The organism is Caldicellulosiruptor obsidiansis OB47 (genome assembly GCF_000145215.1).
GTDB lineage: Bacteria > Bacillota > Thermoanaerobacteria > Caldicellulosiruptorales > Caldicellulosiruptoraceae > Caldicellulosiruptor > Caldicellulosiruptor obsidiansis.
On the sequence record NC_014392.1, the window covers coordinates 485,172 to 542,842 of the forward strand.

At 32.9% G+C, this 57,671-nt stretch carries 49 protein-coding genes, 1 other RNA gene and 4 pseudogenes; 25 read left to right on the top strand and 29 right to left on the bottom strand.

The annotated features are described in order from the left end of the window. The first annotated feature begins 26 nt into the window (after positions 1-26). From rlmD to COB47_RS02020, 6 genes and pseudogenes are all read left to right on the top strand, one after another. Entirely contained in the window at positions 27-1,355 is a 1,329-nt protein-coding gene (gene rlmD / locus COB47_RS01995) for a 23S rRNA (uracil(1939)-C(5))-methyltransferase RlmD (protein ID WP_013289747.1), read from the top strand. A gap of 83 nt (positions 1,356-1,438) precedes the next feature. Beyond that, positions 1,439-2,049: pseudogene (locus COB47_RS02000) on the top strand (IS607 family transposase). Next, a complete protein-coding gene (locus tag COB47_RS02005; RefSeq protein WP_013289748.1) occupies positions 2,018-3,556 on the top strand; it encodes an IS200/IS605 family accessory protein TnpB-related protein in 1,539 nt (512 codons plus the stop codon). The pseudogene COB47_RS02000 and the gene COB47_RS02005 overlap by 32 nt, the downstream one beginning before the upstream one ends. A gap of 76 nt (positions 3,557-3,632) precedes the next feature. Then, positions 3,633-4,868, top strand: a complete 1,236-nt coding sequence (locus COB47_RS02010) for an MFS transporter (RefSeq protein WP_013289749.1) — start codon at positions 3,633-3,635, stop codon at positions 4,866-4,868. Positions 4,869-5,020: 152 nt separating this feature from the next. Further along, the gene (locus COB47_RS02015; RefSeq protein WP_013289750.1) at positions 5,021-5,404 is read left to right on the top strand and encodes a YkvA family protein; all 384 of its coding nucleotides are present in this window, start codon (positions 5,021-5,023) and stop codon (positions 5,402-5,404) included. 18 nt (positions 5,405-5,422) lie between these two features. Continuing rightward, positions 5,423-5,905: a methylated-DNA--[protein]-cysteine S-methyltransferase gene (locus COB47_RS02020; protein WP_013289751.1), complete on the top strand. Its 483-nt coding sequence runs from the start codon at positions 5,423-5,425 to the stop codon at positions 5,903-5,905. Positions 5,906-5,933: 28 nt separating this feature from the next. Here the strand turns inward: COB47_RS02020 and COB47_RS02025 are convergent, their stop codons facing one another. From COB47_RS02025 to COB47_RS02035, 3 genes are all read right to left on the bottom strand, one after another. After that, positions 5,934-7,292 (bottom strand): GH1 family beta-glucosidase, encoded by a 1,359-nt coding sequence (locus COB47_RS02025; RefSeq protein ID WP_013289752.1) that lies wholly within the window; start codon positions 7,290-7,292, stop codon positions 5,934-5,936. Between the two features lie 255 nt (positions 7,293-7,547). Beyond that, positions 7,548-9,920, bottom strand: coding sequence for a GH36-type glycosyl hydrolase domain-containing protein (locus COB47_RS02030; protein ID WP_013289753.1), 2,373 nt, complete (start codon positions 9,918-9,920; stop codon positions 7,548-7,550). 24 nt (positions 9,921-9,944) lie between these two features. Beyond that, positions 9,945-12,380, bottom strand: a complete 2,436-nt coding sequence (locus COB47_RS02035) for a GH36-type glycosyl hydrolase domain-containing protein (RefSeq protein ID WP_013289754.1) — start codon at positions 12,378-12,380, stop codon at positions 9,945-9,947. A gap of 260 nt (positions 12,381-12,640) precedes the next feature. On the opposite strand from COB47_RS02035, the gene COB47_RS02040 reads away from it, so the two are divergent. Continuing rightward, positions 12,641-13,864 (top strand): glycosyltransferase family 4 protein, encoded by a 1,224-nt coding sequence (locus COB47_RS02040; RefSeq protein ID WP_041742362.1) that lies wholly within the window; start codon positions 12,641-12,643, stop codon positions 13,862-13,864. Positions 13,865-13,881: 17 nt separating this feature from the next. After that, the gene (locus tag COB47_RS02045; RefSeq protein WP_013289756.1) at positions 13,882-15,228 is read left to right on the top strand and encodes a sugar transferase; all 1,347 of its coding nucleotides are present in this window, start codon (positions 13,882-13,884) and stop codon (positions 15,226-15,228) included. Between the two features lie 74 nt (positions 15,229-15,302). On the opposite strand, the pseudogene COB47_RS12955 reads toward COB47_RS02045, so the two are convergent. Further along, positions 15,303-15,428 (bottom strand): annotated as a pseudogene (locus COB47_RS12955) (ATP-binding protein); the annotation flags it as partial. A 1,092-nt stretch (positions 15,429-16,520) separates the two neighbouring features. Here COB47_RS12955 and COB47_RS02050 point away from each other — a divergent pair. Together COB47_RS02050 and COB47_RS02055 are read left to right on the top strand one after the other, a co-directional pair. Next, entirely contained in the window at positions 16,521-17,240 is a 720-nt protein-coding gene (locus COB47_RS02050) for a TIGR02391 family protein (RefSeq protein WP_013289757.1), read from the top strand. Between the two features lie 928 nt (positions 17,241-18,168). Then, a pseudogene (locus COB47_RS02055) lies at positions 18,169-19,116 on the top strand (transposase). Positions 19,117-19,513: 397 nt separating this feature from the next. On the opposite strand, the gene COB47_RS02060 reads toward COB47_RS02055, so the two are convergent. From COB47_RS02060 to cas6, 8 genes are all read right to left on the bottom strand, one after another. Further along, complete coding sequence (locus COB47_RS02060; RefSeq protein WP_013289758.1) at positions 19,514-19,846, bottom strand: type II toxin-antitoxin system PemK/MazF family toxin; 333 nt, start codon at positions 19,844-19,846, stop codon at positions 19,514-19,516. Next, the gene (locus COB47_RS02065; RefSeq protein ID WP_013289759.1) at positions 19,839-20,036 is read right to left on the bottom strand and encodes a DUF2281 domain-containing protein; all 198 of its coding nucleotides are present in this window, start codon (positions 20,034-20,036) and stop codon (positions 19,839-19,841) included. Before COB47_RS02065 ends, COB47_RS02060 begins: the two co-directional genes overlap by 8 nt. 106 nt (positions 20,037-20,142) lie before the next feature. Further along, positions 20,143-20,508: a transfer-messenger RNA gene (gene ssrA, locus COB47_RS11905) on the bottom strand. Continuing rightward, the gene (gene smpB / locus COB47_RS02070) at positions 20,509-20,985 is read right to left on the bottom strand and encodes an SsrA-binding protein SmpB (RefSeq protein ID WP_013289760.1); all 477 of its coding nucleotides are present in this window, start codon (positions 20,983-20,985) and stop codon (positions 20,509-20,511) included. It abuts the tmRNA gene before it with no gap. Between the two features lie 113 nt (positions 20,986-21,098). Next, on the bottom strand, positions 21,099-24,518 hold the full coding sequence (locus COB47_RS02075) for an SNF2-related protein (protein WP_013289761.1): 3,420 nt from the start codon (positions 24,516-24,518) through the stop codon (positions 21,099-21,101). Between the two features lie 196 nt (positions 24,519-24,714). After that, complete coding sequence (locus COB47_RS02080; RefSeq protein ID WP_013289762.1) at positions 24,715-25,737, bottom strand: aldo/keto reductase; 1,023 nt, start codon at positions 25,735-25,737, stop codon at positions 24,715-24,717. Then, positions 25,734-27,500, bottom strand: coding sequence for an ABC transporter ATP-binding protein (locus tag COB47_RS02085; RefSeq protein ID WP_013289763.1), 1,767 nt, complete (start codon positions 27,498-27,500; stop codon positions 25,734-25,736). The genes COB47_RS02080 and COB47_RS02085 overlap by 4 nt, the downstream gene beginning before the upstream one ends. A 20-nt stretch (positions 27,501-27,520) precedes the next feature. Then, positions 27,521-28,273 carry a CRISPR-associated endoribonuclease Cas6 gene (cas6, locus tag COB47_RS02090; protein WP_041742656.1) on the bottom strand — a complete coding sequence of 251 codons (753 nt, stop codon included), beginning with the start codon at positions 28,271-28,273 and terminating at the stop codon, positions 27,521-27,523. A 211-nt stretch (positions 28,274-28,484) separates the two neighbouring features. Here cas6 and COB47_RS02095 point away from each other — a divergent pair, with 211 nt between their 5' ends. From COB47_RS02095 to COB47_RS02115, 5 genes are all read left to right on the top strand, one after another. Then, complete coding sequence (locus COB47_RS02095; protein ID WP_013289765.1) at positions 28,485-30,674, top strand: alpha-galactosidase; 2,190 nt, start codon at positions 28,485-28,487, stop codon at positions 30,672-30,674. 51 nt (positions 30,675-30,725) lie between these two features. Further along, positions 30,726-31,544 (top strand): GNAT family N-acetyltransferase, encoded by an 819-nt coding sequence (locus tag COB47_RS02100; RefSeq protein WP_013289766.1) that lies wholly within the window; start codon positions 30,726-30,728, stop codon positions 31,542-31,544. A gap of 320 nt (positions 31,545-31,864) precedes the next feature. Then, the gene (locus COB47_RS02105; protein ID WP_013289767.1) at positions 31,865-32,647 is read left to right on the top strand and encodes a hypothetical protein; all 783 of its coding nucleotides are present in this window, start codon (positions 31,865-31,867) and stop codon (positions 32,645-32,647) included. 11 nt (positions 32,648-32,658) lie between these two features. Continuing rightward, positions 32,659-33,228: a hypothetical protein gene (locus tag COB47_RS02110; protein ID WP_013289768.1), complete on the top strand. Its 570-nt coding sequence runs from the start codon at positions 32,659-32,661 to the stop codon at positions 33,226-33,228. Positions 33,229-33,343: 115 nt separating this feature from the next. Beyond that, entirely contained in the window at positions 33,344-34,078 is a 735-nt protein-coding gene (locus COB47_RS02115; RefSeq protein WP_013289769.1) for an SIMPL domain-containing protein, read from the top strand. A 52-nt stretch (positions 34,079-34,130) separates the two neighbouring features. On the opposite strand, the gene hydF is transcribed toward COB47_RS02115, so the two are convergent. Both hydF and COB47_RS02125 read right to left on the bottom strand, forming a co-directional pair. Further along, positions 34,131-35,342: a [FeFe] hydrogenase H-cluster maturation GTPase HydF gene (hydF, locus tag COB47_RS02120; RefSeq protein ID WP_013289770.1), complete on the bottom strand. Its 1,212-nt coding sequence runs from the start codon at positions 35,340-35,342 to the stop codon at positions 34,131-34,133. Positions 35,343-35,369: 27 nt separating this feature from the next. Then, on the bottom strand, positions 35,370-36,755 hold the full coding sequence (locus COB47_RS02125) for an aspartate ammonia-lyase (RefSeq protein WP_013289771.1): 1,386 nt from the start codon (positions 36,753-36,755) through the stop codon (positions 35,370-35,372). Between the two features lie 460 nt (positions 36,756-37,215). On the opposite strand from COB47_RS02125, the gene COB47_RS02130 reads away from it, so the two are divergent. Continuing rightward, complete coding sequence (locus COB47_RS02130; RefSeq protein WP_013289772.1) at positions 37,216-38,202, top strand: hypothetical protein; 987 nt, start codon at positions 37,216-37,218, stop codon at positions 38,200-38,202. Between the two features lie 93 nt (positions 38,203-38,295). On the opposite strand, the gene COB47_RS02135 is transcribed toward COB47_RS02130, so the two are convergent. The 10 genes from COB47_RS02135 to COB47_RS12485 form a co-directional block, all read right to left on the bottom strand. Then, entirely contained in the window at positions 38,296-38,790 is a 495-nt protein-coding gene (locus COB47_RS02135; RefSeq protein ID WP_013289773.1) for a ferritin-like domain-containing protein, read from the bottom strand. Between the two features lie 164 nt (positions 38,791-38,954). Beyond that, positions 38,955-39,560: a hypothetical protein gene (locus COB47_RS02140; protein WP_013289774.1), complete on the bottom strand. Its 606-nt coding sequence runs from the start codon at positions 39,558-39,560 to the stop codon at positions 38,955-38,957. Between the two features lie 52 nt (positions 39,561-39,612). Then, positions 39,613-40,230 (bottom strand): hypothetical protein, encoded by a 618-nt coding sequence (locus COB47_RS02145; protein ID WP_013289775.1) that lies wholly within the window; start codon positions 40,228-40,230, stop codon positions 39,613-39,615. Positions 40,231-40,603: 373 nt separating this feature from the next. Then, positions 40,604-41,215 carry a hypothetical protein gene (locus tag COB47_RS02150; protein ID WP_013289776.1) on the bottom strand — a complete coding sequence of 204 codons (612 nt, stop codon included), beginning with the start codon at positions 41,213-41,215 and terminating at the stop codon, positions 40,604-40,606. Positions 41,216-41,317: 102 nt separating this feature from the next. After that, positions 41,318-42,871: a hypothetical protein gene (locus COB47_RS02155; protein WP_013289777.1), complete on the bottom strand. Its 1,554-nt coding sequence runs from the start codon at positions 42,869-42,871 to the stop codon at positions 41,318-41,320. Positions 42,872-43,529: 658 nt separating this feature from the next. Beyond that, complete coding sequence (locus tag COB47_RS02165) at positions 43,530-44,327, bottom strand: hypothetical protein (RefSeq protein WP_013289778.1); 798 nt, start codon at positions 44,325-44,327, stop codon at positions 43,530-43,532. A 310-nt stretch (positions 44,328-44,637) separates the two neighbouring features. Further along, complete coding sequence (locus COB47_RS02170; protein WP_237698973.1) at positions 44,638-45,129, bottom strand: hypothetical protein; 492 nt, start codon at positions 45,127-45,129, stop codon at positions 44,638-44,640. Between the two features lie 26 nt (positions 45,130-45,155). After that, on the bottom strand, positions 45,156-45,368 hold the full coding sequence (locus tag COB47_RS12480) for a hypothetical protein (protein WP_237698974.1): 213 nt from the start codon (positions 45,366-45,368) through the stop codon (positions 45,156-45,158). A gap of 20 nt (positions 45,369-45,388) precedes the next feature. Further along, positions 45,389-45,736: a hypothetical protein gene (locus COB47_RS11790; protein WP_049770044.1), complete on the bottom strand. Its 348-nt coding sequence runs from the start codon at positions 45,734-45,736 to the stop codon at positions 45,389-45,391. A gap of 49 nt (positions 45,737-45,785) precedes the next feature. After that, positions 45,786-46,382, bottom strand: coding sequence for a hypothetical protein (locus tag COB47_RS12485; protein WP_237698975.1), 597 nt, complete (start codon positions 46,380-46,382; stop codon positions 45,786-45,788). A gap of 278 nt (positions 46,383-46,660) precedes the next feature. Here COB47_RS12485 and COB47_RS02185 point away from each other — a divergent pair. Next, positions 46,661-47,600, top strand: a pseudogene (locus tag COB47_RS02185) (transposase). Positions 47,601-47,955: 355 nt separating this feature from the next. Here COB47_RS02185 and COB47_RS12490 read toward each other — a convergent pair. The 5 genes from COB47_RS12490 to COB47_RS12350 form a co-directional block, all read right to left on the bottom strand. Beyond that, positions 47,956-48,120: a hypothetical protein gene (locus COB47_RS12490; protein ID WP_237698976.1), complete on the bottom strand. Its 165-nt coding sequence runs from the start codon at positions 48,118-48,120 to the stop codon at positions 47,956-47,958. Between the two features lie 252 nt (positions 48,121-48,372). Continuing rightward, positions 48,373-48,600, bottom strand: a complete 228-nt coding sequence (locus tag COB47_RS12495) for a hypothetical protein (RefSeq protein ID WP_237698978.1) — start codon at positions 48,598-48,600, stop codon at positions 48,373-48,375. Between the two features lie 194 nt (positions 48,601-48,794). Beyond that, positions 48,795-48,983: a hypothetical protein gene (locus tag COB47_RS12500; protein WP_237698979.1), complete on the bottom strand. Its 189-nt coding sequence runs from the start codon at positions 48,981-48,983 to the stop codon at positions 48,795-48,797. After that, complete coding sequence (locus tag COB47_RS02200; RefSeq protein WP_307189132.1) at positions 48,980-49,522, bottom strand: M23 family metallopeptidase; 543 nt, start codon at positions 49,520-49,522, stop codon at positions 48,980-48,982. Before COB47_RS02200 ends, COB47_RS12500 begins: the two co-directional genes overlap by 4 nt. Next, on the bottom strand, positions 49,498-49,908 hold the full coding sequence (locus COB47_RS12350; protein ID WP_193343286.1) for a hypothetical protein: 411 nt from the start codon (positions 49,906-49,908) through the stop codon (positions 49,498-49,500). The genes COB47_RS02200 and COB47_RS12350 overlap by 25 nt, the downstream gene beginning before the upstream one ends. A gap of 266 nt (positions 49,909-50,174) precedes the next feature. Here COB47_RS12350 and COB47_RS02210 point away from each other — a divergent pair, with 266 nt between their 5' ends. The 8 genes from COB47_RS02210 to COB47_RS02240 all read left to right on the top strand — a co-directional run bounded on the left by COB47_RS02210 (position 50,175) and on the right by COB47_RS02240 (position 57,658). Next, positions 50,175-50,990, top strand: a complete 816-nt coding sequence (locus tag COB47_RS02210) for an amidohydrolase family protein (protein WP_013289779.1) — start codon at positions 50,175-50,177, stop codon at positions 50,988-50,990. A 54-nt stretch (positions 50,991-51,044) separates the two neighbouring features. Continuing rightward, positions 51,045-51,836 (top strand): MBL fold metallo-hydrolase, encoded by a 792-nt coding sequence (locus COB47_RS02215; protein WP_013289780.1) that lies wholly within the window; start codon positions 51,045-51,047, stop codon positions 51,834-51,836. Positions 51,837-51,910: 74 nt separating this feature from the next. Further along, positions 51,911-52,711, top strand: a complete 801-nt coding sequence (locus COB47_RS02220; protein WP_013289781.1) for an SDR family NAD(P)-dependent oxidoreductase — start codon at positions 51,911-51,913, stop codon at positions 52,709-52,711. Positions 52,712-52,812: 101 nt separating this feature from the next. After that, positions 52,813-52,992: a hypothetical protein gene (locus tag COB47_RS12100; RefSeq protein WP_148217793.1), complete on the top strand. Its 180-nt coding sequence runs from the start codon at positions 52,813-52,815 to the stop codon at positions 52,990-52,992. Beyond that, a complete protein-coding gene (ilvB, locus tag COB47_RS02225; RefSeq protein WP_013289782.1) occupies positions 52,940-54,550 on the top strand; it encodes a biosynthetic-type acetolactate synthase large subunit in 1,611 nt (536 codons plus the stop codon). The genes COB47_RS12100 and ilvB overlap by 53 nt, the downstream gene beginning before the upstream one ends. A 52-nt stretch (positions 54,551-54,602) precedes the next feature. Then, positions 54,603-55,115, top strand: a complete 513-nt coding sequence (gene ilvN, locus COB47_RS02230; RefSeq protein WP_013289783.1) for an acetolactate synthase small subunit — start codon at positions 54,603-54,605, stop codon at positions 55,113-55,115. A gap of 1 nt (position 55,116) precedes the next feature. After that, on the top strand, positions 55,117-56,118 hold the full coding sequence (gene ilvC, locus COB47_RS02235; protein ID WP_013289784.1) for a ketol-acid reductoisomerase: 1,002 nt from the start codon (positions 55,117-55,119) through the stop codon (positions 56,116-56,118). A 16-nt stretch (positions 56,119-56,134) separates the two neighbouring features. After that, positions 56,135-57,658, top strand: a complete 1,524-nt coding sequence (locus COB47_RS02240; RefSeq protein WP_013289785.1) for a 2-isopropylmalate synthase — start codon at positions 56,135-56,137, stop codon at positions 57,656-57,658. Positions 57,659-57,671: the final 13 nt, after the last annotated feature.

Below are 57,671 nucleotides of genomic sequence, written 5' to 3' on the forward strand. Positions count from 1 at the left end.
GGGTAAAAAAATCAAAAGAGTATGTTGTGAAAATTGACACGCTCAATCACCAGGCACAGGGCATTGCAAGAATTGGTGGATTTGTGGTGTTTGTTGACAATGTTCTTGTGGATGAGGTTGTAAAGATCAAAATAGAAGAAGTAAAAAAAGAATATGCCAGAGCAAAATTGATAAAAATTTTAGAAAAAAGTCCCCATAGAAAACAGCCAGAATGTCCTTATTATTACTTATGTGGTGGATGTCATTTGATGCATGCAAAATATCAGTATCAATTGAGTCTTAAAAAGCTTCTTGTTGAGGATGCTTTTAGACGAATAGGGAAACTAAACCCCAGGATAAATGATGTAATTGGAATGGAAAAGCCTTTTAGATACAGAAACAAAACTGCACTTCCAGTAGGTGAAGATTATAAAAATCCTCAAATAGGATTTTATAAAAAGATGACACATGACATTGTTGATATAGATTACTGTCTTATTCAGCATGAGGTTTGCGATGACGTAATAAAAGGTATGAAAGATCTGATCCGAAAGTACAATATTGAGGTGTATAGCGAAAAAAAGCATCAGGGAGTTTTGAGACACATTGTTGTTAGAAACTCATTTGCATTTAATGAGATGATGCTCATTCTTGTTTGTACAAAAGTACCTGAGGATTTGGAGAATATTAAAAAAGATATTTTAAACAAGTTTCCAAACATTAAATCACTTTATGTAAACTTGAATCCTAAAAGGACAAATGTAATATTGGGTGAGGAAGATATATTGATCTGGGGAAGTAACACAATAAAAGATAAGATAGGGAATTTAATATTTGAGATTTCTCCAAAATCATTTTTTCAGGTAAATTCTATTCAAACAGAGCTACTTTACAATCAGGTAGTGAAATATCTAAGGAATATTGATGCAGAAGTTGTGTTTGATGTATACTCTGGAATAGGTACCATTTCGATGTTTGTCGCTCCTTTTTGTAAAAAAGTATACTCCATAGAGATTGTTGAAGATGCAGTTGAAGATGCAAAAAAGAGCAGCAAAAACAATGGTATATCAAATATTGAGTTTATATGTGCAAATGCTGAGATTGAAATTCCAAAGCTTATGGAAAAAGGAATTATACCTCAGGTTGTGATACTTGACCCTCCTCGAAGTGGATGTGAAAAAGCTCTCTTAGAAAGCTTGATAAAGCAGAAGATTCCAAACATAATTTATGTATCTTGCAATCCATCAACACTTGCAAGGGATAGCAGTATTCTTTGTTCAAATGGTTATGAAATTGTGGAAGTTCAGCCTGTTGATATGTTTCCACAGACATTTCATGTAGAGTGCGTGGTGTTGATGTCAAGGGTGGATAAATAGAACAAAGAAGAATAATTGCAAGGAGGGCACAACAGTTGAAAATAACAAGACAAAAAGGTATAATTTTGATTAGGTGGTATTGAATGTTGCTGAGTATGCAAAAACTTAAAGAGATATATAGCATTAGCCGAAGGCTATTTCCTAAACTGGGAAAAGGAAGGGGTTAATAATACCTCTCAAGCTACCTAAGGGAAGGAGAAGGTACAAAAAAGAAGACATAAAAAACTACTTGGCATGACAGAAGAAAAACCAAAACCAACCGTTGTTTTGTATGCAAGAGTCTCCACTAAAAAGCAAGAAGAGTACCTTAAAAACCAGCTCAGAAGACTTGAGGAATACGCAGAGTCTCAAGGTTGGCAGTATGAGGTTATATCTGAAATAGCCAGCAAAGTAGAATAAAAACAGGAGAGGGCTATTAAAACTTTTGAACAAAATCAAAAGAGGAGAAGTTGTAAAAGTTGTAATAGAGTATCCTGACAGACTTGCAAGGTTTGGATTTGAATATCTTAAGTTTTTCATGGAGAGTTTTGGGGTAGAACTTGTAGTGTTAAACGGTAGAGAAAACGAAGAAGAAATAAAAGAAGAACTAGCAGAGGATTTAATAGCGGCAGTAAAATCTTTTGCAGCAAGGATTTATTGGCAAAGAGGTGCTAATAAAAGACATGATAACAGTTCAGACCAAGCTAATTTTTGAGGGCAGTGAAGATAAGCAGAAGGTATTAGACCTTATGAGAAGATGGTCCTCTTGTATGAGGTATGCATATAAGAGGCTTCTGGAAGGGCATAAAAGGAATGAACTCAAAAAGCAGCTGCAGGGGATTTTCAATCTTAATTCTCGATACGTTGATGATGCGATAATGAAAGCAAAAAGCATTTTGACCTCATGCAAAGAAAGAGGAGAAAATCCCAAGAAGGTTGTTTTTGGTGGCAGGCAGCTTTTTGAAAAACTCCAGAAGAGGCACATAAACGGTAAAGCGTACAAGAAACTTCAACTTAAGTGGCAGGAGAAGAGGAAAGGGAATCTGTACTCAAGAGGAGACAGGAGCAAGAAGGGGAATCTCAACACAAGGATTGAGATAGATGAAGATTGTACAAGACTTAGAATCAACGTAGGAGAAAGGGAGTACGTATATGCGAGAATACAGCCCGGATGGAAGATAAAAGATGGGAGGTATATTGATAGGAATCAACTTCTTGAGGCGATAAGTATTTGTGGACAGCCATATTCTGTCCAGCTGAAACTTAAAAGTGGTGTAGTATATGCCTACTTTGCTATTGAAGAAGTTTTTCCTCAGCCTGCGATAACGAGAGCGAATGGAGTTATAGGGATAGACACGAACGCATATCCGAGGCACGTGGCATGGGTAGAAACAGATGAGCATGGACAGCTTCTGGGATATGGCAGAATACCAATGCCAGAACTTGAGAGCGGGAGTTTTGAGAAAAAGGAGTATTACAGGTGGCAGTATGCACACATGATAGTACAGATGGCGAAAGAGAAGCAAAAAGCCATAGTGATTGAGAGCCTTAGCATAAAAGACAGGGGAAGAAGAGAAGATTTTTCAGGTAGAAGATCAAGACGAATAAGGCATTACTTTGGGTACAGATCACTTCTGGAGAAGGTAAAACTTTTAGCAAAGCGAGAAGGGATAGAGGTTATAGAAGTAAACCCTGCATATACTTCGGTAATAGGGATGCTGAAGTATGCACCGCAGTTTATGGTGAGCAAGGATGTTGCTAGCTCGTACGTGATAGCTCGAAGAGGGCTTGGCTTGAGAGACAGAATACCGCACAACTATATGATGTTTCTCGGTAGACTTGATGTAAACGAACTGGAGGAACTGAAGGAGTACGTAAGGAAGGTAGTTAAGAACACATACGTTAGGAAAAAGCAACTCAGAGAGATAGGTAGAGTGATAAAGTTTTTACAAAGCCTTGAGAGTGAGACAGAGAGACTATCTGTACCACTGGATGGAACAAGTACAGGTAGTCGTGGCAAAAACCACAATCTCTGGCAAGTTCTCAGGGTAGCGGTGGTGACTCCACTCTCTCCTGAGAGGGTTTTAAGAGACCTCTCTGTCCTGAAATCGCTTTTGGTTTCGGGGCAAGTGGGGAAGACCTATAAAGGCGCAAGTTCCTGTTTCTTGGGACAGGGGCTATGGCTTTCCCAAATACCGCCTGCTGGGGCTGGGAAAGCCTGAAAGGCGGAATATAAATACCCCAGCCGCCAAACTCGTGCTAGTGTGCACAGTTTGGTTGACCAGGTAAATCAAACTTATGAGTAATAATTCGAAAAACCAATTTACATCGGCGACAATTTTGATAATCATATTTGGTATTATCAGTATGTTAGGTGATGTAATTTATGAAACTGCAAGGAGTGCCAACAGCCAGTATTTAAATTTATTGGGCGTTAGTGCAGCTCAAGTCGGACTGGTATTTGGTATTGGAGAGTTCTTAGGGTATTTTCTGAGGCTTGTTGCAGGAAGCTTGTCTGATAAGAGCGGTAAACACTGGATTTTTATGTTCCTGGGCTATGGTATGCTACTGGTTGTACCTCTGATGGGATTTTCTATGAACTGGAAAATTCTCTTTGTGCTGATTTTAATGGAACGAATAGGAAAAGCATTGCGCAGTCCAGCAAAGGATACTATTCTTTCTTGTGTTGCAGAAAAAGAAGCTGGTGTTGGATTTGCCTTCGGTCTTCAGGAAGCTCTGGATCAAATAGGAGCTTTTATTGGTCCTCTTATTTTGACTATGTTTTTTCATTTTTCAGGGAAGAATGGAATTACCCAGTATCAGTTGGGATATAAATCATTATTTATTCCGTTTGTGATCCTAATGTTATTTTTGATATATGCATATGGAAAGATTAAACGAGAAAATCTTATTCCTGCAGGTATAAAAAAGGATTTTCATACAGAGCGCCTTAAACCGATTTTTTGGATCTATACAGCTTTTACATTTTTCTGTACATTGGGATTTGTCAATTTTAGTACAATAGGTTACCACCTGAAAGCTAAAAACTTGATGTCAGATGAAAGTATAACCTTGCTTTATTCAATAGCTATGGTTGTTGATGCTGTTACAGCGCTGCTTATCGGAAAGGCTTATGATCGACTGAAAGTTAAAACAGAAAATAAAACCGGTGGTCTTTTAGTTTTGATGGCAATTCCGTTTCTGACATTGTTGTTACCATTTTTGACATTGAGCAATTCGGCAGTGCTTATTGTTATTGGGATGATTATTTTTGGCATAGTTATGGGAACACATGAAACTGTTATGCGCTCTGCCATTGCCGATATTACACCATTTTATAAACGTGGTACCGGGTATGGAATATTTAATACCAGTTATGGTTTAGCTTTGCTTGGCGGAGCAGCATTGATGGGTCTGTTTTATGATATGAATATGATAAAGATTATAATTGCTATCACTTGTATTACTGAATTGATTGCTATTATCCTATATTTCAAAATGAACAATATGGTAAGAAACAGCAATCAAGTATAGTTTTAATTCGGTTACAAAAAATGGATTGATATATTTCTTCAGACAAGTGACTTCTAAAATGGTTTGCAAAAAATTAATTCTGTAATCTTTAAGCCATGCATAATGTGGGACTTTGTTTAAAAAAGTATGCAATTGAAGGTGGAAATTTATTGATGAAAAAAAATATAAAGGGAAAAGTAAAATTATTAAAAAAGCAAATTCCGGCTATTTTTTTAGCAATGAAAAGAAGAGATACGCCTCTTTTAGCTAAGATATTTGCTTTGATTACTATTGCATATGCTTTGTCGCCAATCGACTTTGTACCAGATTTTATACCTATTTTGGGTTATCTTGATGACATAATAATACTTCCACTTTTGGTTACAATAACAATAAAACTTATACCAGATTTTATTTTAAATGAATGCCAGAAAGAGGCAGAAAATCTTTGGCAAGAAGGTAAACCAAAGAAATGGTATTATGGTATTCCCATTATTATTTTTTGGAGCTTAATTATAGGAGTAATTATTTACAAAATTGTTGAAGGTATTAGTTAAAAAATGGAGGAATTTAAATTGAAAATATCTATTGGCTATCTGTTATCTCCTATTGGGCTTATAAAAATTGTTGGACAAGACAATAGCATAGTATCAGTAAAGTTTGTTTCGCATAAAGATGAGGATGAGTTAATAAGCCCTGTTATAAAGGAAGCTATTTTGCAGCTTAAAGAGTATTTTGAAGGGAAGAGAACCTCTTTTGAGCTAAAACTTCAGCTGCAAGGAACAGAGTTTCAAAAAAGAGTTTGGAATGAACTTATAAAGATTCCTTTTGGCTGTGTGATTTCATATAAAGAGCTTGCAAAAAGAGTTGGAAAAACACAGGGGGCAAGATGTGTTGGAAATGCTGTTGGCAAAAATCCAGCTGTGATAGTTGTTCCGTGCCACAGAGTTGTAAAATCGGATTTAGCCTTGGGCGGTTTTAGCGGTGGGCTTGAAAAAAAGATTTGGCTACTTTCATATGAGGGATGGAAAATAGAAAACGGGCTTTTGATAAAGTGATTTTTCAAAAGCCCGCTTCTATTTGTATTTACGAGTTTTCCTTTATATATTTCTGATAAAAATAAAAGCTGTCTTTTTTAATTCTCTTTTGAGTTTCATAATCCACATATATAATTCCAAACCTTTTTGTGTAACCCATTGCCCATTCAAAGTTGTCTATCAAAGACCACACAAAATATCCTCGCAAGTCAACTCCATTTTCAATTGCCTTTCTTGCTATTTCAAAGTGCTGTTTTAAATATTCCACCCTCTTTTGATCATGAACCCTTCCATCCTCAACTTTATCGTTATAAGCTGCACCGTTTTCTGTTATATAAATTGGGATTTGTGGATAACTTTCCTTGATCCAAGTCAAAAGGTCAAAAAGTCCTTGTGGGAACACTTCCCAGCCCATCTCGGTATATTCTCCTTCAGGATGTTCCCATCTTATTGGAAATATCCAACCAGAATTTTCATCGTAAAGCCTGACAGAACGTGTATAGTAGTTAATACCAAGAAAATCAGGGAAAATGAAGTTTTCTCTTACTTGCTGCTGCATATTGTTGGCTTTTTGGCTATCCAACAAATTCTTTTGAACAAGGTAATCTAACAGCTTTTGTGGATAACTTCCTTTTAATACAGGGTCTAAAAAAAGTTTATTGTCAAGCTGGCTGCTGAGTTTTACCATTTCTCTTTCTATTTCGCTTACCTTATATCCAAGTCGCTCTGTCTGAAGGTAAACTGGAGTTAAATTTAATGTAATTCCAATTTCAACATCAATATTGTTTTCCTTTACAGCTTTTACAACCTTAAAATGAGAAAGCATAATGTTGTGCACAACATCCATTGCAACTTTAAAGTCCTTTATTCCTGGTGCGTGAACTCCATGCCAATGGCCCAAAAAGGCAATACAATAAGGTTCATTAAATGTTATCCATTTTTTCACTTTGTCTTTATAACGGTTTATAAGAAGCATTGTATATTCAAAATAATAGTTTACAATTTCTTTGTTTGCCCAGCCGCCAATGTCTTGTAGCTTTTGAGGAAGGTCCCAGTGGTAAATGGTGATAACCGGTTCAATATTGTTTTCAACAAGCTTGTTGATTAGCTTGTCATAAAACTCAAGACCTTTCTGATTCACAGTACCAAAACCATCTGGGAAAATTCTTGCCCATGCAATAGAAAATCTGTAGGCTTTAATTCCAAGTTCTTTCATAAGAGAGACATCTTCTTCATACCTGTGGTAATGGTCACAGGCAACATCACCGTTATGACCATATAGAATATTTCCTTTTTGATGTGTGAACCTGTCCCAAATAGATTCACCTTTTCCATCTTCGTTCCATGCACCTTCAATTTGATACGATGCAGTTGTAGCACCCCACAGAAATCCTTTTGGAAAACTCATTTTGTAATAGACCTCCTTAAAGTTAGTGTCATTTTATTTTGAAATCAATTACATTGTATATTAAATTATATTGCCACATAAGATTTGAGTTTGCAAATAAAAATTTTAAATGATTATAGCGAAATTTTTAATTGTTTTTTATAATTTACAAATAATCATATACAATTACATACAATTTTGTAAAAATAAAATAAAAAAAGAGATACACCATATTTTGACACAAGGTGTATCTCTTTTTATACTTTTTATTCAAATTTATAATCCCATTATTACTTCAATTACATTTTCTTCATCAAGAAGAGCTTCTGAAATTAGATTGCTTTTGATTTCTTTACCATTTATAATCACCTTTTTTACACCTTTTGAAACATGTTCTGGATTTAACACTTTTATTAAAAGCTTTTTACCTCTGAAAATTCTTTTAACTTCAAAACCATCCCAGCTTGATGGTATGCAAGGATCAATTATTATTCCATTATAATGCGGACGAATTCCCAAAATGTACTGTGTTGCAGCGGTAAATGCCCATGTTGCAGTACCTGTTAACCAGGGATTTCTTGCACGACCAAAGTAATAAGGATGCTCCTTCCCTGTAATAAACTGGGAATATACATATGGTTCTGCCGTATAAATTTCAGCTATTTCATTTTTATTTGCGGGTAAGAAAGACATATAATATTCAAATGCATATTCTCCACGCCCTAATAGAGCTTCAGCAATTATTACCCATGTATTAGCATGGCAAAATATTGCGGCATTTTCTTTTAAACCCGGAGGGAATGATGTTATTGCACCGACTTCAATAATGTAATCTACGTACGCAGGCCAGTTTTTAACACAGCCGTGTTCTGTAGCAAGATATTTCTTGACACTGTCCATTGCAGTTTTACCTTTTTCGTCTAAAAAAGCACCTGAAAATACAGCCCATGATTGAGAGTTAAGAAAGATTTTACTTTGTTCACTCTCTTTTGAACCAAGCTTTTTGCCGCTTGCAAGATATCCACGTACAAACCATTCACCATCCCATGTGAACTCTTCAAGAGCTCTTTTTATTTCGTCACGGTATTTTTTGTATTTTTCTACATCATCAGTTTTTCCGATGTATTCGGCTAAATCTATGAATTCAGATAAAGCTTTATAATAAAGCTGTGTTGACCATGTACTTTCGCCGCCATCTTTAAGATTTATACAATCATTCCAGTCAGCTGCAAGTCCTAATAACAATCCATGCTTACCTCTATTGTTCCACGAAAATTCAAGAGCTTGCTTTAAATGATCATATACAGAAGCACTGCCACTGTCAGCATATTCAACAATTTCATCCAAAATAGAAAAGTCACCAGTTTCTTTTATATAAGCGGGTACAGCAATCAAAAGCCATAAATGGTCATCTGAATAAATTCGTTCACGTGGTGGAATGTTATGTTTACCTTGGGACATTGTAAGAGGCTGAAAATGGTGCATTGCATATCCTTCAGATAACTGAGCTTTTAAAAGTTCTATAAGTCTCCTTCTAACTTCCTGAGGTATAGAATGAACAACACCTAATATATCTTGCGAAGAATCTCTAAAACCTAATCCGTCTCTTCCACCAGCTTCTATAAATGAAGCAGACCTCGACCAGTTAAATGTTGTATGGCATTGGTATTGGTTCCATATATTTAACATCAGATTCATTTTTTCATCTTGTGTATTGCATTCAAATTTATTAAGTCTTTCTTTCCAGTATTCTTGAACTTTTTTGAACTCTTTTTCAACACTGTCAATAGAAGCAAATATTTTCTTGTATTCTCTGCCTTCTTTATATGCATTTCCTATTCCCAATAAAAATACTAAATATTCTTCTTGACCTGGCTGAAGTTCAATTTTTACCTGTGTTGCAGCACATGGATTACCACCAATAGCAATTGAACCAAAACATTTGCCGTTTTTAATCGCTTCTGGATTAGATTCACTGTTATATGGACCAATGAAAACATCTCTGTCAGTATCAAAACTTTCAATCTTTTTGTTTGCACAAGTGAAGAATGCCTTAGGTTCATATGGGCTCCAAAGTTTTATAGAGTAATCTATTATTTCATCTTCTTTGTTGTATCCCATTCTGCATGTGTAGAGAATATACTGAAAATCCATCATATCAAGCATTGAATTCCATAAGCAAAACTCTGTGTATGTGAAAACTGAAAATTCTTTTTTTTCATTTGAGTCATTTTTAATTTTCACTTCCCATATTTCTAACGGTTTATCAACAGGGACAAATATTTTTAATGAGGAAATTATGCTATTGTATTTGCTTTCAAATATCGTATATCCGAGACCATGGCGACATATACTTAAGAATTTGTCTAAGGGTTTCCCAACTGGTTGCCAGCTTATTGACCAAAAGTCGTTAGTTTTTTCATCTTTCAAATAAACATATCTACCAGGCCTATCCATAGGTATACTATTAAATCTAAATCGAGTAACTCTTCCAAGTTTTGGAGATTTATAAAACGAATAACCTGAAGCATTATTTGAAATTATAAGGCAATAGTCACTTGTACCAAGATAATTAACCCAGGATGTTGGTGTTTTGGGATTTGTTATTACATATTCTCTTTTTTGTTCATCAAAATATCCAAAGTTCATAAACAAGCCTCCTTTGTAACTAAATTATCCCATTATGACTTCTACAAAATGTTCTTTACCATCAGAAAAAGCAGGTATTAAATTGGAAGATATTTCATTACCATCAACAATAACCTTTTTTACACCTTTTGAAACTTTGTTTGGATTTTTGACTTCAATATTGTATATTGCATTTCTGAAAACTCTTTTCACTTTAAATCCTTCCCATGATGCTGGTATACAAGGGTCTATCAAAAGTCCATCAAAGTCTGGTCTTATCCCTAAAATCCACTGTGTCATTGCCACAAAATTCCATGCAGCAGAACCTGTTAACCATGAGTTTTTAGCCTCACCCGGCTTGTATGCATCTTTTCCTGCAATCATCTGACAGTATACATATGGTTCAATCTTGTGAATTTCGCTAATCTCTTCTCTGTATGAGGGTGCAATCTTTGACCAGTACTCAAATGCTCTGTCTCCTCTTCCCACAATACATTCTGCAATCATGATCCATGGGTTATTATGACAGAACACAGCTGCGTTTTCTTTGTAACCTGGTGGATAGCTTGTAATTTCGCCAAGATGAATTTTGTACTCTGTAAAAGCTGGCTGAACTAAAACTATTCCATGTTCAGTATCAAGATATTTTTTTACAGAATCAAGGGCTGAAATAGCTTTGCCATCATCAAGTCCTATTTGGGCCATGACACAAAAACCTTGTGTTTCAATAAATATTTTTCCTTCATCGCACTCTTTGCTACCAACCTTGTTTCCAAAGTAATCATATGCTCTCAAAAACCATTCACCATCATAACCGTACTTTAGAATAGCTTCTTTCATTTTATCTATGTGGTTTTGAGCATCTTTGGCCAGTTCAAAATTTCCAGTCTTTTCACACAGCTTTACAAATTCTTTACCTACATACACGAACATTCCCGCAATCATAACAGATTCGGCAGTTTTGCCATCTTTGTTATCACATGTTTGGAACGACTCATCAGGGTTTGTCGAGAAAGCATTTAGATTCAGACAGTCATTCCAGTCAGCTCTGCCGATAAGAGGAAGTCCATGTGGTCCTAAGTTGTTGACAACATGATAAAAAGCCCTCTTTAAGTGTTCGAACATTGTACCCATCTTTTCAGGATTATTTTCAAAGGGAACCATTTCATTGAGGATTGACCAGTCACCTGTCTCTTTTATATAGTGAACTGTTGAAAGTATCAACCAAAGAGGGTCATCATTGAAGTTTCCGCCGATTTCATTGTTTCCTCTTTTTGTAAGAGGTTGATATTGATGATATGCTCCGCCATCTTCAAGCTGGGTTGCAGCTAAATCCAGTATCCTTTCTCTTGCACGTTCTGGTATCTGATGAACAAAACCCAGAATGTCCTGGTTTGAGTCTCTAAATCCCATACCCCTTCCAATTCCAGACTCGAAATATGAGGCACTTCTGGAGAGGTTAAATGTGACCATGCATTGATATTGATTCCATATATTCACCATTCTATCTACTTTGTCAATTCCTGTTGATACATTGAACTTATCTAAAAGTCTATTCCAGAATTCTTTAAGTTTTTCAAATGCCGCATTTACATCTTCCGGCTTTGAAAATTTTTCAATCATTTTATATGCCTTTTCTTTGTTGATAATACCTTTTTTGAACCATTTCTTATCAGGTTCATTCTCAATATAGCCAAGGATGAATATAAGTTCAGTTGTTTCTCCTGGCAGAAGACTGAGTTCGATCATGTGAGATGCAATTGGAGACCAGCCATGTGCTTCTGAATTAAAGCTCTTACCCGTTTCAACAGCAAGAGGGTTTTCAAATCCTCTGTAAAGTCCTAAAAATGTATCTCTATCTGTGTCAAAACCGGCAATAGGAGTATTCACAGAATAAAAAGAGTAATGATTTCTCCTTTCTCTGTATTCAGTTTTATGATATATAACAGAACCTTCGATTTCAACCTCGCCTGTTGAAAAGTTTCTCTGAAAATTTGTCATGTCATCAAGTGCGTTCCACAAGCAAAATTCTATAAATGAAAAGAGTTTAATATCTTTCTTATCATTTGTCATATTAGTAATTTTTAAATGATGTATTTCACAGTTTTCATCGACAGGGACAAAAAAACTTTGCTCAACCTCAATGCCATTTCTTCTACCTGTTATAATTGTGTATCCAAGTCCATGCCTGCATTGATAAAATTCGAGGTCTTTTCTTGTTGGCATCCATGATGGTGACCAGAAATCATCCCCATCTTTTACGTAGAAGTATCTTCCCCCCATGTCAAGAGGAACATTGTTGTAACGAAATCTTGTTATTCTTCTAAGTCTTGCATCTTTATAAAAACAATAACCTCCTGCGTGGTTTGAAATTAAGGATAGAAAATCTTTCATACCAAGATAATTTATCCAAGGATATGGTGTAAGAGGAGTTGTTATAATGTATTCTCTTTTAGCATCATCGAAGTATCCAAACTTCATTTTTCAAAAACTCCTTTCTACCCAGCACATATTTTTTGCTATTATAAACCTAATCTTAATTATACCTTCTCTATAAAATTGGCTACTTTAATTATTTTGCTTTTATTTTGCATTATTTTGACATAAAAAGACTGTTATGTGTATTTGATTTTAGATATTAATAATCAGAGTAAATTATGATATACTCAATATGGACATTTATTCTAAAAACGTTACAAAAAAAGCTTAAGAAATCTATTTTGCAGAAAGGGAGAAAAGAATTGAAAAATGTTTGGATATTTAATCATTATGCAATTCCACCCAAAGTTGGGGGGATAACAAGACATTTTGATTTTGCTAAGCAGCTTGTGCAAAGGGGCTATAGCGTTACAATCTTTGCTTCGAGTTTTGACCATAAACAGCGAGTTGAGATGCTTGAAAAAGGTAAAAAGTTTAAAATGGAGAAATATGATAAAGTAAGATTTGTTTGGATTAAAACATTTCCATACAAAAAGAATGATATAAAAAGACTTTTAAATATATTCTCATATGCCAAAAACCTTTATTTCATTGCCAGAAAGTTTGAAAGACCTGATGTAATATTGGCATCTTCATTTCATCCACTTGCCTGGATTGTGGGGTATCTGCTGTCAAAGAAATTTAAATGTAAATTTATTGCCGAAGTGAGGGACCTTTGGCCACAGAGCGGTATTGATCTTGGTGCTTTTAAAGAAGGAAGTTTAATTGTAAGACTTTTGAGAAAGCTTGAGAAGTTTATTTACACAAAAGCAGATTATGTTATGACGGTATTACCAAAAGCAGACCAGTACATAGAAAGTCTTGGCATTGATAAGAATAAAATAGTTCATATTCCAAATGGGTGCGATATAGAAAGGTTTGATAGTCTCAGAAATTCTATCTCAGAAGAAGTAAGTAATATTTTGAGAGAACATGAGGGATATTTTAAAGCTTGTTATTTAGGTGCACTTGGTCAGGCAAACGCAATGGAAACAATAATTGAGGCTGCTAAGATTGTTCAAGAAAACGCAGGGGACAGTATACATTTTTTGATAATAGGTGATGGTCCAGAAAAAGAAAAACTCCAAAATATGGCAAAAGAGTTTGAACTTAAGAATGTGTTTTTTTATCCGCCAATTGCAAAATTATCTGTACCTGCTTTGCTTGAACATGTTGATGTGACACTTGTTTCTATGCATAATTTGAAAGTCTATAGATTTGGAATATCTTTAAATAAGCTTTTTGATTATCTTTGTGCTGCAAAGCCAATTGTTTTTGCAGGAAATGTGGTCAACGATATTGTGAAAGAGTCTGGTGCCGGGATATCATGCCAGGCTTATGACAGCAAAGCTTTTGCACAGGCGATATTGCGCTTTTGTGCTATGTCAAAAGAAGAAAGAGAGGAAATAGGGAAAAGGGGAAGAGAGTATGTCCAAAAATACCATGACATTAGAATGCTTGCAACAAGACTTGAAAAAATACTTTAAATGGAGATGGTAGCAAGATGAAATCATATATTAAAAGCTATCATAAACTGAGCAAATTTTTTGTTGTTCTTATTGATATTTTACTTATACATGCGGGTTATATTCTTGCATATATAATAAAGTTCAACTTTACATTCCCTGAAAGAAATTTTATGCCATATTATACATTGATTCCTCAAATAACACTCTTTGCTCTTGTGCTTTTAAATATATATGGACTTTACACTATTACTATGAAAACAATCAGCGAAATTGCATTTTCTCTGGGTCTGGCTTTAATGCTTCTACAATTTTTAACAGTTGTATCAACATTTTTCTACAGACACTTTGCTTTCCCACGCAGTATATTTATAATTGCCTTTTTTGTCCAGTTTTTATTACTTCTGGGATGGAGAGGATTTGTTTTATATGTTTTCAAAAGAGTTCAAGGCATTAAATATGTTCTTGTGATAGGAGAGACATCGAGGGCACACGAGTTTGCTCAAAAACTTCAAAATATCTCAAAAGGATGGATAGAAGTAAAATATGTTCTTGAGCCAACAACTATTGAAGAGTTGATACCATATATAAAAGTTGTTGATACAATTTATCTTTATTCAAAAATGGATGAGAATTTAAAAAGCGAGATTGTAAGGAAAGCGATAGAATTCAAAAAACACATTTTCATAGCACCAGACTTCAGAGATATACTTGTATCACGTGCAAGGGTGATTCAGTTTGACGATGTTGCAACACTTTCGATTGAACAGCCAGAGCTGACATCCGAGCAAAAGCTCATAAAAAGGGTGTGCGACATTCTTCTTGCCTCTGTTGCACTGGTTATTGCTTTTCCTATAATGATTTTGATTGCAATTGCCATAAAACTTGACTCTGAAGGGCCGGTAATTTACAAGCAAAAAAGGGTTACAGAGGGTGAAAGAGAGTTTTATGTTTTAAAGTTCAGGACGATGGTAAAAGATGCTGAAAAGATGACAGGTCCTGTTTTAGCAACCGAAAATGACCCGCGAATCACACGTGTGGGGAGATTTCTACGTGCAACAAGGCTTGATGAGCTTCCGCAGCTGATAAATATTTTAAAAGGTGAGATGAGCTTTATAGGTCCAAGACCAGAGCGACCATACTTTGTTGAGCAGTTTAAAAAGCTCTATCCTGAATATTCTCTGCGCCACAATGTAAAGGCAGGACTTACAGGACTTGCTCAGGTTTATGGCAAGTACGCAACAAGTCCTGAAGACAAGCTCAGGCTTGATTTGATATATATAAAAAATTATTCTGTTTTTTTGGACATCAAAATTTTACTGCTAACTTTAAAAACAATTTTTACTAAAGAGGCAGCTGAGGGGGTAAAAAACCAAAAAGGATAGGGCTGCTTTTCTACTTGTAAGGGGCCCTGTGGTTATTTTCATGAAAGATTATTTCACTTAATGGTAATTATGCTTCAAAAGAGAATTATGGGTTTCTTTTCCCTGTGTTTAACTCTGCAGCTTTCACCTTTAATAACTACAAAATGACAGGGATGAACAAATCTATCTAAAATAACTGTGGCTAAAACTGGGTCATAAAAGAATATCTTCAGCTATTAGTAAAATACTTTATTTATGATTGTTATTGTTGCACTTTTCACATTATCTTGATAAGATTTACCTCATAGGGATCGTAGGAAATCATATTGTACAAAATAGCAGTTACCTTTGTATGCAATATAACAATTGCTTTCTTATGAAACTTTAGAAGTATTTCTAAATGATTGCTCAAATTACTATCTCAGCGTACATAACTTTTAAAGTTTGCTATTGAAGTTCAATAACACTATATATCCGAACTTAACTTGAGCTTACTCGTAAAGCAAAGTTTTTTTGTTGTCTTTACATATCTTCCGACGTTTAAGCAACTTCTTCCAAAGTTATTGATATGTATTGTTGTCTTTAAAATTCCTTATATCTTTTCCGCAAGTAATTTATATTTTATAATATTTAGAAGAAAACTTCTAATTTAAATAATAGATAGAAATTTTAAATGTCATTTCAAATATGCTTAATTTGACAATAATGAAAAAATAAAATTACTTAGTAGCTAATATTTTCAAGAATATTAAAATAATGTAATTTATAAAATGCAATTGTACATTGAGAAATCTGATAAAAAATGTTATTCCAAAATTTTGACTATATCAGATTTGTGGAAACTTAACATTATACTTTTCCGTGCTTTATATTTGTTCTATAATAAATCTTAAGAAGCAACAGCAAAATATTTTAATGAAGAATCTATCTTTTATAAAAATGACAAATAATGATACTTTATTATCTCTATAGCAGACCTGTTGATATATTAAGCTGAATAAATGAAGCAACGAAGAAAAGAACTATATTAATTCGTGTACTATAATTGTCTGGTTTAGCTATATCAAATAAATCCAACTTCGCAGGGTTTTAGATACGCTCAAAATTTGGTCCGAAATTTGGTCTGGAGGCTATAAAAATTTGAATATTGAATATTATCTAAAATGATAATGGAGGAAAATCATGTAAAAAGAAGCAGAGGGAGGTCTGAATTAACAAACTCACAATTACATAAATCAGTGTGAATTAAAAATTTGATCCAGCACGAAGTAAAAATTCCGAAGGAAATTATTTTAAATGAGGGGGATTAGAAAATGAATTACCGAATGATAGCAATTCAAGTAGGGGATCTTTTAAAATATGATACATCCAAAAATGATATAGAACGTGCAGCTAACTCTGTTTTTAATTTTCAACGAGAAGATTTTCCAAAAGAAGCTATTACATCAGAGAGAGCAAAATTAATTCATGACTGGATACTTACATTAGCCAAACAGAAAATGAACAATGATGGACGCAATAGGTTATTAAGGAAATTTTTGTACCTTATTACTCCTGAAGATAAAGTAGCCGAGGTAGAGAAAATTTTAAGGGAAGCGGGTGTAAATTTGCATATAGACGATGCTTTAAATGAATTCTATTCCAGAAATTATCATTATCTAATTTGTAAACATTGTCTCCAACTTTACAAACAGAAAAATTACTTTCACGCTGTGTTTGAAGCAGCAAAGGTTTATAACAAAATGGTTAAAGAGAAAACGCAAAGCGATAAAGATGGTTATGAATTAATGATGGATGTATGGGCCTTAAAGGGGGTTTTAAAGGTTACTCCTTGCGAAACAGACACTGATAAAAATGTTCAGGAAGGACTTAAGTTTTTGTCAGCAGGTTTAATGAGAGCTATTAGAAACCCAACAGCTCATGAACCTGCACTTGATTGGCCTATATCAAAAGACGATTGCCTTGATCTTTTAAGTTTCATATCATTTTTGTTACGGCAACTGGATAAAGCAGTTTATTATAAAGGAAATTAAAGTGTGAAAAAAATGAAACCAACCGAGTTCAACATTCTACTGTGTTTTGGTGCTAATGTACTCGGACAATAATTGTAAATTATCATGATGCATTTTTATAGAAATTATATTGCTGTATTTAGTATTAAGAGGAAAGAAGATTGGTTATGCTGATACATCTTTGACAAATCAAGTAAAAATTTGGTTCAGCTTATATTAAACAAAAGTGTTAATATTTATATTTTTTTTAGGTATTTAGCAATAAAACACATAATAGTCCTATCAACAGACGGAAATGTATACACTGGGATAAACTGTTAATGAACTGTTTAGATTCTTATGAAAGAAGAAATGTTATTGCAATATCAAATTCCGAATGTAATATAGCAGAGCAAGAGATATAAAACATTATGGGTTTAAAGATTTCAAAATTTTGGCAGTATTTGTGAGAGAGAAGGATTTTGGGAAAAGGTAAATGACTATATAGAAGAACTCTTAAATGTGTACCAAACTGATAAAGAAGACATATTCGTTGAAAAGATAAGGAAGGCTGGGGAGAAAAAGGACTTGAGTTGATACCAAAAGCGGAATAAACTTGTTAAAAATTTCATTTTTAGATATAGTAACAAAATAAATTAGCTGCATAATTTGCAAATATTTAATTGTATTATTGAAGCAAGATTTTGCTCTTTTATCAACTAAAAATTCTTTTTCTACCTAAATCTTAATCCATTCTACTTTAAACCAATTGAAGATATTCTCTTTAAATTTTCCTTATGTTTTCATAAATTTGCTGTTAAAACTTTTAGAAGCATTTGTAATATATTAGCTTGTTGAATAAAACAGATTAACAGAAAAGACAATAAATAGATATATATAAAAAGCCATCTTCCTTAAGGTAAAATTATAGCAAGAGAAGACTAAAAACACCTAACTAAGGAGGATGGCAATGACTAATTTTATTAAAACACAAAAACAAAAATTTTTAAAGATACTTATGACAATTGAGAAAGTAATAAAAGCCTTGGGATTAAAGATAAAAAGTAGCAGGAGAGGAAGACCGAAGAAATTTAAGCTAAGCCATATAATAGCTTGTTTTGTTTACAAAGTCAAAAAAAAGATAAACAGCTTCAGGGAATTAGAATACAAGATAAATGAAGATGAAGAATTTAAAAAGGCTATAGGGATAGAAAAGAGCCCCGATCATACATATTTTTCGAAATGGGCAAAAGTAATTTAAGAAGAATATATAGAAGGAATAGCAAGAATTTTAGTGAGAGAAATAGATCTGCAGACAAAAGTTTGTGCTATAGATTCTACACCTTTGAGAAGCTCGAGGGGTGACAAAGAGGCAGAAGTAGGAGTATGTGTTAGTTTAGGTTTTTACAATGGATATAAATTACATGTGTTAGCAACAGTTGAAGGCGAGGTTCTACCTATAGTATGGTGGTTGACACGTGCAAATATCCATGACAGTAAAATAGTAGAACTTTTGTATGAAGCTAAGATATTTGGACCTGAAGTGATATTGGCAGATGCAGGTTATGATTGTGCGAAATGGTTTGAGGTGTCAGATAGACTTGGGATAAAGTTTGTAGCGGCGGTAAATAAGAGAAATAGTAAGGATTTCAGTAATGTAAAAAATATTTTGAGGATAAAAAATATGGAATTTTTAAGAAGTGAAGAAGGACAAAGGTTATATAAGCAAAGGACAAAAATAGAAAGATTATTTGGTAAGTTAAAAGGAGAATACAATTTAGAACAAGTAAGGTTAAGAGGTTTTAGAACATATAAGAGGCATGTAGACTGGATTATGATTACTTATTTGATAGAGGTCTATATTCAAAAAATTGAAAACTGTAAATTTTCTTTTAAATACACGTGGAATAATTTGTAATCCTATATAATAACATTAATGGTATAATTATTTATTCAACAACTTGTTTGTAATATATATAAATAACAATCCTTCTAATCCCATTAAAGCAGAACATATATATGTCACAAAATAATTTACAGTAAGATTAATTCCTTAATATTTTAATCCTATTCACGCAACCCATACACCTCAGGGTGCTGCTAATCTTTTTTGAAGATAATGAAGAACTTTTTGTCAAAAATAAGCAATCTACATAAAATAGTTCTACCAAATTAGATAGTGTACTATCCACTGCGTCGAGTTTTGTTTTTACTAATTTTTTATCCAACATTTTTTATAGGCTTAAAAATTACTAAGTAGATGTATTTATCAGTTATTAGCAAATTCCTTCTTTTAACTCATCTACTTAATTGTTTTAGATTAACTCATAGAGTTTTTCTTTAACTCTCTCAATAATGTGTTTTTTCACTGAACCAAACTTATTTATTACAATACTTTGCGATAAAGTATAGATTTTGTCCACTCTTACACAAGAGTCCACCTTAAGAGTCCCTTCAGCAAGGTCATGATTTGTCAACATAACAATATAATCTTTTGCTGTTAGGTTTGAAGTAATAGCTGCAACTAATATATCTTCTGTTCTGTTGTTGTAATCATCATTAGATAAAACAAGAACAGGACGTTTTTTATTCGATGTCAAATCACTGAAAGGTATGGGAATTAATAAAATATCGCCTTGTCTATACATTGTTCCATACCTCATCGTCAATATCATTATTCCAAAAATCTATACTACTCTCACTGGCGGACACCAAATCACTTAATAACTTTTTATCTTGCCTATGTTTTAAAAACAAAATAAAGTCAATAACTTCTTCAAGTTGACTTTCCGGGATTTCCTCAATTAGCTCTAATAAAAGATTTTTATTTACTTTCACTAATTTCACCTCTGAATTAATATACTATACCTCATTATTTTTCTAATGGGAGTTCTTCTTAGAAGTGTAGTCTAATAATCCCAAAACATTGTAGAATTGTTTATTTTGGTGGAGGCGGGGGGATTTGAACCCCCGTCCGAAGGCATCGAACCCCAAACTTCTCCGGGTGCAGTCAGTGTACTAAATTCTCGGGAAGAAAACGCCCACTGACAGGCTTTTTCTTCCCCAGCCTGAGATTAGTCCCAAAAGTAAGGCTCAGGCAACCTTACTTTCGGTACCCCACGTGGGTTGGCGCCCGACTCGGAGGCCGTGGGCACCTCCGGCGGACGTTAGCTGCTTATTTACGCAGCTAAAGCGAGTTGTGGTTTTTCTGCAGTTATTTTTCTTCTCGGTTTTTTATAGTGGCACCGAGAAAACCACTACCCGCTATTTGGAATCCGACTGCCCCCGTCGAATTCCAAAACACGCCCCCTCATCTTAAATACTCTTTCATTTTCTTTTTAATCTCAAGCTCAGCATCTCTTTTTGCTATTGCTTCACGCTTATCATACAGTTTTTTACCTTTTGCAACTGCAAGCTCTACTTTTATTTTACCTCTTTTGAGGTAAATCTTCAATGGGATTAAAGTGTAACCTTTTTGCTGTACATAACCTGCAAGCCTGTTGATTTCATGTTTGTGCAAAAGTAGTTTTCTATCTCTCATTGGGTCAACGTTAAAGATGTTGCCTTTTTCATATGGGCTTATATGCATGTTGTAAAGAAAAACTTCACCATCTTCTACTCTTGCAAAACTGTCTTTGAGGTTAACATGACCAAGCCGCACCGACTTTACTTCTGTGCCTTTTAGCTCAATTCCTGCTTCGATTGTCTCTTCAATAAAATAGTCGTGATAAGCTTTGCGGTTTGTTGCTATGACTTTTATGTCATTCTGTTTATTCTTTTCAGACATCTGATCAACTCCTGCAATTGATTCCAAACAATTATTCTTTGCAAACTTTTATTATATAATAGAAACAAATTTTTGTCAATCCCCAATATGCATTACATTTGTTCTACATCTCATCATTCCAAAAGCTCCATTATTTCTTCTTTTGTGAGTTTTCCTATAAAAGATTGACTTGCTTCGATTAAACTATCAAATAAGTCTTTCTTTTTCTGCTGTAGAGCAAGTATTTTCTCTTCTATAGAATTTTTGGCTATAATCTTAAATGACTGAACAACATTTTTCTGACCCAGCCTGTGTGATCTTGCTGTTGCCTGGTTTTCAACTGCAGGGTTCCACCATGCATCAAAGTGAATAACAACGTCTGCGCCAGTAATATTGAGTCCAAATCCACCAGCTTTTAGCGAAAGCAAAAAGACATTTTTCTCTCCACTGTTGAACCTGTTGACCATTTCAACTCTGTCTTCAGCTTTTGTTGCACCATCTAAATAAAAGTATAAAATTTTTTCCTTGTCAAGCATTTTCTTGATAATAGATAACATTGAAGTCCACTGAGAATATATAATTACCCTGTGCCCGCTTTCTAAACAGTCTTGTAAAATTTCTTTCAGTGCTTCCATCTTACCAGAGCTTCCTTTGTAATCTTCAAATACAAGCTTTGGATGACAGCAGATTTGTCTTAGTCTTGTCAGCAAAGAAAATATTTTTATTTGACTTTTTTCAAACCCAGCTGAATCTATTTCTTTTTCAATCTCTTTTTTGGCTGAGACTAAAAATTGCTTGTAAATTTTTTCCTGTTCAGGGCTCATTGCAACTTGGATATTTGTTTCTATTAGCTCAGGAAGTTCATTTAATACATCTTGTTTTACTCTTCTTAAAACAAACGGTTTTATCAACTTTTTTAATTTTTCCAAAGCATTATTGTTTCCGCTATAAATTAGCATTGCAAAACGCTCAACAAATTTCTCAGCTCCTCCTAAATATCCAGGAAGTATAAAATCAAAGATTGACCACAGTTCAATGAGATTATTTTCAATTGGTGTACCTGTCAGGGCAAATTTAGCATCTGCACAGATTTCTTTTACAGCCAGCTTTATTTGTGAATGAGGATTTTTTATGTACTGTGCTTCATCTAAGATACAAACACTAAAATCGATGTCTTTATAAAATTCTATATCTTTTCTCAAAAGTGCATATGATGTAATTACAATATCATACTCTGGTATTTTTTCTATAGCTTTTTTGCGCTTTGCAGGTGTTGAGTCAATAATTAAAGTTTTCAGACCTGGCGCAAATTTTTCAATCTCTTGTTTCCAGTTATAAATAAGTGATGTTGGTACAATGGCTAATACTGGCTTTTTAATTTTTTGTTTATTTGCAAGAATAAAGCCAAGTACCTGCAGAGTTTTTCCAAGCCCCATATCATCAGCTAAAATTCCACCAAGTTCATTTTCAAATAGAGAAGATAACCATTTTATTCCAAGTTTCTGATAATCTCTTAACACACCTTGAAGCTCAACTGGGATTTCAATATCAATTTCCCTAATATTTTCTATCTTTTCAACAATATTTTTTATACTTTCAACTCCATTTGCCTGAATTCCGCTTTCTTCTAAAAGTTTTGTTACAGCCACTGCTTCTTGTAAAGAAAGCTCAGCTTTTTCTTTTATAACCTGGCCAATGTCGGATGCAGATTCTATAAATGAAACAAATCTTTTTATATTTGGACTTTCTAAAATCAAAATTGAGCCATCTTTGAGTTTGTAATACTTTTTCTTTTTCTTGATTGCATCAAGAATATTTTTAAGCTCTGAGCTATCAAGATCATCACTTTCAAGCCAGAAGTCAATTGAGTGTTTTGAATATTTTAAGCAGGGAATAATTTTTACATCTTTCTTTATTTTAAGCTTCTTAAAATCTTCTGAATAATAAACATCGGTTATATTTTGGATTTGTGGAATACCTTCTGCTAAAAATTCCATAAACAAATCAGGGTCAACACATTCATAACAGAATTCTTGGTCAGACTCTATCTCATTAAACCTATAAGCAAATAAAATACTTTGTATCTCAAACAAACCAAAATAATCAAACAATGGAACTTTCTTTGTTTTTGATATTATATCAAATATTTCATTCATTCCACTGATTCTTGCGACAAACCTTTCATTTTCAAATTCTAAGTATAGTTTGGGTTTAATAATATAATCTTCTAATATTAATTTTTTGAGGTCTGGGTCAATTTCTAATTCAAAGTGCTCATTTAAAAATAAATAATATTTGTTCATGAACTCACAAAAGTCTTCTTTATTGAGGGTAAAAAAATTAACGTATTCAACTTTGAAAAAGTTAAATACTCTATTTGCTTCAGCCATTTTTTTGATAATTGAAGAAAATATCTTTTGCTCTGGCGAAAGCTTATATAAAGTGTCACCTGAGACAAAATAACTACCATCGCTATATAAAAATTTTTTGTTGGCAGTGTCTATTAAATCACTATAAAGTTTTACCTGATTATCTTCAAGTTTAAATAAAATCTTTGGTTTTACTTTAGTGCAAAGATCAACTTTTACTTTTTGAGCATCATAATAATTTGCCACAAAATAATCAAAAGATATAAAAATTTCTTCATTGTCAAGGATTTCGATTATTTCATTTGCTATCTTTACAGGTAGGTAAATAGTATTTTTTTCTGTTTCTAAATCTAAAAAATTCAAATATTTCAATAGCGCATTCAAAAATTTTTTGTCTTTTTCACCAAAAAAATGATAAGTAGGATTGTACACAAAATTCTTACCAAACTGAAATGGTTGTTTTTGTTCGTATGCTTTTAAAAATTCTGGTATATTTGAAACCACATAGTCTCTTTTTAAATCTAAAGTTTTTACTTTTAATTTTAAAGTTACTAAATCATTAGTAGAATATCCGAAGTATTTTTCTAAAAATATGTTAGGAGACTTTATAGATAAATTATCAAGTGAAAACTTTATATAATTTTCTTCAAAATTGCTTGCAAAAAATTGATAAATCCGGGAATTTTGTTTTCTTTCCTTCTCAATAGCCTCATTTAATTTTTGTTCTAACATTTGAAGCAAAGTTTCTTGCATTTTATTTAGGCTATTGAGAATATATTTACCATCGGCAAAACTTTTTAACACAGCAATTATATGCCGACAAAAATCATCGAACAGAACTAAATCTTCTATATCAATATCTTCTTCCGATTCTAAATCAATATTTTCCAAACTGCATGTACACGCAGCACTTATGATTATATTTTCAATTTTGATATTACCAAAAAAGTCCTGAGTCATATATGAAGGCAAATCAAAATCAACAAAAACCCAATATTCATTTTTACCATCTTCTACTTTGCCGAATATTGCATTTTCTTCTTGGTCATATTGAATATCTTCTTTTTCTACCTTTCGAGCAAGAGATATTCCTTTTTCAAAAGCTTTTCTATTTTTTGCAAGTTGAGCAAGTTGACTGTCTGTTAAAAACTGCACAATTGTTTGATAATTAAGTTCTATTGACACTGTCTTTCACATCCTTTTTCATTTTAGTATGCATAACTCTGAATAAAAATTTTCATCCATATTGATTTTATATTGATTTTATCAAAAAATGAAGAGCATTCGATGACAAAAATTTTAAATAAAATCTTAGTTCTCATAATCCAAAACAAAAAGCCTCATCCCTTAAATTTTCAAGAGAAGAGGCTTGAAGATTAGATTAATCGCCAATTGTTACTCGAATAATCTCAAGCTTTTTCTCAATCATATCAGGTATTGGTAAGTTGTATGGACACCTTGTAATACATACTCCACATTTTATACAATTTTTGGCTTTTCGGTATGCATCATAAAACCAACCAGACTTCAGAGTTTGATAAGGCAGTCTTTTCATTGCAGAATCAGCATGGAGTATAACCCAAATTGGAATTTCTTGTGGGCATGGTTGACAATAATTACATCTTCTACAAAATTCTTTTCCCATTTCTTTTCTAATTCTTTCTATTTCTCTTTTCTCTTCTTCGGTTAAAGGTTCTATATGCATAGCGACTTTTACATTTTCCTCTAATTCTTCAATGGTTTCTATTCCGGGGTCAGGTACAACAAATTCTTTTTGTAAAACATATTTTAAAGATAAAGCTGGATTTGGAATAACACCACCACCCATTGGTTTCATAGCGATAATACCAATGTCTTTTTCTAATGCTAATGGGAAAATTTTGTCTTCAACATCTGTTTCAATGATATTATAGCAAAGTTGAATAACATCAAATTTATCGGTATTAATTAGTTTTTCAAGAACATCTACACTATGACTTGAAGCAGCTATGAATCTTATTAACCCCTTTTCTTTAGCTTCAACAAGTCCCCAAAAAGCCCCATCTTCAGCAAATACTTTATTAAATGTATCTAAATCATTTATGCCATGAAGCTGGTAAATATCAATCTGTTCTACACCGAGATTTTTCAAACTTATTTCGATATCCCTTAAGATTCCCTCTTTTGTTCTATTTGCCGATTTAGATGCTAAATAGACTGTTTTATTAATGCCTCTCAAAGCCTTACCAATTTTAATTTCACTATCAGTATAACCTCTTGCAGTATCAATTAAATTAATTCCAAGCTCAATTGCTCTTCGAATTACTTTTATTGCAGACTCCTCATCAATTCTTTGAATAGGAATTCCACCAAATGCTATTGGGAAAACTTCTATATTTGTCCTTCCAAGTCTTCTATACTTCATAATGTATTCCCCCTTATCAAATTATTGCTTTCATCAAACAACTGCACAGAGCATAGATGATAATAAAATCCCTTTTTAGCAAACAGTTCATCATGTGTTCCTGTTTCGACAATCTCACCGTCCTTCAAAACTATAATTTTATCTGCCTTCTTCACGGTAGATAGCCTGTGAGCAATGATTAAAATTGTTCTTGTGCCAGCAAGGTTATTTATAGCTTTTTGAATTTCATTTTCAGTTTCTGTGTCAACAGAAGATGTTGCTTCATCTAAAATTAAGATTGGTGCATTTTTCAAAACAGCTCTTGCAATTGCCAAGCGCTGCTTCTGGCCCCCAGAGAGTTTTACACCTCTTTCGCCAATTACTGTGTTATAGCCCTGTGGCAAATTTTGAATAAACTCATGTGCACAGGCAATTTTTGCTGCTTGAATTATCTCGTCCATGGTGGCATTTTCTTTTCCATATGCGATGTTTTGTGCCACTGTTCCGTTGAACAAAAACACATCCTGCATTACCATACTGATATTATCATGTAATGATTTTAAAGTGACATCCTTTATATCTATATCGTCAATTTTAATTACACCTGAGTCTGGGTCATAAAAGCGATTTAAAAGGTACATAATTGTTGTCTTTCCAACTCCAGTTGGACCAACAAACGCAACCATTTCTCCTGGCTGAATTTCAAACGAAATATTTTTCAAAACCTGAATTTCAGGATTATATGAAAAAGAGACATTTTCAAAAGTGATTTTTCCTTTAACATTTTTAAGTTTCTGCGCATTTTCTTTTTCTTTTATCTCAGACTCTGTTTGAAGAATTTCAAAAACTCTTTCAGCACCTGCTAATGCCTGCTGAACGTTTTCAATAACCTGTGATAATGCAGTCACTGGTTGATAGAACATGCTAAGATATAAAATAAACCCTACAATATCCTTGACAGGCACTTTTCCTCTCAAGGCCATAAGTCCGCCAACAGAAACTACTATCACCGTTCCGACAGAGCTTAAAAAACTTACAGTTGGATGAAACACTGCTGAAAGCTTAAGTGCACTCAAAAGTGCGTGAATGTGCCTGTAGATTTTTTCTTTTATTTTTAAAAGCTCTTTTTCCTGCTTGTTAAAAATCTGTATTTCACGGATACCTGAGAGATTATCTTGCAGGTCAGCGTTCAAATCTGCTAATGCTTTTTGAGCCTCTCTAAAATTTGGCAAAATCTTTTTGGCAAAGACCGTGCCGCTTAAAACCAGAAATGGTATTGGAATTAAAGAAATAGCCGCAAGAACAGGGTTTATAATAAAAAGGATAACAGCAACGCCAAAGATAATGAGAGCATTTGTAAATAGGTCTGGCACAGCATGTGCAATCAAAACTTCAAAGTTTGCAGTATCGTTTACAACTCTTGACATAAGCTGACCTGTTTGTTTGTCGACAAAATATCCAAAAGATAAGCTCTGAAGTTTTTCATATACCTTTGTTCTGACGTCAGCAACTAAATGCCAAGCTGCATAGTGCGAAAAATAGCTGTTTAAAAATTGAAATACAATTCTTAAAATGTAAGATAAAACCAATATTAAAGAAATATTAATTATTGTTTTTCTTGCGTTTGGATATTTACCGGCAGCTGTAATTATTCCTGTCAAATTTCTCACAAGCCACGGACCAAGAAGGTTTAGCGCTGTGATTGCGAGCATGGAAAAAGCAGCAATAATAAGATATTTCCAGTATGGTCTTGCCATTTTGACAAGTTTAATCAAATACCCCATTCAACCATCTCCTATAGATTTTACTCAATAATTTCAAAAAGTCCAAACCCCTGAGAGTTTTTTGAGCCAAGACCACAATAATATGCAACTTCCATTATTCTTGGGTCAGTTTCAATTGTATAAAAACCAAGCCAGCCTTTTATGGGCGTTTTTTTAAAAAACATGGGTTTAAAATGTGCTTTTTCTTCCACCTTTAATGGTTTCAAATTAAATCTGAAGTTTTTTTCCTCAAAGTCTTTTATTAACAGCTTGCATTTTTTCATCAGGTTCTGAGAAATGAGGTTATAAAACTCATCCTCGAATGGTGTAAAAAATTGCTTGTACTCTGAACTTTCGTTTCTGATTGTTTTATATGCACACATAGGAGATAACATTTTTATTTTATGGAAACTTAAAAATTTTGGTCTTTTGAGTATGCTTGCAGATGTTACATATAATATATTGTCTTTTAGAAAAATCTGGTCTTTTTTGAAAAGTCCAGTTGAAAACTTTGTAATAAAATCCTCAACAGGTGATGAGATTGTAAGTGAAACCTTTTTGTCAAAAACTATTTTTTTGTTTGAATCATTTCCTACAATTTCAAATGGTCCTTCTAAGCGAGAAAATGAAAAGAGTTTAAAGTTTTTCAAATCAACCTCATATCCTTTATCATGTAAAAATGTAGCATATATTTTATCATCAATGGTGTTGTATATCATTGACTGGACAAAGTAGTTGTAATGAATAGGGAGTTCTATTGGCTTTTGTGATTCAAAGTCTACTTTTATTCGCATATTTTTTCTTCCTTTCATAAGAAAATTTCCTACTTTTCATAATGATATTTTATCAGAAAAGTCAAGGGTTTGCACGGCAGTTTTCGAAAGAACATATCAAAATTTTAAAGTTTATTTAAATTTTTTAAATGAATGTAGATAAAAATCTTTGAAAATGATATGATAAAATTCGGAAATTCATAGGTTGAAAAGGCAAGAGGAGGTTTTGAAAATGCCAATAACCTTTAACCCACAAACAAATATGTTTTTCATAGAAGCAAAGAACACAAGCTATGTTATAAAGCTTTTCAAAGGTAAGTTTTTGTGTCATGTTTACTGGGGCAAAAAGACTAGGGAGTTTGAGTGGACAGATTTTGATGTGACAGGCGGCAGAGCGTTTGGTCCAACTCCCGACCCAAACGACAAATCTTATACATTTGATACAATGCTTTTAGAATACCCTGCGTATGGCAACTCAGATTTCAGACACCCTGCATATCAAGTTCAGCAAGAAGATGGTTCTCGTATAACAAACCTTGTTTATAAAGCTCACAGAATCTATGATGGGAAACCAAAACTTGAAGGTCTTCCTGCAACATATGTAGAGTCATCTGATGAGGCTCAAACACTGGAAATAGACCTTTATGATGATTTGATTGACTTAAAAGTCACATTGATATATACAGCTTTCAGAGATTATGATGCGATAACGAGAAGCGTAAGATTTGAGAACTTAGGAAAACAAAAACTCAAAATCCTTCGTGCGATGAGTACATGTGTTGACTTTCAAGAAGGAGATTTTGAACTTTTGCACCTGTGGGGGGCTTGGGCAAGAGAAAGGTATATTGAAAGAAAAGAGATTATTCATGGTCAGCAGATTATAGAAAGTTCAAGAGGTGAAAGTTCTCATCAGCACAATCCATTTATAGCTCTTGTTAGAAAAGATGCAAACGAAGATTACGGAGATGTGTATGGTTTTTCTCTTGTCTACAGTGGAAATTTTTCTGCAATTGTCGAAAAAGACCAGTACAATTTTGTAAGAGTTACTATGGGAATAAATCCATTTGAATTTACATGGATTTTAGAGCCGCATAGCAGTTTTCAGACACCTGAGGTTGTAATGGTGTATTCAGACCAAGGTTTGGGTAAGATGTCTCGCACGTACCATAAGCTTTACAGAAAAAGGCTTTGCAGAGGTGTTTGGAGAGATAGACGAAGACTTGTGCTTATCAATAACTGGGAAGCCACATATTTTAATTTCAATGAGGAAAAGCTTTTGGCTTTGGCAAAGGAAGCAAAAGAACTTGGCATTGAACTTTTTGTTCTTGACGATGGATGGTTTGGTAAAAGAGATGATGATACAAGCTCGCTTGGCGACTGGTTTGTTGATAAAAGAAAATTGCCCAATGGTTTAGATGGTTTTGGGAAAAAATTAAATGAGATGGGGCTCAAGTTTGGACTTTGGTTTGAGCCTGAGATGATCTCACCAAACAGTGAGCTTTACAGAAAGCATCCTGACTGGTGTTTGCAGGTTAAAGGTAGAACCCTTACCCAGTGCAGAAATCAATATGTGTTAGACATAACAAGAGAAGATGTAAGAAAAGAAATTCTAAGGATGATGAAAGAGATTTTGAAAACAGCTCCAATTGAATACATCAAGTGGGACATGAACAGACCTTTGACAGAGGCTTATTCTCTTGCTCTTCCACCAGAGAGGCAAAAAGAAGTCTTTCATAGATATGTCTTGGGGCTGTATCAAATGATGGAAGAACTTGTGACAGAATTTCCATATATTTTATTTGAAGGATGTTCTGGCGGTGGTGGAAGGTTTGATCCCGGAATTTTATATTACATGCCACAGATTTGGACAAGTGACGACACAGATGCGATAGAAAGGTTAAAGATTCAGTTTGGAACAAGCATAGTGTATCCTGCATCAACAATGGGTGCGCATGTGTCAATTGTGCCAAACCATCAGGTTGGAAGAATAACACCAATGAAAACAAGAGGAGTGGTTGCATTATCTGGTGCTTTTGGGTATGAGCTTGACCTGACCAAGCTTTCTCCAGAAGATAAGGAAGAGATTAAAAGGCAGATAGAAACTTACAAAGAGATTTGGCATATAGTATTTGAAGGAGAACTTTTCAGATTAATTTCTCCTTTTGAAGAAGATGCGGCTGCTTGGATGTTTGTAACTGAAGACAAAAGAGAAGCTGTTGTATTTTATGTTGAAGTTTTGAAATCTCCTAATAAACATCCAAGAAGGTTAAAATTGAAAGGTCTTTTGCCTGAGAAAAAGTATTTTATTAAAGAACTTAATACATCAAAATTTGGCGATGAACTTATGAATCTTGGAATTTTTATTCCTGAGATGTGGGGAGATTTTAATTCGAAGATGTGGACATTAAAAGCACTTGATTAGCAAGATTTTGGTGTTGTATAATGTTGAAAAAGCAAGAAATGAGTGATTTGGATGATAAGAAAACTTAGCAGTTCTGATTATGATGTTTTAATGGACTTTGTCAGGAAGGAAAAAGAGTGGAACATTTTTATTATTGGTGATATAGTGAGCTATGGATTTGATTCGCCAGTGGTTGAGGTGTGGGGTGAGTTTGATATAGTATTTGGCAGTTTAAAAGCAGTTCTTCTTCGGTATCGACGAGATTTAATTTTTTACTCTGATTCTGAAGACTATGATATTGATTCATTTTGCAATATAATACTTACGACAAAGTGCAAGGTGCTTTCTGGTAAAAAAACTGTCATTCTTCCGTTTTTAAAAGCTTTAAATGTCCTGCAAAAAAGAGAACAGTTTTTTATGCGACTTGATACAAATATTCCAAAGGAAAAGATAGAAACGTCTTTAGAGGAATATGAAAGAGTAAAGGTTATATCAAAGGATAATTTGGAAGAAAATCTTGATAAAATCGAAATGATAGTGTATTTATATCAGTCAATAGAAGAATTTTTGAACCCTGCAACCTTTGAACAGATAAAACAGGATGTTTCGCTTGGGCGAAGTAGAATATATTATATAGAAGAAGATGGAATAATAGTATCTTCTGCTCGAACAGGTGCAGAGCTTCCTGATATGGCAATGGTTTTGAGTGTATGTACAATGCATGAATATCGCTCAAGAGGGTATGCAACTATGTGCATGAAAAGACTTTGCACTGATTTGATAAAAGAGGGTAAGTCACTTTGTTTATTCTGCGACAATCCAAAAGCTGCCAGTATATATAGAAAAATTGGTTTTCAGCAGATTGGAACATGGATGACTTTAGGATTGTAAAATACCTTTTCAAAACGAAATTGGACCACCTGTGGATTTACAGGTGGTTTTTATTTTTTTTGAATTTTTGGTTGTAATTATATAGATTTAGTGATACAATATAGTAAAGTAAAAAAAGAGGGGTGATGTTTAAATGCCAAAAATATTCCGCGCGTTCTTGCAGTTTTAGTTATAAGGTTCTGCTTTACAATTTCTTAATATTTTGGCACAGATGAGAAATAAATTTATTTTTTTAATCTTTTTTAAAATTAAGGGTTAAATCTTTGATTATTTACTTTGAAAGTTCAAAATTAAGAAAGAAAAAAGGGAGTGAAATTCGTATGAAAAAATTATTATTTATATCAAAATCAATTAGATTATTTTTATGTTTTTGTTTATCTATATTGTTACTTATAAATGTTATATACGTAAGAGCTCAGGAACAGGACAAATTTTTAGAGGATGAAATTTTACGAGCTTCAGGAATGCCACAAGACGAAATCGATACATTAGATAATGATATAAAGAAATTTGTAGTTGATGTTCAAATGTTCAAAAAAATGTCAAACGAAGAACTGAATAATTTTATAAGTAATATTGCTAAACTTTATTTCAAATCAAAAACGAGTAAAACTTCAAACATTCAAACTGCGTCTGTAGAACAATTTAATTCCATTCAATTAGCATGGCTTGCTGCAGCCCAAATTGCTAGAAATTACGGCTATTCATGTGCAGCTACTCTGGTTGAACATTCTGTAAAAAATATTCCATACTATGAATATGGTGAGGGTTTATTTATTAATAAAATTAGATTGACATCAGTATATAAAGATTATATTTCTAAATTAAAGTCTGGTAAAATAAAATTAAATGAAAAAAATTCAATAGTATTTGAAAAGGAAGATAACGCCGATTTATTTTATGCATTACACAAAGTATATATTAAATCAGAGAAGGGATTGCTGTCTATTTATACTATAACAATTTCAGATATATTTGACTTTGGATACGATAACTACTATGACGATCTTTTTACTAATATAGTTAATAATTGGGCATGGTTATGTCAGCAAAAACAAGTTTTGCATCCTATTGATGTAACAATTACTTTATCAGAACAGTAGGTGAGCAAACCATGAAAAAATTTGTTATCTTTTCAGTAGTTTTTTTAAGCTTAATCTTAGCTCCCATATTATTTACAATTTTGTCACCTGTGATTTTGTTTTCAAAAGACAATGTAATCAGAGAATTTGAAAAAAATTTTAATACAAGACTTCCAAAGAGCACAGTTTCAGAAAAAATATATGACGATTATGGTGGTTTTCACAATGATGGTATGAAACTTTACAAATTTGTTTTTACTGCTGAAGGTAAGAAAAGTTTTGTTTCATACATCCAAAAACAAAAAAGCTGGAAAAACCTCCCTTTAAGTCAAGCTTATCAAGCACTAATATATGGCGGAGAAGTTAAAGATTTTTCTGGTAATATTACAGGATTTGGAGGCTTTGCAAAAGAAGTTGGTCTTCCTAAAATTTCTAAGGGATTTTGGAAAGCAATTGGTGACAGATCTGTTGTCACAGCAAGGTTTATAGATTATGAAAACCTTGATACTAAAACGCTTATTAACCTTAAATCATTTGATTTTTATTTGGCAATTTACGATACAGAAAAAGGAGTGCTTTATATGTTAAAAGTGAATACTTGAAAAAGGAACTTATTTCTGTATTTGAATATATTATTATTAAGTTTTACAAAGTGGTTGTAGATTTGAGGTTTTAATGATATAATGTTACTGAAGTAAAAAATAGGAGGTTAAAATTTTGAATAATAAAAATATTGCCTATGTTTTTATTGCCTTAATTTTGGGAATTTCTTTTACAATTTCTTCTTACTTTTTAGCAAATGGACTTATAAATTTCAGGGCAGAAAGAAAGACTATTTCGGTGACAGGTTCTGCAAAAAAACAGCTTCGATCTGACCTTGTCAAGTGGACAGGGATGTACACTGCTGTGGCAAAAGATTTAAAAGAAGCTTACAGACTTCTTGAAGAAAGTCAAAAGAAAGTGAAAACCTATTTCCTTTCAAAAGGTTTATCAGAAAAGGATTTAATATTTTCTTCGATTTCAACTCAAACAATATACGAGATGCTTCCTAATGGAATATATTCAACAAAGGTAGATAGTTACAAACTTTCGCAAAGTATTCAGATTACATCAAAGGATGTAGACAAGATTACAGAGCTTTCTCGAAAGTCAACAGAGCTTATAAACTCTGGTGTTCAGTTTGAATCTATGCCACCTCAGTATTATTATACAAAGCTTGCAGATTTAAAAATAGAAATGCTTTCCTTAGCTACAGAAGATGCTGTAAGAAGAGCAAAACAGATCGCAAAGAGCACAGGGAGCCAAGTCGAAAGGCTAAAATCTGCGTCAATGGGTGTTTTTCAGATAACTCCGCTTTATTCAACAGAAGTTAGTGACTATGGAATAAATGACACCACATCAATAGATAAAGAGATAACTGCTGTTGTAAACTGCGAATTTATAATAAAATAAAATGCATAAAAAAGTCCCTTCCAGGCTTTTAAAAAAGCTTGGAAGGGTTTTTTTAATATTCAAACTCAATTCCAAATGGTTTTAGAGCTCTTGGTAAAATCCCGTGGACATATGCAATTGTCACACCATAGTTTGTTATTGGCACGTTTTGTTGTTTTGCGAGTTCTATTCTAAATAACATTTCTCTTCGTGTTATCATACACCCGCCACAGTGGATTATAAGCTTGTACTTTGTAAGGTCTTTTGGGTAATTGTAGCCTGATACCCATTCAAAATTTATGTCAAATCCAGCAATTTGACGGAGCCATCTTGGAATTTTAACAGTGCCGATATCGTCAGCTTGCCTGTGATGAGTACATGCTTCTGCAATCAACACAGTGTCTCCCGGTTTTAACTCTTTAATCTTTTTTACACCTTCAACAAACTCTATCAAATCCCCTTTGTATCTTGCAAACAAAATGGAAAAGGATGTAAGTGGAATGTCAGGTGGTGTGTCCGCATCAACCTTTAAAAATGCCTGTGAATCGGTAATTACAATTGCAGGCTTTTTCCCGAGATTTTCAATAGTTTCTTTTAACTCATATTCTTTTGTTACAATTGCAATAGCATCAGAGTCTAAAATATCCCTTATTGTCTGCTGCTGTGGCAAAATCAACCTTCCTTTTGGAGCAGCTTTATCAATTGGAACAACCAAGATGGCAAAATCCCCTGGATTTATCAGGTCTCCTACTATTCGCAAATCTTCACCAACATCCGGAACAAGTTTTGCAAGAGAACTTTTAAGCTCATCTATTCCTTTCAATGTGGCGCAGGACACAGCCAAAAAAGGTATGCCAAGACTTTGTTGTAAAAATGAAAGTTTTTCTTTGTAACTTGGGTCTTTGTCGATCTTATTCAAAACACCAATCTTTGGCACTTTTTTTTCATTGAAAAGATTTATGAGCTGTCTTTCGTAGCTCAAATCTTCAATGTCAGATACTACTAAAATTGCAATGTCTGTCTTGTTCAAAACCTCTAATGTCTTTTCAACCCTGAGCTTGCCAAGCTCACCAACATCGTCAATTCCTGCTGTGTCGATTAAAACAACAGGACCAAGCGGCAAAATCTCCATTGATTTGTAAACAGGGTCAGTTGTAGTGCCTGGTGTCTCTGACACAATTGCAATTGGCTGGTTTGTAATGGCATTGATTAAGCTTGACTTTCCAGCATTTCTCTTGCCAAAGATGGCTATGTGAAGTCTTTCACTTCGCGGTGTTGTGTTCATTTTAAAATCAGTCCTCTCCAGATAAATTTATTCTCTAAACTTTATGAATTCAAAAGGATTTAAAAGCTCTTGTGCCTCTTTTTCATCCATAATATTTAGCTCTTTGACAACATCAATTACTGGCTTGTTTTCTGAAATTGCCTTTTTTGCAATTTCTGCTGCCTTGTCATATCCAATCTTGTCAATCAAAGTTGCTGCGATAGCAGGAGTCTTTTTTGCATATTCTAAACATTTTTCTTTGTTTGCCATTATACCATCTATACACTGCTCTCTGAAAATTTTAATACCATTTTTGAGAATTTTAAGACTTTCAAGAAGATTGTTTGCAATCAAAGGTAAAAAAGCATTTAGTTCAAGCTGACCAGCCTGTGCTGCCAAGGTTATTGCAAAGTCGTTTGCCATCACCTGAAAAGCTATTGTGTTTATAAGCTCCGGTATAACAGGATTTACCTTACCCGGCATTATACTTGATCCTGCTTGAACAGCTGGCAGGTTTATTTCGTTTAAGCCTGTGTTTGGACCAGAGGAAAGAAGACGCAGGTCATTTGCAATCTTGCTCAGATTCACCGCCAAAGCTTTCAAAAGTCCCGAGCATTCCACAAAAACATCTGCGTTCTGTGTTGCGTCCATGAGATAGTCTGACCTTGCCAAACCGATTTTTGTAAGATTTCTAAGTATTTCTATCACTTTAAATATGTATTTCAAAGGTGCGTTGACTCCGGTACCAACAGCAGTCGCACCAAGGTTTATAACTCTGAGCCGCTCTTCTACTTTGTAAAGTCTCCATCTGTCGCGTGAGATGGCTTGAGCGTATGCTCCAAACTCCTGACCCAAAGTAACAGGCAGGGCATCCTGTAGCTGTGTTCTTCCTGCCTTTATTATATCCTCAAATTCATGTTCTTTTTTCTGAAGGCTTTTTTGAAGCTCTGCACATTCTTCGGAAAGCTCTCTTACATTCCATATAGTGGCAATTCGCAGTGCTGTAGGGTATACATCATTTGTTGACTGTGACATATTAACATGGTTGATTGGATGAACTATGTCATACTCACCCGGTTTTTTTCCAATGTGAATTAAGGCTACGTTTGCTATAACCTCATTTACATTCATATTTGTAGATGTTCCAGCCCCGCCCTGAAATTTATCTATAATAAACTGGTCTTCATATTTTCCTGCTAAAATCTCATCACATGCAAAGACAATAGCATCTTTGATTTTTTCATCCAAAAGACCAACTTCAAAGTTTGCAATTGCACACGCTTTTTTGACCATGACAAGCGCTTTTATTAAATCTTTATCAACCCTGTTTCCAGAGACGTTAAAATTAGCAAAAGCGCGTTTTGTGTGAATTCCGTAAAGCTCAAGGTCAGAAAGCTCAATACTGCCTAAGAAATCTTTTTCTATTCTTGACATTGCTGTATATCTCTCCTGATTAAATGTATTTTAAAATTGTCCTATATTAATCAACATCAAATATTATATCATATCGATGAAAATTCAGGTGAAAAAGACACGATTTTAAAAGCACTTTCTTTAATTGCGGAATTTTAAAGCTTTGCGAGAGGTTTTTATGCCCAATAAAGATAACTTTGAATCAGTTCACAACAGTCATTTCATGTGACTTTTCCCTTCGGATTTATGTTTGTTTTTTAAGTGTGTAATTAGAGTGCAAAAAATGTAGTAATTGGTTTAATTTAAAAACAGAAAACAGTCCAAGGTAAATTTTTATCTTTGGCAAGACAAAATAATGCAAGATTGAGTGCAAAATATTGCAAAAAAAACAATATTGTGAATTGAAATTTAAAACAGCAGTTATAAATTATAATTAAAGGTTCTTAAATGAAATAGGATTAAAAAACGAGGGTGAAATAAAATGAAAAAGAATAAGGTATATATTGGTTTTGTAATGACCTTTTTGTTGCTTTTCTTTACGACATTTTCAGCTACTGGAGCAAGCTATTCAATCGAACATAATGATGAAATTAATATACTCAGAAGGCAGTATTTAGCCGAGTCATGGCTCAATCTTTATATCAGTTCTCTTATTAAAAATTGTACAAAAGACTCACCTGCGCTGCAATCGTTAAATGAAATAACAAATATAAATGGACCGTATAACATTGAAAAATTCAAGTTGAGCAAAGAGTATGAATATTACAGGGTATTTCATATCCCAACTGAAGTTAAAATAGCTAAAAATGGGCGTCCATATCATATTGTAAGAGATGAGGTAAAAAATAAAATAAAAAATTTGAAGTTTGACTCATGGAGAGATGTTCTTAATACTGAATTTGTAGACAAGGGATGGGCAAGAATTGTGTATTATGATAATGTACCTGTTGGACATCTTCTTATCGAGTGGGATAGTAAAATGAACAATTATATAGTAAATACTGGAGTGTTAGGTGATGATTCATTGGGTAATGCAGTGAATAATTTGGAAAAATATTTGGCACAGCGGGGCATAAAGAGCGATGTAAAAATTGTCAATATTGAAGAAATGACATTATACGCAGTATCAGGTGATGGAAATTGGTGGTGTGCTGGTGCAAAAGGTTACGAAAATCATATATGGGATTTTGGCATAATAAAAGATGCATTAAATGAAATACCAGTTCAAATTTTAAACGCTATAGAAGAAAGAAGTAGATTGATGAGAGAAGCACCTGAAAAGATAATGATGGGTGGGGAAGACCCATCAAAGACATTATACTTTATTGCTACCAAAAAAGAAAGAACTCAGAATGTCATGATTGCTATATCCTTGCTAATCATGACTGCTATTGTTGTTATATGCTCAAAGTGGAAATTTTCTTACCAGCATCTATTCTACAAACATGTTAGAAATAGACAAAAGTAAAACTATGTTCAAAAAATCCAAACAAATATTTAAAGGGAGCTGTCTGAAAAATATAATAAAGACTGCTCCCTTACTGCTTTTTGTAGGTCTTTTTTAGAACAAATCAATTTCTTTCCACTCTTTTTTCATAAGGCTATGATACCTTTCTTTGAAATATTTTTCATGCTCCTCTTCCCACTTTGCAAGATGTAGAAGCAAACCTTTTACATTGCTATCTTCAACCTTTTCAGCAGCATGTTTGTAAAATGCGGCAAAGTCACCCTCAATCAGGTATGCAAGCCTTAAAATTGTAAGGTCTGAAAAGTCAGTTTCCAAAATCACTGAGTTATCAACTAATATGTGCGGGTCTACCATTTTGTTCTGGTCATCTACAACCCATGAGATTGAAATTGGTGGTTCTTGACTGTCCAGACTTTTTAGAATATTCTCAAGATACTTATAATGTTCTTGCTCAATTTTTACAAACTCTTCGAAAAGTTTCTTTAGCCCTTCATCTTGCAGATTATTTGCATAGAAAGAATAAAAGTCTTGCGCATTTTTCTCCATCTTCATTCCAAATCTCAGTATGTTCTCAATCTTTTTGCTCATTACAAGGTCTCTCCTTTTATAAAATTTTACTTTCAAAAATATTTATACCCAAATTCGAAAGATTGAAAACTAAAAAAATCATAAAAACGAAAATTGTTTAAATGTAATATCTACAGTGTAGAAAAACAATTTAGAATAGACTGCTGAAAAAATAATAGTTGTTACTAAGTTCTTTCATCGGGATATATTATTAACTCTGCCTTTTTAGTATCCCATTTTTCAATGATTTTATTGAACAATTCAATACCTTTATAATTTTCTTTATTGGTAATATCTAATTTTGAAAAGAGGTCATGATACAAGAGTAATTCATTATAAATATTTTTTTTGGACTTTATTACTATTTTGTTGCTGTTAGGTAGATTAAAATGAGTTCCTCCATCTTTAATATAGTAATTGTAAACATTATTTAAAAATACAAATAAAATTTCAAATGTATTCTCTATTGAACGTATTCTTATAAAATAATCATTGTCTTTATCAATTTCTACAGCAGACAAGATGTGTCTAATAGATTCATAGATAACCTTAGATTTATATTCTAAAAGCAATATGTTTTCCTCAGAAAAACCATCTTTATCGAAATTAGATATTATATAATCTGTTAGTTTAACAGCACTTTGTATTTCTGAAAGTAACTTAACTTTTAAATTCTCCGAAGCCTTTTCAAAAGATATTCTTCTTATTGAATAATTTTTATATAGAAAAGACAAAATTAACACCATTATAATCAGAAAAATTATATGAATATAAATAATTTTTCTTTTCATTCATCTTCCTCCTGGTATTTAAATTTTTGCAAAAGTTTCACAAGCTAATTATTTATTTTTGAATTCTTTTAGAAGGGTATATTATTTTATCTGCCTTTTCAATGCTCCATTTTTCAATAATTTTATTAAATACCTCATTACCATAAATAGGTCCTATTACGTTTGTATCTAATTTTGAAAAAAAATCATGATACAACAGCAATTCATTATAAATGTCTTTTTTAGTTTTTATTATGAATTTAGTATCTTTGTCATTAGGTAAATTAAAAGGTTTTTCTCCATCTTTAATATAATCATAAACTTTACTCAAAAATGTTACAAAATTAGAAAATGTAGAATACATTGAATGTAATTTTGCCTTGTAGTAAGGAACATTATTTGAATCGGTATCTATATACTCCAAAGCAGATATAATAAACGACATGCATTCTGCTTCAGATTTCAAATACAAAATGCGTTCCAGAATAATACTGTTTCTATTAGATATTATATCATCCGGTGCAGAATTCCATGAAATATCTCGTATTTTTAAAAAGGCTTCTGCTTTCAGATTATTCAAAGCCTTATTGAGGTAATTTATTTCTTTTGAGTAATTTTTAAAGAGAATGAAAAAAATTGATGCTATTATAATCAAGAAAACTATATGGTTAAAAATGATTTTTCTCTTCATCCATTCTCCTCCTATTTCAAAATACCTCTATATGCAAGGTAGACATATTGAGCTTCATCTAAAATTTTAAGTTTTGTAGAACTATTTACAATTTACAATAATAGTATCTACATTATTTACCTTTACATTACTTGTGATAATCAATGGTGTTATTCCTGCATTTTTTTGCTCATCACAAAGTCTTTCCTTTTTATAAAATTTTTCTCAAAGATATTTATACCCAAAAGCTTGTATTAGAAACCTTAAAATAAATCATAAAAATAATGACTGCTTATTGTTTCCATAAACATAGCAGCCCTAAGAAGAGTTTAATGTTTAAGATAATTTTAGTTAATATTTTTTTACATAAACTGTTGCAAGCTAAAAGTTCTTTTTAATTTCTTTCAGAAGGGTATACTATTTTGTTTGCCTTTTCAATATCCCAGGTTTTAATAATCTTATTAAATAACTCAGTACCTGTAGAAGACTTTGTTACGTGTAAGTCTAATTTTGAAAAAAGGTCGTGATAAAATAAAAACTCGTTATATATATCTTTTTTAGTTTTTATTAAAAACTTGTTATCATTGTTGTCAAATAAATTAAAAGGCTTGCCTCCATCTTTGATATGTTCAATAACTTTTGTCAAAAATCTATCAAAAAGAGAAAATGTATTGTACATTGAGATTAATTTAGTACCATAATTATCTATCTCAAAAGAATCAATACGTGCAAACATAAGTGCATCTATAGCTAAAAAAACAAATTTTACTTTAAGCTCTAAATACGATATATTTTCCATAGAAAACCCGTCTTTATCAAAATTATCTATTATATACTTTGTACAATATGCGACTTCAGCTATTTCATTAAAAGCCGTAACTTTTATATCATTAAAAGCGTTAATATAACGCATCTTTATTACTGAGTAATTTTTATAGAAAATAGATAAAATCAAAGCGATTATAATCAAGAAAGCTATATGGATATAAATTAATTTTCTCTTCATGCATTTTCACCTCTCTCAATATATCGAAAAAAATAAAAAAATATATGGACGTACTGCATAATTCATGGCTTATGCAGTACGTTCGTATTATATGCTTTAACATTATTGAACATAATAATTGTTTGTAACTGTTTTATTTACAGTTGCTTCTAATACACTATATGTTAACCAAACTGGATGGCGTGAATATATTTCAAAATAAAATCCATTGTGAAATACACGATTTCCTGAAACTCTTGGTTTATCCAAAGGTACACAAACTTCATATTCTAAGAGTAATTGTTGCCCTTCTGTATATAAGTAATCGTTTGAGCCTATAGTAGCCTTATGCCCTCTAACAACTTTTCCATATTGTAGTAGTTGACCGTTTACTGTTATAGGATAGGTAGTAGTACCAGCTGAACTATTTTCTACTTTATACTCAATTGCACTAAAAAAACTAACTGCATTACTAAAAGTATCTCCAAACGGCAACAGTCCAATCAATGAACTCCAAGAAATATTTAATGTTCCAGAACTACAGCTTGCCTGTTTTGTAATTTTAGAAAATATATCGGTATTTCCAGACCCAATTCCTACTTGCATATATAAATTTCTTATTCTTAAATAGGAACTATTATCAAATAATTGAATTGAACCATTATATGCAAGATAAATATATTGAGCTTCGGTTAGGATATTAAACTGTGCAGAGCCTGTGCCTCTTGAAGCTGAAGCAGTAATTGTATTTGGCTTATTACATGTATATCCCCATTTCAATAAAGTTGTAAGTCTATTTCCGCTTCCTACTGGCCATTCCACAGTATTTTTGTAGTAACCGTAATTGTCATTATCATTATATACTTTCTTACCAAGAGTAATAAAGTCACTCACGGGAACACCAGGTACTGGAGATGTTGTTGTGAGACTAACAATTTGAGATTCCTTAAGGCTAACATCTTTGGTTTCTTCAAGCTGGGAAGTATTACTGTTTGCGATAAAAGGCATAAACCAATTTTCAGAAAAACCTACTTTGTCAGCATCGTCAATGTTTGTTTTGCCAATTTCTATACCTGATTTATCAATTTCATCTTTATTATAAGTTTCAGCTGGCTCTTTAGCAAGAGTATATAGCCTTGATAATTTATTTATGTTGGGGAAAACATCTTCAAAGTAGAAAATATCATTTGTTTTTGTGCACAATACTGCTATTTTAGCCACAGTTTTATTTTTAAGTTTTCTATTTACAGGAAGAAGAAGTCCTTCATTGGCGTTATTTTCAATTATAAATGATAATATTTTGTAATCTCCTTCATTGTTAAATAATACTGTTAGAGATCTTGTTTTCTTCAACATCATGTTTTGAGAATAATATATTTTTCCAGTTGCTTGAATTAAATTTTGCATATTTTTATTTTCTATTACAGCTTCTAAAATAAGCTCATCATTTTTTATTTGCATTTTTTTAATTATCAATTTAGAATCCAGTTGATTTTCGGAATCAACTTTAACAAAATTTCCACCTTTATATTGTATTCCTCTTAAAATACCATTATCAACAATCAATTCATTGTTTTCAGCATACGCTTTAATATTAAAGGCACTCGAAATAAGAGAAAAAGATATTATCATCAATACTGCTAGTATTTTAGTAATTATTTTATTTCTAACTATCATAATACTCCTCCTCCTACTCAAGTTAATTATTTATATAACTGCAATTCACAATTTTAACAACAATTCCTTTCTTACATTGTATTTTGATCAGAATCGGATATAAATGCTGTTTCACTTCTGCACCGCATGGCACATACAACAGAATGAACTTAAGAAAGCCGAAGATGCCAAAGAACTTTTCAGCATAGACAATAACCAATTTTTGTATTTTCTGCATAAACTTTTTCGCTGCTATAGAAAGAGTTTTAACTTTAAGTTTTTTCTTCTATATTTCTGTATAACTTAACCTATAAATGCCATAGCAATATAGAATGCTATAAAGTTTTACTTTGTGCTTTTATAGTTTTTAATCTGTTAGAAATCCTTAGTAAATCACCCCTCGACTCTTTGGTATATTTGAAAATAGAATAATAAGAATAAGATTGTTGAATTAGAATGCAAAAGTTTTATATGATGAAATCACCTCTCAAGTTAATTATTTACTTTAATATTAGCAAAAAAAAACGCAATAGTCAAGTTACACAAAGTTATGAGTCTAATATTGTTAAATAAGAGTATAGAGAAAGGATAGAGGAAAATAAAGTGAAAGGCTATCCAATCAACTTTTTGGACAGCCCTTGAGTATATTTATAATTTCTTATTCTCAGAAATTGGAAGTTTATTCGACAATTCCGTTTTGTTTTGCCCATTTATCAAGCTCTTGTGCCACTTCTTTTTTCTTTTCTTCTAATATCTTTTGGTATTCTTCTCTCTCTTTCTCTATAGCTTCTTCTGTTAAATTGTTTTGTTTGGTTAATGCTTTACCTTCAGGAGTTGAGAAAAATATGTTCTTTTTAACATCTGGTTCAAACTTAACAAGCAAACTTCTTGCTTTATGTTCAATGACTATTGTTCTAAATTCTTTCCAAATATTTTGCCAATCGGAAGGATTTTTAATTAAATCTTTAAGGAATTTTTCGTAATAGTAAATAGCAACTTTATCAATTTTATATTGAGCATATTTTTCTATATTAAATATGTTATTTTGATATTCTTTTAAGTATTCTTCATAACCCTTTTTGAATTTTTGCTTTGTTTCATAATCAAGCTTAATGTACATATCTGTATAAATACTATAAAAGTTATCTTTTATAAACTTATAGAGATATTTGGCTTTTTCATCTGAGAAGTATTTTTCATAATCAAGAGTCAAAATTTCAGGAGGAACATTGTAATTTAGTCTGACATCTTCTGTTTTTAAAAGAACTTCAAAACTTTTTTTGAGGTTTTCATCTAATGAATTTTGAATTTGTTCATTACTATTTTTGCTTGTTTCAATATTTGCGTATACAAGATTTGAATTAGTCTTAGTTAAAGAAGCATTATTATTCGAAAAATAGAATTTTATACACACTACTGATAACAAAAGAAAAGATATTATGAAAAGAGAAATTAATAATTTGTTTCTTTTATTCATTACTATTCTCCTTTCTACTTTAAAAAATTTTAATTAGTACTTATTTTATAGAGAATAATCCAATTTTCTTTAGGACAATTATAAAAAAGGTAATTATATAAGGTAACATTATAATCGTTAGAAGTATGCTGTGCAACTAATATATCATATATGCCATTTGCACTTGTTCTGTCATGAACAATCTGAGAATGATAAGAAACATCACGGCCATAAGTAGAACTATAAGCATTTAAATGTTAAACTATATTTTTCCCTAAGTTTTTGCATCTTTTTTAACTCTTTGTTTTCAACAAACTTTTAAAGACATAGTTCATTTATTTTCATTTTGTAACTCCTGTAAATTCTCTTTAATATAATCTACCCTTTCAGTATGGTAACCATCATCTAATACATATAAATGATTAGTTTTTGGAATATATACAAAATAAAGAGAAAGTGCTTTTGTTCCAGTCCTTGTTGCTTTGTAATATCTATAAAACTTATATTCTTCTTTCATTTCTATGAGCATATTCTGAGCTAATTTTTCATTCAAGATTGTACCTCCAATTTCATATACACGTTTTCCTTCAATATCAAAGAAAAGTGGTTTCCAGTCATCAGGGAGTTTGTGTTTACCTAAAGAAAAAAGGTTAGCATACCATATAATAGTTTCAATATTTTCTTTTACTTTACCAGATACATTGTCCGGGTCATTTTGTATTTTACTGTATGTGTTTTCTGGTATTTTATTATCTTTAACATAAACCCAGTTCGATGTTAGCTTTTCTAATTTACGTTTGTCTTTTTTATCGAAAATTAACAAGTCAAAGATTACAAATTCACACTTGGCTATTTTTTTTCTTCTATTGGCTCAGGAAACTCTGTATCAAATATTTTATACAACCTAATCCACTCCGCACGGTTTTTTACATACTTTGGTGGTTCGTGAGGCACAACATAAATCAAAAATACTGTTGAACCAATAATAAAAATTAAAAACCCTATTATCCATAAAACAATTATTAAACATATTATCAAAAATTTTTTACCTATTCCCCGCATAGTATTACTCCCTTCTTTGTTTATAAAAGAATGTTGACTTTGACTGTTTCTATTTTGATAAAAATTTCGTATGGTTTGACAACCCCCATATGCTGCAAATCTTCTCCAAATTCATTTAACCATTCTCCAAAGCTAATTTTTCCTTTTAATAGATCTGGTATTTGTTCTATTGAACTTTGTTTTTTGGTTTTATTATCAAAGTTATAGGTATCGTGAAGCCATATACTTATAGTATTTTCACTCTCTTTTTTAAAATACAGATTAGCATTGTTTATTGCCAAAAAGAGATCTAAATCTTGCTCCTTAGAAAATGTTACTTTTAAAAATTCTCCATTTTGATCTTTCCCTTTTTCTTCCCCAACTTTCATTGTAGGAAGTAATTTTTCAGCTACTGAAATAACCTTTTCCCTTGCTTTTTTATAAATCTATGTTATTTTTTATTTTTTGAGTCAATTCACTCTTTTCATTTGTAATTTTTATATCAGAAGGCTTATCTTGCAAAGAATGCTCTAAAAAGTTTATTGCATATTTCAACTCATTACCTTTTACTGCTCTTAAAGCTTCTAACCCTGCCTTCAGGTCTTTTCTTATAACATTTATTTCTGTTTTCTTTAAATGTTCTGAAATTTTTTTGTCAATATCTTTTACAGTATTTTCTAATTTTCTAAAAGTAGATGGGATAGTTAAGGCTGAGATTATTTTTTTAGATGTGCTATTTGTTACATTGTTACTCATGGCTTTTATTGAATTTTCTTGTTGTTGAAGTACACAGATTTTACTTTGAGTTTTTTCACAGACTATTTTACCATAGAACTCATTAGCAGAAGAACCTTTTTCATAAACATAGGCAGGCGAAATTTTAGAGTTGTTTTGTGCTGTGTTTTGATTTGAATGAGAAAAATAGCTTTTTGGAATTTGCTCTTCAGTACTTTTTTGGGCTGACAGGTTTTGAAGGTAAGAGCTATTTTTAAAAATCAAATTAAAATTGTTAGAAGCAAATTCAATACTTTTCATTTTCCTCATAACCCCTATTTTCATCTATTTTTTGCTTGTTATAAAAGTTTAACCCAGCAAACACTAAAAAGTCAATTGACATTTTAAATATAAAGTTTGATAATGAACAAAATTTTTTTGTGAAGAAATGATAAGAAAACTATGGTAAAATATGAGGTTGTTGAATAAAAGAAATAACCATATAAAGTAAACATAGTAACAAATGAAAAAAAGCCCCTTGTGTTATAATTTAATTTAAGAGAAAACAACCACAAAACACAAGGGGGAAAAATATACTCATGAATATTAAAGCACAAAATAAGAAATTTTTAAAGCTACTTTTTGTAGTGAAAAAGGTTGCTGAAGCTCTGACAAGGAGAATAAAGCACAATAGAAGAGGACGCCCAAGGAAATTTAATTTGTTTCAAATAATAGCTTGTCTGGTTTACAAAGTTAAGAAGGGGATAAAGAGTTTTAGAGAATTAGAATATCGAATAAATCAAGACACAGAGTTTAAAAGAGCAATAGGTATGGAAGAAAGTCCGGACTATTCATATTTTGCAAAGTTGTCAAGGAAAATAGAAGAAGAATACATGCAAGATATAAGAGAGATACTAATAGCTGAAATAGAACCTGATATTGGTATAGCGATAGTAGATTCTACACCTTTGAAAAGTGCCAAAAATGATTCAGAAGCAAAAGTAGGTATACATATTACAATAGGATTTTACAGGGGATACAAATTACATCTTTTGTGTACAGGTAAAGAAGAAGTAATACCACTTTTCTGGATTTTAACAGGGGCAAATGAACATGACTCAAGACAAGAAGAGCTTTTGGCAAGAAGCATGGGGCTTTGGCTGTGAGATTGTATTAGCAGATGCGGGATACGATTGTAGCAGATGGTTTAATATAGCAAATGAGCTTAAAGTTAAATTTGTTGCCGGGATAAACAGAAGAAACATGAAAGATAAAAACAATGTTAAGAATGTTTTTAGAAGAAATAACATAAGATTTTTAGAAACTGAAGAGGGCAAAAAGCTATACAAGCATAGAACAAAGATTGAAAGACTATTTAGTAAATTAAAAGGTGAATATAATCTTGAGAATGTAAGGGTCAGGGGGTTTAAGAATTATAAAAGGTATATTGATTGGATACTAATTACTTTTTTGTTTGAGCAACTTCTCAGAAAAGTAGAAGGTAAGAAGTTTTCTTTCGCATATGAATGGAATCAATAACTTTTGCTCATTTTATGTATTGTTGGTAATAATTTTTATTCAACAACCTATTAATATTAGCAAAAAAACGCAATAGTCAGATTTAATAAAGTCATACTTTTAGAATTGTTAGTATTGTCTAATAAGAGTGACAAAAATAATATGTAAGGATAAAGCAAAAATTGGGTTAATTCTTGAAGATAGGCTTTATAAATCAAATAAAAAGAGTCACATCTTAAGGGGTTCAATTAATAAAAATCGATGTAGCTCATTTCCAAATCAAAAATATAATCAGTTATTAATAGTATAAATCAAGCAAGTAATACTTTTTGTCCTTCTTTTGTACTCCTGTAAACCAGATATCATATCCATTTTCTTACGACATAGCTTCGTACTGATTTACAAACATAAACAAAGGGTCAGCATTGATAATTGCTTTTTTTAAATTGCCATTAAATATCTTGTCAAAATTATTGATAAACTCTTTTTCATTTTTTATACTTTTCTTTTTACCATCAATTTTAACATCAATTGGGTACACTATCAGTTTTGCAAGTGCTTTCTTGTCGTTTTTTATTAAATATTTTTGAATGTTAGTAGCGAATTTTACTACTTCTTCGTCTGGAAAGCCAACAAAGTTATATCTTTACTTCCTTTTTTACCACTGTAATCGTAATAGCCTTTTTAGATTTTTTCATTTTTATCATTGCTTAAAATAAGGTGCATTGCAAAATTAAAATCATGATTGGTATTAGTACAATAATTCTTTTTCTGGCTTTCAAATATTTCACCTCTAATTATCATGATGATATGCCACAATTTGCTTTACTCTACCTTTTGATATTTTAAATTCAATTTCATAATAGGGACTGTCTTGATAATAAATGCTGTGAATTTCACCTTTTTCATTATAGGTTATGCAACCAAATTGTGTGATATTATCTTTTGTTTTTGGCTTGATATAGTATAGGTATTCTTTGCCACCAATTTTTTCTGGACTATATCTAAATTTATTTATCACTCTTTTATAACTATCTCCGACTTCAATTCCTCTCGGTCCTTTTATTCCTCTCTTGTTAATCTCTGCGTATATTATATAAAATGAATTCTTTTTAACACCTGGTGCTAACCAAAGGCTACCCCAATCATAGTAACAATATTCCCCATAATCACCATAAGCACCCCACCATTCTTTCTTAACCTTTTTAGGTTTTCCTATTTTTTTATCAATTCTCCCTTTGTAAATTCATCTTTTAATTCTAACAAAACTGGCTCCTCTCTTGTATAGATGGATTTGTTATTTTTAAAAACAAAAAGGTCATCTTTAAAGATTAAAAACATTCCCATTGCAATAATTATTATTCCAACAAAAATTGAATAAAAAACAAATATTTTTTTCCTCATTTTTTAATCTCCTTTTCACTCTTTGTTTTTAATCTTAACACATCCATTGGATTTATTAAATCGCTTCTGCGTTCATAATTTGCCTCTGGAACATATTTGTATGTTTTGTTGTTTTTTTGAGTAAGCGATCCACTACTGTCACCTTTATAAACTTCTAAATGAAGCATTGCATCACCACCTTTACTATTACGTATAATTTTACCTATAACCTGTCCTTGCTTCACTTTATCTCCAACTTTAACATTTGGTTTAATTTCACCATATCTGATAACAGAACCATCATCGTTTTTTACTTCTATTGCCATTGTTCCCGGATAGAATTCATAAATAGCAGTGACTGTTCCATTAGTCATTGCTAATACTTCTACATTTTCTTTACCAATAAACTTGCGTTTATTTTCATCATAATAACCAACTAAAAGATCAACTCCTGCATGAGTTCTACTTTTATCTCGAGGAGCACCGAATTGTCTTCCTTCTTTTGTGGGTTCAGCTACGATTAAGTTTTTAGACTCTAAAGGGAATATCCATTTGTCAATACGCTGCTCCCAGAATTCTTTACTTGGATTAGTTTTTTTGTTTCATTGGTTTTAGTTTTTTCAACTGAACTACTTGAATTTAGAATTTTGCTGCTATTATTTAGATCTTGAATAGAACTGCCACTTTTTGAAGACGGCAAAGAGTGATTTGAACTATATTTTTCATAGACTATTTTACCATAGAACTCATTAGCAGAAGAACCTTTTTCATAAACATAGGCAGGCGAAATTTTAGAGTTGTTTTGTGCTGTGTTTTGATTTGAATGAGAAAAATAGCTTTTTGGAATTTGCTCTTCAGTACTTTTTTGGGCTGACAGGTTTTGAAGGTAAGAGCTATTTTTAAAAATCAAATTAAAATTGTTAGAAGCAAATTCAATACTTTTCATTTTCCTCATAACCCCCTATTTTCATCTATTTTTTGCTTGTTATAAAAGTTTAACCCAGCAAACACTAAAAAGTCAATTGACAATTTTAAATATAAAGTTTGATAATGAACAAAATTTTTTTGTGAAGAAATGATAAGAAAACTATGGTAAAATATTATAACTAAGAGATAAGTTTAAAAAATTTTCACTCCAGCCACCTGAAAATGAAAAATACTTGCAATAATTAAGTGAAAAATTCAGAAAAGAAAAAAGGAGAATAGGAGAGTATGATTATAGACTTCCATACCCACTGTTTTCCAGATGATTTGGCACCAAGAGCAATGTCAAAACTTTCCCAAAACTCTGGTATGCCATATTATCATGATGGGACTTTGAGAGGTTTGAAAGAATCCAGCAAAATAGCTGGAATTGACATATGTGTAGTTCTGCCCATTGCAACAAAACCTCAGCAAACAATGACTATTAACAGATGGGCATTGTCTGTGATGGAAGAACACAACGACATAATTTGTTTTGGCACAGTTCACCCTGAGTTTGATATGTGGGAAGAGGAAATAAGGTGGTTAAAAGAAAACGGTTTTGCCGGAATAAAATTTCATCCTGATTATCAGGATTTTTTTGTAGATGATAAAAAGATGTACCCCATTTATGATGCTATTGCAAAAAACGATATGATTATACTTTTTCACAGTGGAGTTGACCCGGCTTATATGCCTCCCTACCACTGCACACCAGAAAGGCTTCAAAGAGTTTTGAAAGATTTTTCAGGTGCAAAGATTGTTGCAGCGCATATGGGTGGATATAGGTTTTTTGATGAAACGCTTGAGTGTTTGATAGGTAAAGATGTGTATCTTGATACATCCTTTTTCTTTGGTGAGGTTCAAATACAAAATTTCGAAGAGATTTTCAGAAAACATGGTATAGATAAGATTTTATTTGCAACAGACTCTCCCTGGAAGGATCAGAAAAGAGAAGTTGAGTATGTAAATAGCTTAAGACTTTCTGAAGAAGAAAAAGAAAAGATTTTATGGAAAAATGCACAACAGCTACTTAAAGTTAAAATTGTTCATAGAACAAACTAATAATTTTTTGCGTTAACAATACCAATGGCAAATTAGAAAGAGGGGTTTTGAAAATTGAGAGTCAAAATACTTATTAACAACTGGACATTTAAAGGTGGGTATTTAGCAGAACATGGTCTTTCGCTTTTTATTGAAAAGGATGGGAAAAAGATTTTGTTTGATTGTGGGCAAACAAATGCTATTTTGAAAAACATTGAGAAAATGGGTGTGGGTTTTGATTTTGATGCTGTGGTCCTTAGCCATGCTCATTATGATCACACAGGCGGACTTAAATTTCTTATTGAAAAAACAAGTTGTCCTATTTGGGTGCACACAGGGTTTTTCGAAAAAAAGTTTGCAAAAAGAGAAGGCGAGTATAAATTTATAGGTGAAAATTTTGAAAAGCTTGATATGTCAAAGTTTAAGATTGTCGATAAAGATGTCTATGAGATATTTGATGGTATTTTTATGGTGAATGTTACCTCAGGTAAGGAATCTGATGAGTTTTATATTCTCAAAGATGATCGGTTTCAAAGTGATTTGTTTTTAGAAGAACAGTCGCTGGTGATAAAGGAAGATGGGAAAATTGCTGTGATTGTTGGCTGCAGTCACAATGGAATTGAGAATATTATAGAAAAAGTAGAAAAATATTTTTCTCAGAACATCTTTGCAGTTATTGGTGGTTTTCATTCAAAAGACTTTCGACAAGATGATTTGCAAAGGCTTTGTCAGTTTTTCAGGGAAAAGAAAATCTATAAACTTGTACCTCTTCACTGTTCTGGTATAGAGACATTAATTTATTTTGCAGGCAATCTTCCAAATAAGCTTAAGATTTGTGGTGTAGGAGATGAGATTGAAATATGCTAAAATGTATTATGCTAAATACTAATTCAATGAAGTCTTCATAAATTTAACTTATTCTAAAAGGGTGAAAATCCAACATGAAAGCAAATTTTTGGCTAAACAAGACAGTTATCATCACAGGGGCAACATCAGGTTTGGGGAAGGCAATAACAAAGATTTTGCTTGAAAAAGGTGCGAAAGTTGTTGCTATTTCAAGGTCAGAAGAGTCATTAAAAGGGCTTAAAAATGAGCTTGTAAGTTTTGCTGAAAATCTCTTTTTAATAAAGGCTGATGTAACTGTTAAGAAAGATTGTAAATATATTTTTAAAACTGTAGAAGATGAGCTGAAAACAGCAGATTTATTAATTAACAACGCAGGTGTTGGTTTGAGATGTGAGGTTGAAGAAATAGATGAGCTTGATCTTAGAAAGGTATTTGATACCAACTTTTTTGGTGCTTTTTACATGATGCAGTATGGAATATCATTTTTTAAAAGACAAGGTAAAGGTACGATTGTAAATATTTGTTCGCTCGGTGTTAAAAGACCTGTTCCATTTACCGCAGGTTATACGGCTTCAAAAGCTGCTCTATCAACCTTAGCTGATGCTGCAAGACTTGAGCTTAAAAAAGATGGGATTTCTGTTTTGTGTGCATATCCGGGTTCAATTTCAACAGACTTTAGAAAAAATGCTTTGGGTAAGCCTTATCCTGAAAATGAAGTGAGGCTTTCCAGACTTTTGCCTGAGATTGCAGCAAAAAGAATTATAAGGGGAATTGAGAAGGGAAAAATAGAAATTTACACATCAAAAAAAGATTATCTATTTATTCTTTTCACACGGCTTTTTCCAAGGCTTTCTGACAGGGTGGTTGAGAAAGCATTTGCAAAAAAACAGGAATAATTAAAATTAAAAATTATTTTTGCACTCAGTTTTCAACTAAGAAATTAGCGCTAATTAGCATTTAAAAAGATAGCGCATTACTGTAGGGGCACACAATTTCCTTGACACAAATAAAAATACATGCTAAAATAATTCAAAATTTCTTCTCAAGGCTGCAAGATTTAAAGAAATTACGTCCGACAAGAAGGGTAGCATGGTCGGACTTTTCATATATAAAGGGTGGTTTTGATGAAGGTAAAGATGACGGTAGCACGGGCAATGGTAGAGGTTTTAAAAAGTGAAGGTGTAGAGATAATCTTTGGTATTCCTGGCGCTGCAATTTATCCATTTTATGATGCACTCTATAGCTCTGATATAAAGCATGTCCTTGTGAGAACAGAACAGGCAGCAGTTCATGAGGCGAGCGGATATGCACGTACAACAGGAAAAGTAGGTGTGTGCGTTGCAACCTCTGGGCCTGGTGCTACAAATCTTATAACTGGTATCGCAACTGCATATATGGATTCAGTTCCTATAGTGGCAATTACAGGTCAGGTAAATTCAAGTTTAATTGGAAAAGATGTGTTTCAAGAAGTGGACATTACTGGAGCGACAGCTCCTTTTACCAAGCATAATTATCTTGTGAAAGATCCTAAAAAAATTGTAAGAGTATTAAAGGAAGCTTTTTATATAGCTTCAACAGGAAGAAGAGGACCTGTTTTAGTAGATGTCCCCATAGATGTTCAGATGCAGGAGATTGAATTTGAAATTCCGAGAGAAATTGAGATACCGGGTTACAAGCCGAGGGAAAAGGGGCATCCTTTACAAATAAAAAGGGCGGTAGAAGCTATAGAAGCTGCCAAAAAACCGGTTATATGCAGTGGTGGCGGTGTGATTGCTTCAAAGGCTTCTGAAGAATTAAGAATACTGGTTGAAAAGCAAAAGATTCCAGTTATTTCAACTTTAATGGGGATTGGAGCTATTTCGACAAATCATCCATACTATCTTGGTATGATTGGTTCACACGGGCAGAGAGAAGCAAATCTTGCTTTGAGACAGGCAGACCTTTTAATTGTGGTTGGAGCACGGCTTGCAGACAGAGCGTTAGGTGATACAAAGATTACTGACAATATGAAAATTATCCATATAGATATTGACCCTGCTGAGATTGGTAAAAATGTTGATACTAATATCCCAATTGTTGGCGATGCAAAGTATGTTCTTTCAGAAATAAACAAGAGGATTTCAGAAAGAGAAGAATTCTGGGCTGCTGAGATAAAGGCGCAGAAGAAAATTCTGCCAGACGATGGAAAACTTCATCCCTATGATGTACTTCGTGAAATTTCAACTCAGTATGATGGAGAATATATAATCACAACAGATGTTGGTCAGCACCAGATATGGGCGGCACACCATTTGTATATAAAAAGACCGGGAACTTTTATTACATCAGGTGGACTTGGAACAATGGGATATGGTGTTCCAGCAGCGATTGGTGCGAAGTTTGGAAGTCCAGATGATGAGGTTATTGCAATAACCGGGGATGGAAGTTTTCAGATGCTTATGCAAGAGCTTGCAACAATAAAAAGAGAACAGGTGCCGGTTAAAATTGTTCTGTTCAACAACACAAGGCTTGGAATGGTATATGAACTTCAGAAGAGAAGATGCACAGGCAGATTTATAGCAACATGCCTGGATGGTAACCCTGACTTTATGATATTGGCAAAGGCATATGGAATTGAAGGTATGAGGCTTGAAAGCAAGGAAAAGTTAAAAGAAGCTATTTCGGTTATGAAGAGTTATAAAGGACCATTTTTGCTTGAGGTTGTAACAGACCCTGATGAGCCGACTATACCTTAAGGATTTGAGTGAGCTTAGATAAAAATTTTTGGTGATAGGGGGATGCAAGAAGGTGAAGTATACACTTTCAGTTTTGGTTGAGAACCACCCGGGTGTACTGTCCCGCGTTGCAGGACTTTTTTCAAGAAGAGGTTTTAACATAGACAGCCTTGCTGTTGGCGTAACAGAAGACCCTGCCATATCGCGCATGACAATTGTCGTAAATGGAGATGACTATATTGTTGAGCAGGTGACAAAACAGCTTAATAAACTTATTGATGTGATAAAAATTAAAAAGCTAAACCCGAAAGAGGCTGTTGAAAGGGAACTTGCGCTTATAAAGGTTAATGCTAATTCTCAAACGCGTTCAGACATTATTCAAATAACAGAGATTTTTAGAGCAAACATTGTAGATGTATCAAAAGAAACGCTTACAATTGAGATTTCAGGTGATGAAGACAAGATTGAAGCTTTAATTGAGCTTTTGAAACAATATGGTATTCGCGAGGTAGTCCGTACAGGACTTATTGCTATAGAGAGAGGAAACAAAGTAATAACAAAATCTAAGTCTGAGGAGGATGAGTAAAATGGCAAAAATATTTTATGATCATGATTGCAATCTGGACCTACTAAAAGATAAGACAGTTGCAGTAATTGGTTTTGGAAGCCAAGGTCATGCCCATGCACTGAACTTGAGAGATTCTGGTATAAACGTAGTTGTTGGTCTTTATCAGGGCAGCAAGTCCTGGGCAAAGGCAGAAAGTCATGGACTTAAGGTTATGACAGCTGATGAGGCTGCAAAGGTTGCAGATGTAATAATGATTCTTGTAAATGACGAGAAACAGCCAAAGCTATTTAAAGAAAGCATAGAACCTAATTTAAAGGAAGGAAAGGCAATAGCATTTGCACATGGATTTAACATTCACTTTGGTCAAATAGTACCGCCACCATATGTTGATGTTATAATGATAGCTCCAAAAGGACCAGGGCATACAGTCAGAAGCCAGTACGAAGAGGGAAAAGGTGTGCCGGCATTGGTTGCTGTTCATCAGGACTACACAGGCAAAGCTCTTGATATTGCTTTGGCATATGCAAAAGGTATTGGTGCATCAAGAGCAGGAATAATTCAAACAACATTTAAAGAAGAGACTGAAACAGACCTTTTTGGTGAACAGGCAGTTTTGTGTGGAGGTCTTACAGAGCTTATCAAGGCAGGTTTTGATACACTTGTTGAAGCAGGCTACCAGCCAGAAATAGCATATTTTGAATGTCTGCACGAGATGAAACTCATAGTTGACCTTATCTGGCAGGGTGGACTTTCACTTATGCGTTATTCAATATCAGATACTGCGGAGTATGGCGATTATATGACAGGTAAGAGAATTATTACAGAAGAGACAAGAAAAGAGATGAAAAAAGTATTGGAAGAAATTCAAAATGGCACATTTGCAAAGAAATGGATATTAGAAAATATGGCTGGAAGACCGGAGTTTAACAGCATAAGAAAAAGAGAGCAAAATCTGTTAATAGAGCAGATAGGTAAGGAACTTCGAAAGATGATGCCGTGGATAAAGCCTATAAAAGAATAAAGGTGAGGGGTTCTGAATGGGAAACAGAGTTATAAAAATTTTTGATACAACACTCAGAGATGGTGAGCAAACACCAGGTGTGTCTCTCAACGTCAATGAAAAACTGCAGATTGCCAAACAGCTTGAAAAACTCAAAGTTGATGTGATAGAAGCAGGTTTTGCAATAGCATCTCCAGGTGATTTTGAAGCAATAAAAGTAATATCTGAAAATATAAAAGATGCAGTTATAGTATCTCTGGCGCGAGCAGTAGAAAAGGACATAGACAGAGCTTATGAAGCACTCAAAAACGCGCAAGCGCCGAGGATTCACACCTTCATTGCAACAAGTGATATTCATATGAAATACAAGCTCAAGATGACAGAAGAGGAAGTACTTGAGAGAGCAGTTGCAATGGTAAAATATGCAAAAAAATATGTGTCAGATGTAGAGTTTTCTTGCGAAGATGCAACAAGAACAAGAATTGAATTTTTGATAAAAGTATTTGATGCAGTTATAAAAGCTGGTGCAACAGTAATAAACATTCCCGACACAGTTGGCTACACAACACCAGAAGAGATGAAAAGAATTATAAGGGCTATAAAAGAAAACATTCCTGACATTGACAAGGTTCAAATTTCAGTTCACTGCCATAACGACTTAGGACTTGCTGTTGCAAATTCACTGGCTGCTGTTGAAGAAGGTGTTCACCAGGTTGAATGTACGATAAACGGTCTTGGAGAAAGAGCAGGTAATGCTGCTTTAGAAGAAATTGTAATGGCTCTTAAAACAAGAAAAGATTTCTATAATGTTGATGTTTTGATTGACACAACTCAGATTTACAGAACAAGCAAACTTGTATCATCACTCACAGGTATATTTGTTCAGCCAAACAAAGCAATTGTTGGAGCAAATGCATTTGCGCATGAATCTGGTATACATCAGCATGGAGTACTTTCAGAAAGGTCTACTTATGAGATTATTGATCCTGTTTCAATTGGTCTTCCTAAAAACAGGATGGTTTTAGGCAAGCATTCAGGTCGTCATGCATTTGAAGAAAGGTTAAAAGAGCTTGGATACACTGACCTTACAAGAGAAGAGATTGATGCTGCATTTGAAAAGTTTAAAGTTTTGGCAGACAAAAAGAAGGTTGTGCTTGACAAAGACATAGAAGCACTTTTAGAGCAAAAATCCCTCAATATCCCAGAGACATACGAGCTTATTAAGTTCCAGATTATAAGCGGAAATGACTTGATCTCAACAGCATCTGTCAAGATAAAGTCCGGAGAAGAAGAGTTTGAAGAGGCGGCAACAGGTGATGGTCCTGTTGATGCAATCTTTAAGGCAATAGATAGAATAACAGGACTTCAGGTTGAACTTGACGATTATAGTATAAAAGCTGTGACACAAGGTAAAGATGCTCTTGGCGAGGTAACAGTCAGAATTAAGAAAGACGGCAAGGCTTTCTTGGGTCGAGGACTTTCGACCGATATTTTAGAAGCAAGTGCCAAAGCGTATGTAAATGCTATAAATAAGATGCTGTATAAAATTTCAGAAGAGTAAAATTGACTCTTTA

Coding starts and splice junctions, on each gene's coding strand:
- COB47_RS02005 (WP_013289748.1), top strand. CDS start 2,018: ATGATAACAGTTCAGACCAAGCTAATTTTTGAGGGCAGTGAAGATAAG.
- COB47_RS02010 (WP_013289749.1), top strand. CDS start 3,633: ATGAGTAATAATTCGAAAAACCAATTTACATCGGCGACAATTTTGATA.
- COB47_RS02015 (WP_013289750.1), top strand. CDS start 5,021: ATGAAAAAAAATATAAAGGGAAAAGTAAAATTATTAAAAAAGCAAATT.
- COB47_RS02025 (WP_013289752.1), bottom strand. CDS start 7,292: ATGAGTTTTCCAAAAGGATTTCTGTGGGGTGCTACAACTGCATCGTAT.
- COB47_RS02030 (WP_013289753.1), bottom strand. CDS start 9,920: ATGAACTTTGGATATTTTGATGAACAAAAAAGAGAATATGTAATAACA.
- COB47_RS02035 (WP_013289754.1), bottom strand. CDS start 12,380: ATGAAGTTTGGATACTTCGATGATGCTAAAAGAGAATACATTATAACA.
- COB47_RS02045 (WP_013289756.1), top strand. CDS start 13,882: ATGAAATCATATATTAAAAGCTATCATAAACTGAGCAAATTTTTTGTT.
- COB47_RS02050 (WP_013289757.1), top strand. CDS start 16,521: ATGAATTACCGAATGATAGCAATTCAAGTAGGGGATCTTTTAAAATAT.
- COB47_RS02060 (WP_013289758.1), bottom strand. CDS start 19,846: ATGTATAGACAAGGCGATATTTTATTAATTCCCATACCTTTCAGTGAT.
- smpB (WP_013289760.1), bottom strand. CDS start 20,985: ATGTCTGAAAAGAATAAACAGAATGACATAAAAGTCATAGCAACAAAC.
- COB47_RS02080 (WP_013289762.1), bottom strand. CDS start 25,737: ATGAAGTATAGAAGACTTGGAAGGACAAATATAGAAGTTTTCCCAATA.
- COB47_RS02085 (WP_013289763.1), bottom strand. CDS start 27,500: ATGGGGTATTTGATTAAACTTGTCAAAATGGCAAGACCATACTGGAAA.
- cas6 (WP_041742656.1), bottom strand. CDS start 28,273: ATGCGAATAAAAGTAGACTTTGAATCACAAAAGCCAATAGAACTCCCT.
- COB47_RS02095 (WP_013289765.1), top strand. CDS start 28,485: ATGCCAATAACCTTTAACCCACAAACAAATATGTTTTTCATAGAAGCA.
- COB47_RS02100 (WP_013289766.1), top strand. CDS start 30,726: ATGATAAGAAAACTTAGCAGTTCTGATTATGATGTTTTAATGGACTTT.
- COB47_RS02105 (WP_013289767.1), top strand. CDS start 31,865: ATGAAAAAATTATTATTTATATCAAAATCAATTAGATTATTTTTATGT.
- COB47_RS02110 (WP_013289768.1), top strand. CDS start 32,659: ATGAAAAAATTTGTTATCTTTTCAGTAGTTTTTTTAAGCTTAATCTTA.
- hydF (WP_013289770.1), bottom strand. CDS start 35,342: ATGAACACAACACCGCGAAGTGAAAGACTTCACATAGCCATCTTTGGC.
- COB47_RS02125 (WP_013289771.1), bottom strand. CDS start 36,755: ATGTCAAGAATAGAAAAAGATTTCTTAGGCAGTATTGAGCTTTCTGAC.
- COB47_RS02130 (WP_013289772.1), top strand. CDS start 37,216: ATGAAAAAGAATAAGGTATATATTGGTTTTGTAATGACCTTTTTGTTG.
- COB47_RS02135 (WP_013289773.1), bottom strand. CDS start 38,790: ATGAGCAAAAAGATTGAGAACATACTGAGATTTGGAATGAAGATGGAG.
- COB47_RS02140 (WP_013289774.1), bottom strand. CDS start 39,560: ATGAAAAGAAAAATTATTTATATTCATATAATTTTTCTGATTATAATG.
- COB47_RS02145 (WP_013289775.1), bottom strand. CDS start 40,230: ATGAAGAGAAAAATCATTTTTAACCATATAGTTTTCTTGATTATAATA.
- COB47_RS02150 (WP_013289776.1), bottom strand. CDS start 41,215: ATGAAGAGAAAATTAATTTATATCCATATAGCTTTCTTGATTATAATC.
- COB47_RS02155 (WP_013289777.1), bottom strand. CDS start 42,871: ATGATAGTTAGAAATAAAATAATTACTAAAATACTAGCAGTATTGATG.
- COB47_RS02165 (WP_013289778.1), bottom strand. CDS start 44,327: ATGAATAAAAGAAACAAATTATTAATTTCTCTTTTCATAATATCTTTT.
- COB47_RS12480 (WP_237698974.1), bottom strand. CDS start 45,368: ATGCGGGGAATAGGTAAAAAATTTTTGATAATATGTTTAATAATTGTT.
- COB47_RS11790 (WP_049770044.1), bottom strand. CDS start 45,736: ATGAAAGTTGGGGAAGAAAAAGGGAAAGATCAAAATGGAGAATTTTTA.
- COB47_RS12485 (WP_237698975.1), bottom strand. CDS start 46,382: ATGAAAAGTATTGAATTTGCTTCTAACAATTTTAATTTGATTTTTAAA.
- COB47_RS12500 (WP_237698979.1), bottom strand. CDS start 48,983: ATGAGGAAAAAAATATTTGTTTTTTATTCAATTTTTGTTGGAATAATA.
- COB47_RS12350 (WP_193343286.1), bottom strand. CDS start 49,908: ATGAAAAGTATTGAATTTGCTTCTAACAATTTTAATTTGATTTTTAAA.
- COB47_RS02210 (WP_013289779.1), top strand. CDS start 50,175: ATGATTATAGACTTCCATACCCACTGTTTTCCAGATGATTTGGCACCA.
- COB47_RS02220 (WP_013289781.1), top strand. CDS start 51,911: ATGAAAGCAAATTTTTGGCTAAACAAGACAGTTATCATCACAGGGGCA.
- ilvB (WP_013289782.1), top strand. CDS start 52,940: ATGAAGGTAAAGATGACGGTAGCACGGGCAATGGTAGAGGTTTTAAAA.
- ilvC (WP_013289784.1), top strand. CDS start 55,117: ATGGCAAAAATATTTTATGATCATGATTGCAATCTGGACCTACTAAAA.
- COB47_RS02240 (WP_013289785.1), top strand. CDS start 56,135: ATGGGAAACAGAGTTATAAAAATTTTTGATACAACACTCAGAGATGGT.